The sequence below is a fragment of the Pseudomonas sp. RW3S2 genome (assembly GCF_014268955.1).
Lineage (GTDB): Bacteria > Pseudomonadota > Gammaproteobacteria > Pseudomonadales > Pseudomonadaceae > Aquipseudomonas > Aquipseudomonas wayambapalatensis.
In genome coordinates this window covers 56,542-114,212 of the sequence record NZ_JABWRM010000003.1, presented here as the reverse complement: position 1 = coordinate 114,212, position 57,671 = coordinate 56,542, and the positions used below count along the sequence as shown (strand labels likewise).

General features: G+C 62.6%; 26 protein-coding genes (2 of these 26 only partly in view). 11 read left to right on the top strand and 15 right to left on the bottom strand.

From position 1 onward, the window contains the following. Positions 1-1,742, top strand: partial view of a fimbria/pilus outer membrane usher protein gene (locus HU748_RS05700; RefSeq protein ID WP_186719813.1) — the 3' portion only. It extends 556 nt beyond the left edge of the window; 1,742 of the gene's 2,298 nt are visible here — the last part of the coding sequence; the start codon falls outside the window, past its left edge; it ends in the stop codon at positions 1,740-1,742. Further along, entirely contained in the window at positions 1,739-2,710 is a 972-nt protein-coding gene (locus HU748_RS05695; protein WP_186719631.1) for a spore coat U domain-containing protein, read from the top strand. The genes HU748_RS05700 and HU748_RS05695 overlap by 4 nt, the downstream gene beginning before the upstream one ends. A gap of 28 nt (positions 2,711-2,738) precedes the next feature. Here the strand turns inward: HU748_RS05695 and HU748_RS05690 are convergent, their stop codons facing one another. From HU748_RS05690 to HU748_RS05680, 3 genes are all read right to left on the bottom strand, one after another. After that, complete coding sequence (locus HU748_RS05690; protein ID WP_186669504.1) at positions 2,739-3,887, bottom strand: carboxypeptidase family protein; 1,149 nt, start codon at positions 3,885-3,887, stop codon at positions 2,739-2,741. 111 nt (positions 3,888-3,998) lie between these two features. Next, on the bottom strand, positions 3,999-4,514 hold the full coding sequence (locus tag HU748_RS05685) for a DUF4880 domain-containing protein (RefSeq protein ID WP_186719629.1): 516 nt from the start codon (positions 4,512-4,514) through the stop codon (positions 3,999-4,001). Between the two features lie 440 nt (positions 4,515-4,954). After that, positions 4,955-5,263 carry a hypothetical protein gene (locus tag HU748_RS05680; protein ID WP_186719627.1) on the bottom strand — a complete coding sequence of 103 codons (309 nt, stop codon included), beginning with the start codon at positions 5,261-5,263 and terminating at the stop codon, positions 4,955-4,957. 130 nt (positions 5,264-5,393) lie between these two features. On the opposite strand from HU748_RS05680, the gene HU748_RS05675 reads away from it, so the two are divergent. Continuing rightward, the gene (locus HU748_RS05675) at positions 5,394-6,053 is read left to right on the top strand and encodes a S24 family peptidase (RefSeq protein ID WP_238343291.1); all 660 of its coding nucleotides are present in this window, start codon (positions 5,394-5,396) and stop codon (positions 6,051-6,053) included. A 96-nt stretch (positions 6,054-6,149) separates the two neighbouring features. Here HU748_RS05675 and HU748_RS05670 read toward each other — a convergent pair whose 3' ends face one another. Genes HU748_RS05670 through HU748_RS05655 form a run of 4 tightly spaced genes read right to left on the bottom strand, consistent with a single transcriptional unit; the run spans position 6,150 to position 11,708 of the window. After that, the gene (locus HU748_RS05670; RefSeq protein ID WP_186719625.1) at positions 6,150-8,105 is read right to left on the bottom strand and encodes an acetyl/propionyl/methylcrotonyl-CoA carboxylase subunit alpha; all 1,956 of its coding nucleotides are present in this window, start codon (positions 8,103-8,105) and stop codon (positions 6,150-6,152) included. Next, positions 8,102-8,914: a gamma-carboxygeranoyl-CoA hydratase gene (locus tag HU748_RS05665; RefSeq protein WP_186669496.1), complete on the bottom strand. Its 813-nt coding sequence runs from the start codon at positions 8,912-8,914 to the stop codon at positions 8,102-8,104. Before HU748_RS05665 ends, HU748_RS05670 begins: the two co-directional genes overlap by 4 nt. A gap of 3 nt (positions 8,915-8,917) precedes the next feature. Further along, on the bottom strand, positions 8,918-10,525 hold the full coding sequence (locus HU748_RS05660) for a carboxyl transferase domain-containing protein (protein ID WP_186719623.1): 1,608 nt from the start codon (positions 10,523-10,525) through the stop codon (positions 8,918-8,920). A 19-nt stretch (positions 10,526-10,544) separates the two neighbouring features. Further along, the gene (locus HU748_RS05655; RefSeq protein ID WP_186669492.1) at positions 10,545-11,708 is read right to left on the bottom strand and encodes an isovaleryl-CoA dehydrogenase; all 1,164 of its coding nucleotides are present in this window, start codon (positions 11,706-11,708) and stop codon (positions 10,545-10,547) included. Between the two features lie 279 nt (positions 11,709-11,987). Here HU748_RS05655 and HU748_RS05650 point away from each other — a divergent pair, with 279 nt between their 5' ends. Further along, positions 11,988-13,652, top strand: coding sequence for an AMP-binding protein (locus tag HU748_RS05650; RefSeq protein WP_186719621.1), 1,665 nt, complete (start codon positions 11,988-11,990; stop codon positions 13,650-13,652). A gap of 61 nt (positions 13,653-13,713) precedes the next feature. On the opposite strand, the gene HU748_RS05645 is transcribed toward HU748_RS05650, so the two are convergent. From HU748_RS05645 to HU748_RS05635, 3 genes are all read right to left on the bottom strand, one after another. Then, a complete protein-coding gene (locus tag HU748_RS05645; RefSeq protein ID WP_186719619.1) occupies positions 13,714-13,920 on the bottom strand; it encodes a hypothetical protein in 207 nt (68 codons plus the stop codon). Between the two features lie 49 nt (positions 13,921-13,969). Further along, complete coding sequence (locus tag HU748_RS05640) at positions 13,970-22,276, bottom strand: neuraminidase-like domain-containing protein (protein ID WP_186719618.1); 8,307 nt, start codon at positions 22,274-22,276, stop codon at positions 13,970-13,972. A gap of 304 nt (positions 22,277-22,580) precedes the next feature. After that, positions 22,581-22,742 carry a hypothetical protein gene (locus tag HU748_RS05635; RefSeq protein WP_186669484.1) on the bottom strand — a complete coding sequence of 54 codons (162 nt, stop codon included), beginning with the start codon at positions 22,740-22,742 and terminating at the stop codon, positions 22,581-22,583. Between the two features lie 139 nt (positions 22,743-22,881). On the opposite strand from HU748_RS05635, the gene HU748_RS05630 reads away from it, so the two are divergent. The 3 genes from HU748_RS05630 (at position 22,882) to glgB (ending at position 30,765) form a co-directional block, all read left to right on the top strand. After that, entirely contained in the window at positions 22,882-24,915 is a 2,034-nt protein-coding gene (locus HU748_RS05630) for an alpha-1,4-glucan--maltose-1-phosphate maltosyltransferase (protein WP_186719616.1), read from the top strand. A 146-nt stretch (positions 24,916-25,061) separates the two neighbouring features. Beyond that, the gene (gene treS / locus HU748_RS05625; protein ID WP_186719614.1) at positions 25,062-28,373 is read left to right on the top strand and encodes a maltose alpha-D-glucosyltransferase; all 3,312 of its coding nucleotides are present in this window, start codon (positions 25,062-25,064) and stop codon (positions 28,371-28,373) included. 181 nt (positions 28,374-28,554) lie between these two features. Further along, entirely contained in the window at positions 28,555-30,765 is a 2,211-nt protein-coding gene (gene glgB, locus HU748_RS05620; protein ID WP_186719606.1) for a 1,4-alpha-glucan branching protein GlgB, read from the top strand. A gap of 45 nt (positions 30,766-30,810) precedes the next feature. Here the strand turns inward: glgB and HU748_RS05615 are convergent, their stop codons facing one another. After that, positions 30,811-31,887 (bottom strand): autotransporter outer membrane beta-barrel domain-containing protein, encoded by a 1,077-nt coding sequence (locus tag HU748_RS05615; RefSeq protein ID WP_186719605.1) that lies wholly within the window; start codon positions 31,885-31,887, stop codon positions 30,811-30,813. Between the two features lie 486 nt (positions 31,888-32,373). Between HU748_RS05615 and HU748_RS05610 the strand changes: the two genes are divergently transcribed. The 4 genes from HU748_RS05610 (at position 32,374) to HU748_RS05595 (ending at position 50,588) form a co-directional block, all read left to right on the top strand. Then, positions 32,374-36,987 (top strand): Ig-like domain-containing protein, encoded by a 4,614-nt coding sequence (locus HU748_RS05610; RefSeq protein WP_186719604.1) that lies wholly within the window; start codon positions 32,374-32,376, stop codon positions 36,985-36,987. 42 nt (positions 36,988-37,029) lie between these two features. After that, positions 37,030-41,628 (top strand): neuraminidase-like domain-containing protein, encoded by a 4,599-nt coding sequence (locus HU748_RS05605; protein WP_186719603.1) that lies wholly within the window; start codon positions 37,030-37,032, stop codon positions 41,626-41,628. After that, complete coding sequence (locus HU748_RS05600; protein ID WP_186719601.1) at positions 41,618-45,220, top strand: hypothetical protein; 3,603 nt, start codon at positions 41,618-41,620, stop codon at positions 45,218-45,220. The genes HU748_RS05605 and HU748_RS05600 overlap by 11 nt, the downstream gene beginning before the upstream one ends. 217 nt (positions 45,221-45,437) lie before the next feature. Continuing rightward, positions 45,438-50,588 (top strand): SpvB/TcaC N-terminal domain-containing protein, encoded by a 5,151-nt coding sequence (locus HU748_RS05595; RefSeq protein ID WP_186719599.1) that lies wholly within the window; start codon positions 45,438-45,440, stop codon positions 50,586-50,588. Between the two features lie 105 nt (positions 50,589-50,693). On the opposite strand, the gene glgX is transcribed toward HU748_RS05595, so the two are convergent. The 4 genes from glgX to malQ form a co-directional block, all read right to left on the bottom strand. Continuing rightward, a complete protein-coding gene (gene glgX, locus HU748_RS05590; RefSeq protein WP_186719598.1) occupies positions 50,694-52,847 on the bottom strand; it encodes a glycogen debranching protein GlgX in 2,154 nt (717 codons plus the stop codon). A 201-nt stretch (positions 52,848-53,048) separates the two neighbouring features. Continuing rightward, positions 53,049-53,312, bottom strand: coding sequence for a DUF2934 domain-containing protein (locus HU748_RS05585; RefSeq protein WP_186669466.1), 264 nt, complete (start codon positions 53,310-53,312; stop codon positions 53,049-53,051). Between the two features lie 17 nt (positions 53,313-53,329). Continuing rightward, the gene (locus HU748_RS05580) at positions 53,330-56,104 is read right to left on the bottom strand and encodes a malto-oligosyltrehalose synthase (RefSeq protein WP_186719596.1); all 2,775 of its coding nucleotides are present in this window, start codon (positions 56,102-56,104) and stop codon (positions 53,330-53,332) included. Beyond that, a protein-coding gene (gene malQ, locus HU748_RS05575; protein WP_186719594.1) for a 4-alpha-glucanotransferase crosses the window boundary here: on the bottom strand, positions 56,101-57,671 show its 3' portion. It continues 499 nt past the right edge of the window; only the last 1,571 of its 2,070 coding nucleotides appear in the window; the start codon falls outside the window, past its right edge — the gene reads right to left on this strand; it ends in the stop codon at positions 56,101-56,103. Before malQ ends, HU748_RS05580 begins: the two co-directional genes overlap by 4 nt.

Below are 57,671 nucleotides of genomic sequence, written 5' to 3'. Positions count from 1 at the left end.
GTTTCACCGACGAGCAGCGCCTGTTGACCTACGAGGCAGGCGATCTGGTCACCAGCGCCTTGCCCTGGAGCAGCTCGGTGCGGGTGGGCGGCTTGCAGGTTTCCCGAGACTTTGCCGCACGCCCGGACCTGGTCACCTATCCGCTGCCGGCCTTTGCCGGAGAGGCGGCGGTACCCACGTCGCTGGATCTGTTCATCAATGGCTACAAGACCAGCACCACCGATCTGCAACCGGGGCCCTACACACTCACCAACGTGCCGTTCATCAACGGTGCCGGTGAAGCCGTGGTGGTGACCACCGATGCGCTCGGGCGCCAGGTCTCGACGACCTTGCCGTTCTACGTGACCAGCAGCTTGCTGGCCGAGGGGCTGTCGGACTTTTCGGTGGCTGCCGGTAGCCTTCGCCGTGACTATGCCGTGAAGGACTTCGGCTACGGGCCCGCAGTGGCATCGGCGAGCTTGCGCCATGGTGTGTCCGATTACTTCACCCTCGAAACCCACGCCGAAACGGCCGAGTCGATGATGCTCGGTGGCCTGGGTGGCAACCTGCGCCTGGGGACCTTCGGTGTGCTCAACGCCGCCGTGGCGCAGAGCCGTTTCGAGGGCGACACAGGGCAGCAGGTGGCTTTGGGTTACCAGTACAACAGCCGACGTATCGGCTTCAACTACCAGCGGATCGAGCGCCATGGCGATTATGCCGACCTGACGCTGGTCGACAATCCCTATACCCGCCTGAGCACGCGCAGCGAGCAGGCGACCGTAAGCCTGAACCTGGATCGCTACGGCAGCGTCGGTGCTGGCTATTTCGACGTGCGCGCGGGGGATGGCTCGCGCACGCGGCTGATCAACCTGAGCTGGAGCAAGCCGTTGTGGCGCAACAGCAGCCTGTACCTGTCGGCCAACCGCGATGTCGGTGACAGCCAGTGGGCAGTGCAGGCACAACTGGTGGTCCCGTTCGATACCCATGGCACCCTGGCCTTCAGCGCCGAGCGCAGCAAGGACGGCCAGGACCTGCAGCGCGTCAACTACAGCCGCGCAGTGCCAGTGGGTGGCGGTGTGGGTTACAACCTTGGCTACGCCAATGGGGGGGATCGCGGCGCCTATCGGCAGGCCGATGTGACCTGGCGCCTGCAGTCCGTGCAGCTGCAGGCGGGGGTCTATGGCAGCAGCGAGGAGATGACCCGCTGGGCCGATGCCAGCGGTTCGCTGGTGCTGATGGACTCGGGCATGTTCGCCGCCAACCGTATCGATGATGCGTTCGTGGTTGTCAGCACCAGTGGCTACGCCGATGTGCCGGTGCGCTACGAGAACCAGATGGTCGGTCGCACCGACCGCAATGGCCACCTGCTGGTCCCGTACAGCAGCGGTTACTACCGTGGCAAGTACGAGATCGATCCAATGGAGCTGCCCGCCGATGTGATGGCTTCGACGGTCGAACAACGCGTCGCGGTGCGTCGGGGCAGTGGCTATCTGTTGGAGTTCCCGCTCAAGCGGGTGCTGGCAGCGAGCATCGTGCTGGTCGATGCCAACCAGCAGGAGCTCAAGCTGGGCAGCCGGGTGAGGGGCATCCAGGGCGGCAGCGAGGCCGTGGTGGGGTGGGATGGCCTGGTCTACCTGGAGAACCTGTCGGCGCACAATCGCCTGCAGGTCGAAGTCGCTGATGGCGGCCAGTGCCAGGTCGAATTCGACCTGCCTGAAGGGGAAGGGGCGATTCCGCTGATCGGCCCTCTGGTGTGCCGATGAATGCCCTGGGCAGGGTGGTGCTGGGGCTCGGCCTGTGTGCCGGTTGCGCTCAGGCGTGGTCGGCCTGTTCGGTGGGGGCCACGGTGCCTGCGTCCTTCGGCACGATCAATTCGACGCTGGTGCGCACCACGGTGCAACCGGCTTCGACCACCAATGCCGGGCTGTCCTGCACCGGCTCACTGTTGTCGCTGTTGACCAGCAACGACCATTTCTACGCCACCATCACCTCCGCCAGCACGGGCATGGTCGGCCCGACTGGCGATGTCATCCCCTATACGATCTACGCCAACAACACCACCAACTTTCCGATCACCCGCGGCACGCGTTTCGATTTCGTCCCCAACGGCATCATCGACGCCCTGGGGCTGCTCAACGGCACCTCGCCCAAGTCGGTGCCGCTGTACCTGCGCACCGTGGTGGGGGCCAACGTTGCGGCCGGGGTCTACACCGAGACCCTGTCGATCTTCTGGGACTGGAACTATTGCTCAGGCATCGGCCTGGGCGGTATCTGCCTGGGACGGGATATTGGCAGCGGTACGCAGACCCTGACAGTGACGCTTACCGTCAGCAACGACTGCCAGATCACCACCCCCAACATCAGTTTTGCCAGTGCGCCGGTGGTGGCCGGGTTTGCGACGGTGAACCAGAGCATCAACATCGCCTGTACCAAGGGCAGCAACTACACGGTCGGGCTGGACGATGGGCAGAACGTGTCGGGTGGGCGTCGGCGGATGAAGTCCACGGCCAACAACTACCTGGCCTACGACATCTTCAAGAGCGCTGGCACCGTGCGCTGGGGATCGGTGGGCGCGGCCCGGCGCGCGAGCAGCGACGCCAACGTGAACCCTGGTGCCGGCACGGGCACCGGCAGCCAGGTGTTCAACTACAACGCCAAGGTCTACACCGACCAGGCGACGCCGCCTGCAGAAACCTACACCGACAGCGTGATTCTCGACGTGCAGTTCTGAGCGGATCAATGGGCCGCTGTCTTGCGGATCAGCGCAACTCCTTGACCATCTTTTCCAACGTTTCCAGCACTGCGCCTGCCAACTTCTTGGAGCGCGCGCCCGACCAGCCGCACTTGGCGTCGGGGTTGTCGTCGTGGTCCTTGAACGGCATTTCCAAGGTCAGCGACAGGCAGTCGTAGGCCTGCCCGACCGCATTGCAGGCCAGCGTCATGTTCGCTTGGCCAGGCTGGTCGCGGGTGTAGCCGTGGACGGTCTGGAAGTCTTTGGTCACGCTGCACAGGGTGCTACGAAACTGCTCCTCCAGCTTGGCGATGCGTGGTGTGTAGCCCGGGTTGCCTTCGCAGGCCGCGGTGAATACATGGGGGATTTCCTCGTCGCCATGGGCGTCGACGAAGGCATCCACGCCGTACTGCTTCATCTGGCTCTGGGCGAAGAACACCTCCGGGCTGAGCTCGACACTGGCGTCCTGCCAGGCACGGTTGAGGTCCTTACCCTTGAAGTTGGTGCGCAGATGGCCGAGGAAGGCGCCGTCAGGGTTCATGTTGGGGATCAGGTACAGGTCGGCTTGGGCAAGCAGGCGCTGGACCGTTGCATCGTTGCTCTCAAGGCAGTCGATCACGCCCTCCATGAACCACTCGGCCATGTGTTCACCGGGGTGCTGCTGGGCGATGATCCACAGTTTGCGCTTGCCGTCGGCGCCATCACCGGCACGCAGCAGCGGGATGTCGCGGCCCTGCACGCTACGACCGCTGGCCAGCAGCGTGACGCCGGGAATATGCCGGGCCCGCTCGATGAGCTGGTTGTGGCGCGCGCGTGGGTAGGGTTCGAAATAGGCGAACCAAGCCTGTGGCTGTTCGGCCGTGAAATCGAACGCCAGGGCCTTGCCGTCGAAGCTGCTGGGTACGCGGAACCAGTTCTGCTGGTCGTACGACGCCACGGCGTGGTAGCCGTCCCAGGCGTTCTTGTAGGAGGACTCATGGGCGTTGTCGAGGCTGAAGCGGTGGGTCTGGCCGACCGTCAGGCCGCTCACCTTGAAATGGAACCACTGGAAGTGGCCGCTGTGGGTGTCGGGGCGGATGGCCAGGCGCACCTGGCGCGGGTCACTGGCATCCAGTACCTGGATATTGCCGGAATCGAAATCGCAGTCGATCTGCAGTGGGGACAGCGTCACGGTCATTGCCAGACTCCTGTGGCTTTGTTGTGACGCTACTGTAGCTCAACGACAGGTGGGGTGTCTTTGCTGGCCCCTTTACGCGACAAGCTCCCGCGCGAGGGCGGCGCCTGCGTATCAGGCGAGCAGCCCGAGGGCGATCAATGCGGCAACGCCCAGGCCTACGGCAATCGAACACCCGCCCAGCGATAACGCGGCACGGCCATTGCGATACCCGCCATCCTGGCCCAACTGGCGAGCTGGAGCCAGCAGGCTGCGCCAGCACAGTTCGATCTGCTCAAAGGCCTGCAGGTGCTGCGGCGCGGCGTCCAGCCAACGGCGGAAATCGATGCGCTCGCAGGTTGTCGCCTCCGGGCTTTGCAGGCGCACGTACCATTGGCCGGCAATGCTGGCCAGGCGGTCGCCACGTGGCAATGCGCTTTGCAGTGCCTGGAAGAGATGGCGTTCGATGGTCAGCAGGGGCAGGTCGAGGCGGGCAGCAATGTCGGCAATGCCGAGCTGGTCGAGGCGATTGAGCAGAAACACCTGCTGAACCCGGCGTGGCAAGCGCCTGAGGCCATGCAGCAACGTGTCTTCGGTAGGCGGGCGGGCGACTTGCGGGCCATGCTCGAGGGGCAGCAGCAGACGGGTCATGGACGGCTCCTTGCGCGAGAAGAGGGGGAGAGGGGGCATCCTCCCTGATGCGCAGGCAGCTTAATCTTAACGAGATTGATTCTCAAGTGCTGTTTGTGCAAAACGCTGTAACACGCATTCACGAATTGACACACCTTTGCTATCATCGCGACCATTCAACGCGGTAACCCTTCTTCATTAGCCTGAAGAGCCAAAAAAAATGACCCGGCAAAAAGCCGGGTCAAAAACCGTGATTAGCCTGATGAGGAGATAATCTGAGCGCCCGACCTGAGGGCTCCAGGTTATCCAGCGGGTCTCGCGACCTGCTGAGTGCAATAATAATCGTTATCATTTGCAAGTCAAATGATTTTTCTGTCCTCCAGAAAAATAATTTCTTGCGCACTTCCTCTGTCCGGCAACCGGGCAGTGTCAGTTACCCGGTCATCACGTACTCCCGTCTTTCACAGCCCTTGTGGCGCACGCCGTTGCTCCAGCATCGCGCGGGCCATGTTCACCATATGCATCAATGCGAACAGCACCTCGCGGGTCGTGCCCTGTTGGTGGCTGCCGGTCTCTTGTGCCGTGGCTGCTGCGCAGCGCAGCAGGGCCATGGCGTGGGCGCTGGCCTGCTCTGGGGAGACCTCCTCGCGAAGGGTCCAGGGCACGCTGTCGATGCTGGTGTGGGGGGGCGTCGGGTTGAGGTAGTAATCGAGCGTGCGACGCGCGGCCTCGCTGTCCAAATCCTTTTCTGGATGTGTCATCGGTTTCATCCTGTTACCTGTTGAGCGTGATAGGGAAATCAGTACACTCGAATACTAATACGAAAAGTACTTATGCCTATCAGATTAATAATACAATATGTGTATTGAGCGCTGATGGGCAGTCCGTATCGTGCGGGCGATGGAAAAATGGATCGCGCTGGTCAAGCAAAGGATGCGGGAGCTGGGGCTTTCGCAGGAACAACTCGCCGAACGTGTTGGGGTGACCCAGGGCGGTGTCGGCCATTGGCTGCGTGGCACCCGTCAGCCGAAGGTGGGCATGATGAACCAGGTCCTGCAGGCCCTGGGGATGGCGCACCTGCATGTTTCGCTGCGCATGGTACGCATCGACCAACTGGCCGAGCCCAATGGCGCCTACGCCGCCGAGGCAGGCGGGGATGACGACGACCTGCTGCAGTACATCATGTGCTTCCGCTATCCGGTGCTGGCCTGGACCGAGCTGGAGGGGCCGTGGCCCGAGGGGTGCATCGTCTATGAGCAGACCGACTACCCGGCGCTGGGCAAGGCATTCTGGTTGCCGGTCGAAGGCGACCTGATGAGCGCCGCCACCGGCCCCAGCGTGCCCGAGCAAACGCTGGTGCTGGTGGATCCTGGGGTGCCGGCGGCGCCAGGCAAACTGGTGATCGCCCGGCAGAAGGGCACCTCGGCGATGTTCCGGCAGTTGGTCGAGGATGGCGGGCAGCGGTATCTCAAACCGTTGAACCCGACCTACCCGAAGCTGCTGTGCGGCGAGGATTTCGAAGTGCTGGGCGTGGTGGTGAGGTCGCACGGGCGGCATTGAGCCCGCCCGGCCATGTCATGCGGCTAGTCTTCATCCAGGCGCGGAAAACCAGCGCAATCCCTGCAGGAGCGGCACATGGCCGCTCCTGCAGGCCCCTCAGCTCTCTTCCAGTTCCACCAGCACCGTCCCTTCGCTGACCATGTCGCCTTCCTGGCAGAACAGCGCCTTCACGATCCCCGCCTGCGGTGCACGAATACTGTGCTCCATCTTCATTGCCTCCAGCACCACCAGCGCCGTTCCGGCTTCCACTGCCTGACCCGCTTCGACCAGCACGCGCACGATGCTGCCGTTCATGGGCGCGCCAAGCCCCCCCTGATGGCCATGGCTGGCCTCGGCGGCGGCAATCGGATCGAATGCCGTGACTGCGTGCAGTTCGCCCGCCCATTGCAGGTACAGCACGCCCTCGCGACGAATGGCCAGGTAGCGCCGCCGCAGGCCATCCTGGTCCTGCACCAGTTGCTCGCCGAACAAATGGAACGCTGAGGGCGCGCTGTTCTGCAGCGCCACGGCCTGGTCCTGACCCTCGCATGACAGATGCAGGCTGCTGCGGGCTGGCAGGCCCAGGCGCAAGCCATCGCAGCGGGCCCAGGGCGAGTTGCCGTCGTCTGTGCGACGTCGTGGCGAGCCGCTCTGCAGCCAGGCTTCGGCAGCGGCTTGCCAGAACAGCGCCGGACGCTCGCCGGTGGCGGGCAGCAGCACTCCGTGATGACGGCCAATGAAGCCGGTATCCAGTTCGGCGGCCGCGAAGGCCGGATGGGCGAGGATGCGCCGCAGGAAGGCGATGTTGGTTTTCAAGCCGCCGATGGCGAACTCGTCGAGCATGGCCAGTAGTCGCAAGCGCGCCTGTTCACGATCCTGTCCCCAGGCGATCAGCTTGCCCAGCATCGGGTCGTAGAACGGCGAGATCACATCGCCCTCGCTGACCCCGCTGTCGACCCGGCGCCCTTCGCCTGGCGCCGATTCGCGGTACAGCGCCAGGGTGCCGGTGGCCGGCAGGAAGTCATTGGCCGGATCTTCCGCATACAGCCGCACCTCGATGGCATGGCCAACCAGCGGCACCTGCTCCTGGGTGATCGGCAAGGCCTCGCCGCAAGCGACACGGATCTGCCAGGCCACCAGGTCCAGCCCGGTGATCGCCTCGGTGACCGGGTGTTCGACCTGCAGGCGGGTGTTCATTTCCATGAAGAAGAACTCGCCGCGGGCATCGAGCAGGAACTCCACGGTGCCAGCGCCGACATAACCGATGGCCTGGGCCGCGCGCACCGCCGCCTCACCCATGGCTTGGCGCAGTTGCGCCGACAAGCCTGGGGCCGGAGCCTCTTCGACAACCTTCTGGTGGCGACGCTGGATCGAGCAGTCGCGTTCGTTGAGGTACAGGCAATGGCCGTGTTGGTCGGCGAACACCTGGATTTCCACGTGCCGAGGCTTGAGCACGTACTTTTCCACCAACATTCGCGCATCGCCGAACGACGATTGCGCCTCGCGTTGTGCCGAGGCCAGGGCGTCGGCCAGCTCGCTCTCCTGCTCGACCACCTTCATGCCCTTGCCGCCACCCCCGGCACTGGCCTTGAGCAGCACCGGATAACCAATGCGTTCGGCAGCGGCACGGAAGGTCTCCAGGTCCTGGGCGTCACCGTGATAGCCGGGCACCAGCGGCACCCCGGCGGCTTCCATCAGGGCCTTGGCCGCCGACTTGCTGCCCATGGCATCGATGGCGCTGGCCGGTGGGCCGAGGAAGATCAGCCCGGCCTGCTCGATGGCGCGGGCAAAGCCTGCGTTCTCGGAAAGAAAGCCGTAGCCGGGATGGATCGCCTGTGCGCCACTGGCCTTGGCTGCAGCGATCAGCTTGTCGATCACCAGGTAGCTGTCGGCGGCCTTGGTGCCGCCCAGGTCGACGCGGATATCGGCTTCGCGGCTGTGCCGGGCGTCACGGTCGGTGGCGCTGTGCACTGCGACGGTGGTCAGGCCCATGGCCTTGGCGGTGCGCATCACCCGACAGGCGATCTCGCCGCGGTTGGCGACCAGCAGGGTGGTCAGCGGGGGGTGGCTCATGGGCGAGGTTCCTTGTCGACGGGCTGCCAGGCGGGGCGGCGTTTTTCCAGGAAGGCGCTCAGGCCCTCCTGGCCTTCGGGGCTGACACGAATGCGGGCGATGGTGTTCTCGGTGTAGCGGCGCAGGGCAGGGCTCAGTTCGCCATCGTCCACCTCGCGCAGCAGGTCCTTGGTGGCGCGCAGGGCCTGAGGGCTGTTGAGCAGCAGGTTGTCGATCCAGGCCTGGACCTGGGTGTCCAGTTCGCTGGCAGGGTACACCTCGGCCAGCAGGCCCAGCTCGCGGGCGCGCGCACCACTGAAGCGCTCGGCGGTCAGGGCATAGCGGCGAGCGGCACGCTCACCGATGGCCTTGACCACGAACGGGCTGATCACTGCCGGTGCCAGGCCGATGCGGACCTCCGACAGACACAGCTGTGCATCTTCAGCGCCGATCGCCATGTCGCAGCAACTGATCAGGCCCAGCGCACCACCGAATGCGGCGCCCTGGACCACGGCCAGGGTCGGCGCCTTGAGGCGATGCAGCGCATACATCAGCTCGCCCAGTTCATGGGCGTCGTCCAGGTTGGTATTGAAGTCCAATTGCGCCGACTGCTGCATCCAGGCCAGGTCAGCACCGGCGCTGAAGTGCCGGCCACGGCCACGCAGCAGCACGAAGCGCAGGCGGCTGTCTTCGCCCAGTTGGTCGATGGCAACGATCAGCTCGCGAATCATCTGGGCGTTGAAGGCGTTGTTCTTGTCTTCCCGGCTCAGCCACAGGGTGGCGAAGCCGCGAGGGTCCTTTATCACTTCGAGGGTGGCAAAATCGCTCATGGGTCACATCCGGAAAATGCCGAAGCGGCTCTGTTCGATCGGGGCGTTCAGCGCAGCGGACAAGGCAAGGCTCAGCACTTCACGGGTTTGCGCCGGGTCGATGACGCCGTCATCCCACAGCCGGGCGCTGGAATAGTAGGGGTGGCCCTGGCGCTCGTACTGGTCGAGGATCGGCTGCTTGAGCTGCTTTTCGTCCTCGGCGCTGAACACCTCGCCACTGCGCTCGCTCTGCTCGCGCTTGACCTGGGCCAGCACGCCAGCGGCCTGTTCGGCGCCCATCACGCCAATTCGCGCGTTAGGCCACATCCACAGGAAGCGCGGATCGTAGGCGCGCCCGCACATGCCGTAGTTGCCAGCACCGAAGCTGCCGCCGATGATCACCGTGAACTTCGGCACCTGGGCGCAGGCCACTGCGGTTACCAGCTTGGCGCCGTGCTTGGCGATACCGCCTTCCTCGTATTTCTTGCCGACCATGAATCCCGTGATGTTCTGCAGGAACAACAGCGGGATGCCGCGTTGGCAGGCCAGTTCGATGAAGTGCGCGCCTTTTTGCGCAGCCTCGGCGAAGAGGATGCCGTTGTTGGCCAGGATCGCTACCGGGTAGCCGTGCAGGTGGGCGAAACCGCACACCAGGGTGGTGCCGAACAGGGCCTTGAATTCATCGAACACGGAGCCATCGACCAGGCGCGCGATGATCTCGCGCACATCGAACGGTTGCTTGGCATCGGCCGGCACCACGCCGTACAGCTCCTGGGCGTCGTACAGCGGTTCGATCGGTGCCTGGCATTGCAGGCGCCCGAGTTTGTGCCAGTTGAGGTTGGCCACGCTGCGCCGGGCGATCGCCAGGGCATGCTCGTCGTTGTCGGCATAGTGGTCGGCCACGCCGCTGGTGCGGCAATGCACATCGGCGCCGCCCAGGTCTTCGGCGCTCACCACCTCGCCGGTGGCGGCCTTCACCAGCGGCGGGCCGGCGAGGAAGATGGTCGCCTGCTGGCGCACCATGATCGCTTCGTCGGCCATCGCCGGCACATAGGCGCCACCTGCGGTGCACGAGCCCATCACCACGGCGATCTGCGCAATGCCGAGGGCGCTCATGTTGGCCTGGTTGAAGAAGATCCGTCCGAAGTGCTCACGATCCGGGAACACTTCGTCCTGGCGTGGCAGGTTGGCGCCGCCGGAGTCGACCAGATAGATGCACGGCAGGCGATTCTGCAGGGCGATGGTCTGCGCGCGCAGGTGTTTCTTCACGGTCAGCGGGTAGTAGGAGCCGCCTTTGACCGTGGCGTCGTTGGCCACGATCATGCACTCGACCCCTTCGACGCGGCCGATGCCGGCGATCACGCCTGCTGCCGGCACGTCTTCGCCATACACCTCATGGGCGGCGAGCTGGCCGATCTCGAGAAACGCCGAGCCCGGGTCGAGCAGGCGGTCGATGCGCTCGCGCGGCAGCAGCTTGCCGCGCGAGGTATGGCGCTGCTGGGCCTTGGGCCCGCCGCCCTGGCTGACCTGGGCCAGCAGGGTGCGCAGGGCATCGACCTGTTCGAGCATGGCCGCGCTGTTGCTGGCGAACTCAGCCGAGCGCGGGTTGATCTGGGTGTGCAGGGTAGCCATGGACGCCAGCTCCTTGTACTCAGCGGGTTTCGTTGAACAGTTCGCGACCGATCAGCATCCGGCGAATTTCGCTGGTGCCGGCACCGATCTCGTAGAGTTTGGCGTCACGCAGCAGGCGGCCGGCCGGGAATTCATTGATGTAGCCGTTGCCGCCGAGAATCTGGATCGCTTCCAGGGCCATCTGCGTAGCGCGTTCGGCGGTGTAGAGGATCACCCCGGCGGCGTCCTTGCGCGTGGTCTCGCCACGGTCGCAGGCCTGGGCCACGGCGTAGAGGTAGGCGCGGCTGGCGTTGAGCTGGGTGTACATGTCGGCGATCTTGCCCTGGATCAGCTGGAATTCGCCGATGCTCTGGCCGAACTGCTTGCGATCGTGGATGTAGGGCACCACCAGGTCCATGCAGCTCTGCATGATGCCGGTCGGACCGCCCGAGAGCACCACGCGCTCGTAGTCCAGGCCGCTCATCAGCACACGCACACCGCCATTGAGCTGGCCGAGGATGTTTTCTTCCGGCACTTCGACGCCATCGAAGAACAGCTCGCAGGTGTTGGAGCCGCGCATGCCCAGCTTGTCGAACTTGTTGCTGCGCGAGAAGCCCTTCCAGTCACGTTCGACGATGAATGCGCTGATGCCGTGCGGGCCCTTGTCCAGGTCGGTCTTGGCGTAGATCACGTAGGTGTTGGCGTCGGGGCCGTTGGTGATCCAGGTCTTGCTGCCGTTGAGTACATAGCGGTCGCCGCGTTTCTCGGCGCGCAATTTCATCGACACCACGTCGGAGCCGGCATTGGGCTCGCTCATGGCCAGGGCGCCGATGTGCTCGCCGCTGATCAGCTTGGGCAGGTACTTCAGCTTCTGTTCATGGGTGCCGTTGCGGTTGATCTGGTTGACGCAGAGGTTGGAGTGGGCGCCATAGGACAGTGCCACCGAGGCCGAGGCACGGCTGATCTCTTCCATCGACACCACATGGGCCAGGTAGCCCAGGCCTGCGCCGCCATATTCCTCCGCGACGGTGATGCCCAGCAGGCCCATGTCGCCGAACTTGCGCCACATGTCGGCGGGGAACAGGTTGTCGTGGTCGATCTGCGCCGCGCGCGGGGCGAGTTCGGCGGCAGCGAAGGTGCGTACCTGGTCGCGGAGCATGTCGATGGTCTCGCCCAGGGCGAAGTTCAGGGTCGGGTAATGCATGGGGGCACCTTGTTGTTCTTGAAATTCGAGGTACTGCACCGACCCTGTGGGAGCGGGCTTGCCCGCGATGCCCGTCAGAACGGCCAGCGCTGTTGTCTGGTCCGGCCTCATCGCGGGCAAGTCCGCTCCCACAGGGTCGGTGCTCGTGGTTGACGTTAACGTAAACCTGCCTTTCCGGGCTGTCAATTGGAACATCACCTTTACGTAAACGTAAATCTGCGCCAGAGTAATTGCCGCTTGCTTCAGTCATGCCCAGAACAACCACAAGAAGGGACACTCATGAGTCAACCAAGCTACACCCGCGGCCGCCAGGACCGGCCTCTGCTGACCCAGACCATCGGCCAGGCGTTCGATGCCACCGCCGCCCGCTGGCCCGAGCGCGAGGCCCTGGTGGTGCGTCACCAAGGCCTGCGCTATAGCTGGCGCGCGTTGGCCGAGCAGGTCGAGGTGCATGCCAGGGCCCTGATTGCCCTGGGCGTGGCCAGTGGCGATCGCGTCGGTATCTGGGCGCCTAACTGCGCCCAGTGGTGCATCCTGCAGATCGCCACGGCGAAGGTCGGCGCGATCCTGGTCAACATCAACCCGGCGTACCGGGTGGGCGAGCTGGAGTATGTGTTGCGTCAGTCCGGCTGCAGCTGGCTGGTGTGTGCCGATGCCTTCAAGTCGTCCGACTATCACGCGATGGTCCAGGAAATGCTGCCCGAGCTGGGTGCGCAGCCGCTGGCGAGTGAACGCCTGCCGGACCTGCAGGGCGTCATCAGCCTGTCGTCGCACCCGCCCGAAGGCTTTCTGCCCTGGGATGCACTGGCCGAACGGGCAGGGCAGGTCGATGCCCAGGCGTTGCAGGCGAGGCAGCAGGGCTTGCAGTTCGACCAGGCGGTGAACATCCAGTACACCTCCGGCACCACTGGCGCGCCGAAAGGCGCCACGCTCAGCCACTACAACATCCTCAACAACGGCTTCATGGTCGGCGAAAGCCTGGGCCTGAGCGAACGGGACCGCATGGTGATCCCGGTGCCGCTGTACCACTGCTTTGGCATGGTCATGGCCAACCTGGGTTGCATCACCCACGGCAGCACCATGATCTACCCCAACGACGCCTTCGATCCCGAGTTGACGCTGCAGGCCGTGGCCCAAGAGCGTGCCAGCATCCTCTATGGCGTGCCGACCATGTTCATCGCCATGCTCGACCACCCGTCGCGCAGCACCCTGGACCTCTCGACCCTGCGCAGCGGCATCATGGCCGGTGCCACCTGCCCGATCGAGGTGATGCGCCGGGTGATCGAGCAGATGCACATGGGTGAGGTGCAGATCGCCTACGGCATGACCGAGACCAGCCCGGTGTCGCTGCAGACAGGCCCGGATGACGAGCTGGAACTGCGCGTGACCACGGTCGGGCGCACGCAGCCGCAACTGGAGACCAAGCTGGTGGACGCGCACGGCGCCATCGTCCCGCGTGGCGAGATCGGCGAGCTCTGCACCCGCGGCTACAGCGTGATGCTCGGTTACTGGGATAACCCCGAAGCCACTCAACAGGCGATCGATCCGGCGCGCTGGATGCGCACGGGTGACCTGGCGGTGATGGACGAACAGGGCTATGTGCGCATCGTCGGGCGCAACAAGGACATGATCATTCGCGGCGGCGAGAATATCTATCCGCGAGAGCTCGAGGAGTTTTTCCATACCCACCCGGCGGTTGCCGATGCTCAGGTGATCGGCATCCCTTGCAGCCGCTATGGTGAGGAGGTCGTGGCCTGGATCAAGCTGCACCCCGGGCACAGCGCCACGGTCGAGGACTTGCAGGCCTGGTGCAAGGCACGCATCGCGCACTTCAAGGTGCCGCGGCATTTCCGCTTCGTCGAAGCGTTCCCGATGACGGTGACCGGCAAGGTGCAGAAGTTCCGCATGCGCGAGATCAGCATGGCGGAAATTGGGGCGCGATGATAATCGAACTCCTTCTCCGCCAACCCGTCAGGCAGGAGAAGGAGTGCAGATCAAAAAAACATCATAGTAAATCGGCCAATGACTCGATGGTGTCTCCCTTTTCCAGTTCGCCGGCAGACAGGTCGACGTCAAATTCGCTTTTCAAATGAAGTGCAAGCTTGTTATCGTTGCCAATTATTTCCCTGATAAGCGTATCGTTATTGAGGTCGCTGATTTTCTTGCCGTACTTGTTGGCGAGCAGTACTTTGAGTTTTTTCAGGTTATCCATGATGCCTCCTGCGTCTGGTGACAGTATGAGTCTGGGGGGAGAGGAAGTGCTATCGACCCTTCGAGATGTTGGTGATTGCTGATGTGTTTATGGTTAGGGTACTAACCTTATAATAACTTCGTATTTCCAGTTTTGCCTCGGTACCATCAATGCTTAGTAACTTGCCGGTTGCCAGATTGGCACCGTATTGGCTTGTGTAGTGAATTCTGATGTTATCAACGCCTTTCCATGCTTGCGCTTGTTTCACAAGTTCTGCCAGTTTTTCTTTTTTGGCTTTCAGAGACTCTGCAGCTTTGCGCGCCGAGGCCGCACTTTGCGCAGCCTTCTGCGCCTGTTCGGCGGCTTGCTTTGCCTTGCTGGCCTGGGTAACGGTTTCCTCATACTGCTTGGATTTCGCTGCGGCGTCGGCAGCTGTCCGCGCTGTTGTTGCTCGCCTGGCAGCTTCTTGCGCTTCGTTCACGGCATCGTTGGCTTTTTTGGCCTCAGCCGCCGCTTCGGGGGTTGAAAGGACGGGCACCTTGGCATCGGCCTCGGCGGCGTTGACGGCCTTTTGTGCCGCGAGTTCGTCTTGTTTGGCTGCAGAGACAGCAGCGGTTGCGGCGTCTTTGCGCTTAGCCTCGACGGCTTTCTGGGCTGCTTCGGCTTCGCGTTTTGCCTTGGCAGCTTTTTCGGCTGCCTCTGCGATGCGTTTTGCCTTGGCGGCTTGTTGGGCCAGCTGCGCCTGGCGTTTTGCTTCGGCCGCAGTCGCTGCGTCGGCTGCTCGTTTTGCTTCGGCTGCTGCTGCGTCGGCTTTACGTTTTGCTTCGGCGGTCGCTGCCGCGTCGGTTTTATGTTCTGCCTCTGGCTTTCTGGATGCCGCGTCGGCCTTATTTTCCGTCTCTGGCTTTCTGCCAGCCCCGTTTTTGGCATCTACGTCCGCTGTGGTCTTCGCCATTAGCGCTTTGACCTCTTTTCTGAACGACTCCCCGCCATCCATTGCGGTGTAACTGATCTCGACCTCGATATCGGTGACCAGGCAATTACCATCAGGATCATACAGAGGCGCCCTTTTATTGTTGTTGGCCTGGTCGGCGTTCGGGAACGACAGTACCCAGCTCGAGATAGCGCCTGTGCCCTCGAAGGGTTGATAGCGTGTTTCATCCTTGGGTGAGGGCTGCAGATCGAAGTTTCGGGTGGTCTCCTTGGCCGACCATATAGCCGCTTGTTGGTTCGGTCGAAGGTCACGCAGCAAGCTGTCCTCGCTACCTTCGGTGGCTGAGTAGAGTCGCTGCGCGCCTGCGCTTTCATTGCTGAGCAGGACGATGTTCTTGGTCTGGGTCAGCATGGCTGAGACTGGGCCGGACAAAGATTTCTTACCGTTCTTGAACGTCAGCACGATTCGCTCGATCCGTCGCAGGTACTGGCCTGGATACTGTTCGTCGAAATGCCGGGCGGTCAGGTCGAAGGGCACTTCGCCGGCCTTCAGATGCTTGTGCAATTCTTCGGTGGTCCAGGCCATGCAAGTACAAAGCGATAGGTCGAGGCGGATATCCAGTGGGCGTTCGTTGTTGCTGATCGCCGCCACGTCCATTTGTATCAGGTCGCGCTCCAGCGCTTCACCGGCGAGCATGCCGCGCCAGTTGTCGAGCCAGCCGTCGGTACGGATCCAGGTGCTTCTGAAATCCCCCAACTCGTATTGCAGGCAGGCTTCTGCCATCAGGCACAGCGACACTGTGGCGTCGTAGGCACTGCTGTAGATGCCCGACAACCTTCCGATCAGCCACAGGTAGGTCGGATGGCTCGAGAAGACCGTGGTCATGACTTCGTATTCGGCGCGGTGTGCCGCTAGCGTCGCCCTCGCTTCCTCAACGGCGATCCCGGCGGCGCGGACATGGATGTCCTGTTCCTGCAATTGCTTTTCCAGCACCTGCAGCTCCAGTTGCGCCTGATCTGCCTGGAATTGCCACTCCTGAGCGCGGAGTTGGTAGTCAGCCTGCAGGCGAAGTTCGTCCTTGGTCATGTCGGCTATTTCGCTAAACATCCTGAAACAGGTTCCGCTTGCAGCGGCCCCCCTGCCCGGTCGGTTACCACCAAACGCCAAACCAAAGACGGTGGGAATGGCGGCATCGATGGCGCCTGAGGTGGCCTCCATGGAGATTGCCACGCCAAGAGACAGCCGTGACATGTAGCCGAATGCACGCGATGCATGCTCCAGGTCGGTGATCCCTTCATCGACCAGCCCTTGGTAATAGTTCAAACGCTGCTGGATCATTTGTTTGCTCGAGAGCAGGGTATCCCGACCTCGTTTCGCCGATTCCAGCGCCTGCTCCTGCAGGCGATAAGGGAAGTCGAGCAACTTGATGAGGTTGGCTTTGCCGAGCACGGCCAGTTGCAGGGCGCTCTCACGATCGTAGAAACGCGTCATCGTCTGCCCCAGTTCGATCAGTTGCAGTACGGCTGCGTCGGCGCTCTTGCGCACCTCGGCGTAGCGGCAGGGCGGTACGGGGCGCGCCACGGGGATGGCCGGGTCTGTGTCTAGACTGGCGCTGGGATAGCCGAGACTCGGCGGATTGAACACATTGGGATCCTGCAGTACTGAGGCCGGCTTGCCATCCAGGGTCAGGCCGTGGCGCAGGTTGAACAGGCGGTTGCGCAGCAAGTTGCGCAACTCCACCAGCTTGCCGTTAAGCGGTGGTACGAAATTCGTGATTCGGGCATCGGCCAACGACAGTGCCTGTGCCGGGGCGGTGGAAAATTGCTCCGGCAGCACGCCGATCAGGCGCAGGGCCTTGTCGTAGCAGATCGCAGCCTCGACCAGGGTATCGCGGGTCAACTGGCGGTACAGGTCGTCGCCCTGGCGCTGCCAGCTCTCGGCCACGAACAGATGCAGGGCCTTGCGGTAGCGTTCGGGGGCGGCATAGCCCAGCAGGTCGGGGTCGTTGACCGTCTCATCCGTACCATGGGCGGCGGGAGCGCTCAGCGGCTGGCTCAACCAATACAGTGGTGGATGGTTGCCCGAGCTCGGGGTCCAGGTACGGTAGGGGTCGAACAGATAGCGTGTGCACCAGCGCCAAGCCTCGCGATACTCGCGGTTCTGGCGCAGTTGCCAGGCCACCAGGAAGGGCGCGTGGAAGAACAGTTCCCAGAAGTACAGGCCGTTGGCACCGCGAAAATCGACGGTGGTAGCTGTGCTGCCCGCTTCCAGCCGGGGTTCGGGAAGGCATTGGGCTTGCCACGACAACGCAGCTTCCACGGACTGAGTGGCCAATGCAACCAGTTGCTTGCCGAACAGGGTGTTGAGCCGCAGGCTCTGAATGGCCAGCGCTTGGCCGGTGGGCGCCTTCCGGTTGGCTTCATGCAGGTCCAGGTACAGCGCCTGCTCGCTGTTGCGCAGGATCTGGACGCTGGGGACAGCGTCGTCGTCCAGGGTTTTCAATGCATACCCTTGGGACAGTGAGCCGAGCAGTTCCCTGCCGTCATACAGCTCAAGCTTATGGGTGAACCGGGTAATTTCGCTGCTGATCGGGACCCGGTAATCGATCTGGCCACGGCCGTCGGCAATGAGTACGTCTTCCAATACCAACAAGTGGTTGGGATCGAGGCACAAGAGGATTCTGCGGCAAGCCTCAGGGTGCAGGTGGCGTAAGCGAACGGCCGCGTCCAGTGCGATACCGCTCGGCGCGGAGCCGATATCCGCGAGTATGGCGGCGGTTTCCTCGTCGATGTAGGCGTTCATGACATCTGCATTATTGTTGGTTCGGGCCCGCGCGATGGCGTCGGCGACAGACAGGCGGGTATCGGCTCCGCCTTCCTCGGCCAGGCCCATTTTGCGGTTGTAGTCGTTCTGGGTGGTGTAGCGAACCTTGAGCAGGGTTCGGCTGAATGCTTGAAAGGCATCTTTGGTTGTGGCGTTTTTAGCGAAATCCTTCAGATCGTTCAGATTGAGCTCATTGAGTAGTGATTGCTCATGTTGGCTCAGTGCCCAGTTAGGCTTAATGTCGGGATCTATCGAGGTGGTCAGCAGGGCTCTGATTTTTTTAGCGCTAGCGACTTTAAGCTTCCTTCTTAGGACCTTTGCGCGTGCGACTACAACGCGCTTCTTGTACGGCATTTGGAAGTCGTTTAGTAGAGTTTGGTGTGTGCATAAAGAGATGAGTTTTCGAGGGCTTTCCCAGTCCTGAGTGGTTGTGATGTATAATCCCTGGTCGATATGGAAAAGAGAGTCGCATATTTCACGAAACTCGAGCCAAAGGTTTTTCTTTGAGTTGTGAGATGTCGAAAGTAATATATATTTCGTTTCTTCGTTTTGCGTTAGGGTGGTGTGCTCTGCGAGGCTCGATATGATAAGGCCTCTTTCGAGGCCTGAGTGCTCGTGAAGTTTGAGTATTTCAACGGTTGAGTCGCTCTCTTGGGTTTTGTCGAAGGTGATTAATTCGTTGATCTCAAAAGTTATTTCTTCGTTGTCAAAGGTGCCTTTAATGATGTTGCGTTCGAGTTCGTATTGGCCTGTTTTTGTTTTAAAGTGACTGTCTGACTTTACGGTGATTAACTGCTCTGTGTGATTGCCTTTCAATGTTGCTTCAATGTTTGCACGCCCTTTGTTTGTGACGTCGAGTCGAGTCTTGAACAACGCTTCTGCATATGAGGTCCATGTAAACGCTTCGCTCCCTTCGTCACGTTCCTCCAGCGCCAAAACGGCCCCGACGTAAGGATGCTGAACCGTCCGCGGATCATGGAAGAACTGGACCCAGTCCTTGACCAAGGCTGCTTCGATGGGGCGCGAGCCCGAGCGTTGCGTATCCAGATGCTTGGGTTCGAGCAGCAGCAGGTCCTTCGAGACCAGGAAGTAATCGTGGTCGGGTTTCCAGTCAGCCTTGGCAGTGCCCTTCGCGAAATGATCCGGATGCGCATCGAACAGCATCACGGTCAGCCACGGATCATGCTGACGAATCCCCATGGTGTTGACCATTACGCACAAGCCTGGCACGAACGCCTTGGTCCTGAGCGATGGGTAGTTCTCTGCGGTGCCTAATGTTTGCTTTGGCGCGTTCTGCGTGAAATCGAAGGCAGCCCCGGGGCCTGTTCCGTCCAGGTGCAGCAATGTGTTAGCTGGGCTCCAGGCCCCATCGGTTTGCTGGAAAGCAAAGCAGACCTTCAACGGGTAATAACCACTGGGCTTGTTGTCTTTGCCCATTGCCAGGGCTGTCGCCCCCCACTCCACCCACACGGCGTAACGACGGCCGGCGATGATGACGGGGCGTATCAGTTCGATTCGCTCGCGCGCATCGTCGTCGTTCGAGCCGGTGATGTTCGGCAGCGTCGTCGTCGCCAGCTCACCGCTGACCGTCAGCGATAACTTCTGCCACTCTCCCCACGCCAGCATACTGGGCGCGTTGTTCTGGTCGCGCTGGCTCATGTCCAGGGTGCGCCAGTAGTATTCCACCGGCTCGACATTGCTCTTGCCGATGAAGTGATAGGTGTCGGTGAGTGGCGAGGTCCCATCGACATAGGCCGAAATCGGCTGGATGTTGCTCAGTTTCTCGAAGCTGCTCAAGTAGCTCACCATCGCTTGCTGGATATCCAGAGGCTGGCACTTGCCCTGGGCCAGGAGATTCTCCAGTTCGGTGAAGGCTGTGGTCTTGCGTATGCGGCGGGTCGGGTCGATAAAGTTGTGCGGCTCGTTGCGCACCTGCTGGCGCAACTTCCAGTTCTCGTAACGGCTGGCATACAGCTGCCATTCGTCGCGCTCGGCCTCGCTCAACTGGGTGTCGCGGTAACCTTTTTCCTGGCGCGAGTAGATCTGGTGCAGGTAACGCTGCGCGCTGGCGATGGCCGACATCAGGCGCGTGGTTTTCGGCTCGTGGGAAACCTGAGTATCAATCAGCAGATAATCAGCCAATGCCTGAGGGCTCTTGATCCAGCTACGCTGGCTGTCGGCGGGTACCCAGACGGCAAGCATCCAGTTCACCAGCGCATCGCGCCACGCCACGCTCAGTTGCTCATCGAGCGCCTTGCGCTGCTTGTCGGTGCAACTTTGCCGCACGGTTGTGGCTGCTTGTTGGAACGGGGCATGGTCGTGGGTGCCGGGCAGTTGGCGAAGTCCGACCAAGGCATCGACCGACAACCCATGCCGCTTCGACAGATCCAGCAACCGCAGCAGGCGGTCGAGCTCGCCTACCGTGGCGGGCGGTGAAAGCGTCGTCAGCCCCTCCAGGCTACCCTTGGCTTCGCCAAGGACGGCCTCCAGCGAGGCCCAGGCCTTGGCTTGATCGGCTGCGCTCACAGGGTCGCTGGTGGTGCTCGCTCTGTCAGCCAGATAATCGAGCAAGGCGCTCTCGCTGTGCGTGCTCGGGCATCTTGTCAGTAGCGCTTTATAGCGGCTGAGCATATACACGACGCTGAGATCAAGCTCGCGCAAAACGGTGCCCGTCTCATCCAATAAATCGAAGTACTCAGGCTTTTCCAGCAGTTTGGTGATCGTGCCAGCGCTGAGCCCGAGCATTTTCACGAAAACGGCGTGGCGGTCCAGCAAGGCCCAGTCGTTGAGGTCGTCTTCGGTGAAACAGTCGTCTATAGGTAAACGTTGGCCGTTGTAGCATTGCTGGAGGGTGGCTATGCGCCGACGGAACTCATTGGTGTCAAGGCCGACCCAGCGTAACAGTGGTAGTACCTGTGCCACGTTGTCCAACTGCAGGGCATGTTGCAACGCTGCCAGCAGTTGGGACTCATCGGAGATGACGGCCTCACAGATCGTTTTGCAGTGAGGGCGTAAAAGCGGCAGCTCAGTCTGTAGCGCCAGGTACAGTTGGTCAACGCTCCAGGGCTGCTGCTTCAGCCATTCCACGGTATCCATCACGGCGACGATCACATCGACGATATCCGCCTCTGACGGCTCCGCTGCAAGGCGGGGCCAGCCGGCCAGTTGCGTCATGCACGCAGGCTGCTCCTGCTCCAGCAGGGCAATGGCCAACAAGCCGGCCTCGACTGGCAAGCCGAACAGGCGGGGCAGTTGGGTCAAGCGATAACACGCCGAAACCACTGCCAGCGAGCGTAAGGGCTGGTCCAGCCCCTGAGCCTTGATCACCTTGTTCAACACCGCGCACAGCACCGGCTCGCTGACCTTGAAGGCCAGGCACAGTTGCTTGACGGTGAGAATGTCCTCGGGGTTGTTGGATTGCGGGTCGAATGCCTGCCCATCCAGTTTCATGACGGCCAGTGCGCCGCCGCTGTCTTCGAGCGTAGCCGGGGCGAACAGTTGATCGTAGAACGGCCTTTCCCGGTCGGTGCCGTAGACACTGATCTCACAGATCAACGCCGAATACTGCTGGGGGCCGATGTTGTACTTCTGCTGCAGATGGCGGAACAAGCCCAGTGCGCGCAAGGTATTGTCGGTGAGCGCGAAATCGTCCGTCGAGTCGTCAGACCAGATTGCAGCCATGACCAGCCAGTCGGCTTCACTGTAATTCAGTTTCAGGGCGCGCTGGATCACCAGGATGCGCTCTAGGCGGTACAGATGGTCGTCGGTGATGCCGCTGATTTCGACGCTCTTGTCGGAGGGATCTGGCTGGGTGAGGTATAGCGCAGTATCACTCTGATTGACGTACTCGGCAGCGTAAACCGCGCTGGAGGGCAGGTAATGATCAGCGGCCCGCACATGCTGGCTGAGCCTGACCGTACTCTTGTACTCGCCAATGGCGCTGACGGCCAGAAGTTCGCGTAGTTCCTTGCGGGTCAGCGCCAGTGCCTTGCTCACGGCCTGGGTGGTGGTCAAGCCTTTGAGCGGGGAGTCCGCAGCACTGGGCTCGAGCAACCATGAGCGCAGTTGGGGGGAGAAACCGCTGCTCAAGGTGGTTGCCGCCCTCTGGGCTGACAGCGTGAGATGATCGAAGATGAATGCTGGCCACTCCAGTTCGGCGGCACGCAGTGCGTCCAGCAGCGGTAGCTGCTTGAGCGTCAGGGCTGCCTTCACCGACTCCCATGTCGCGTGGAAGGGTACACTGCCGAGATGCACCTTTGCCGCGACGGCCTCTTGCAGCGTTTGATCGTTCGGCAGCGCTTGCTGTGCATGCTGTTCCAACACGCCCAGCAGCAAGCGCAGGCTGGGCAAGACCTTTTTCGCGCTGCGCTCATCGAGCTTGAGTCGCATCAGGTCGGGGCGCCGCTGCTGCAAGGTGATCGGCGCCGTGACATCGGCACGGGTTTCCAGAGCCTCGATCATATCCTTGAGGTAGACCAGATATGCCGCCTGGCTGGTATTGGCCTGGAGTGCGCCGGGGGCGCAGCGCACAGTGTCGTCGGGGAACAGGTTGCTGTATGTGACTGTGTCCTTGCGCGAGCCAGGCGCGTTGCTCGTGGTTGGGCTGAATAGCTTGTTCATTGCGAATCACCATTGAAAGGAAATGTGACCACAGAGCCAGACAGCTCTCCAAGTATGTGTGCGACTTGAATGTAAGCCGTGCAGGTTGATTGCACACCTGGCAAAAATGCTAGGTGTGACCGCTCGTTACGGCGGGAGAATCAGAGGGGATAGATGGCAGGGAAGGCGCAGACGCTGTTTTTCTGTGCGTGGCTACGCCTTCTGGTGACACTCGCAGAAATGCTTGGTGCGCCGGGTTTGGCTATGTGCGGGGCAGGTTACGGTCTGTCGCCGTGGAGTCGACAGTCCATAACCTTGTCTATCCTCAAGCTTTCACCGGCGGCTCCTGGCTCGGCGGATCACCTACCGTCGGTGGCACGGTCGGCTTGATCGGCAGTTCGTCCGGATCTTCCTCGGGCACCGGCGGCGGCAGCGCCGGGTCGTCGATGTTCGGATCGGGCGTCTCCGGTGGAGTGGGAATGTTCATGGCCTGACCTCGCGCAGTGGATGAAGAGGTTGTGCAGGCTTCGACCTGCCGTACCAGCCATTCGCTCAATTTTTTTGAACCCGCCGCGCACCCACGGCTCTGAACCCTTACCGCCACCAGCTTAGGGGAGCAAGGTTCGATGTCCGGTAATGAGCCCGTCGCAAAAGCGCCTTTCGAGCAAGTGCCCAAGGCCAACGATCATCCCGACCAGGCCATCAGCCTGTCCCAGGCCTTGCTGGCGCCACGCATCGTGATCGAGGACACCACTCCCGCACTCGACGGTGGCACCTTCGCGGCCAAGGCGGTAAGCGGACAGCCCGTGCAGGTGACCAGCAAGGTCTACAGCGACGGTCATGACCGCCTGGCGGTGGTCTTGCACTGGCGCCAGGCCCACAGCCGCCACTGGCATGGCGTGCCGATGACGTCGGCAGGCAATGACCTGTGGGTTGCCGAGTTCACGCCAGTGGAACTGGGCTTGCACCTGTTCGGCATCGAAGCCTGGATCGATCCCTACGCCACCTATTGCCACGACCTCGAGAAGAAGTACCACGCCGGTGTCGAGGTCAAGCTGGAGCTGGAGGAGGGTAGGCTGCTGCTGGGTAAGGGCATCGAGCGCAGCGAAGGGCCGTTGCGCGAGCAGCTCGAACAGTTGCAACAGCGCTTGCCGACGCTGGCACCGGACGATCAGGTGGCGTTGCTGCTGAGCCCTGAAAGCGCCAGCCTGATGAGCCAGGCCGAACACCGCGCTTACCTGACTCGCAGCCCCGAGCTGCCGCTGGACGTGGACCGCGAGCGCGCCCTGTTTGCCAGCTGGTACGAACTGTTTCCGCGTTCGATCACCGACGATCCGGCGCGCCATGGCACCTTCGACGATGTGCACCAGCGCCTGCCGATGATCCGCGACATGGGCTTCGACGTGCTGTACTTCCCTCCCATTCACCCCATCGGCAAGCAGCACCGCAAGGGGCGCAACAATGCCTTGCAGGCAGGCCCCGACGACCCGGGCAGCCCCTACGCGATCGGCAGCCCCGATGGCGGCCATGACGCCATCCACCCGCAACTGGGCAGCCGCGAAGACTTCCGTCGGCTGGTCGCCGCCGCCGCCGAGCATGGTCTGGAAATCGCCCTCGACTTCGCCATCCAGTGTTCCCAGGACCACCCCTGGCTTACCGAACACCCGGGCTGGTTCAGTTGGCGCCCGGACGGCACCATTCGCTACGCCGAGAACCCGCCGAAAAAATACCAGGACATCGTCAACGTCGATTTCTATGCGCCTGACGCTGTCCCCTCGTTGTGGCTGGCACTGCGCGATGTGGTGGTCGGCTGGGTCGAGGAGGGCGTGCGCACCTTCCGCGTCGACAACCCGCACACCAAGCCGCTGCCCTTCTGGCAATGGCTGATCGCCAATGTGCGCAGCCAGTATCCTGATGTGATCTTCCTCGCCGAGGCGTTTACCCGCCCGGCGATGATGGCGCGCCTGGGCAAGGTCGGGTACGCGCAGAGCTACACCTATTTCACCTGGCGCAATACCAAGCAGGAGCTGCGCGAATACTTCGAGCAGCTCAACCAGCCGCCGTGGAGCCTGTGCTACCGACCGAACTTCTTCGTCAACACCCCCGACATCAACCCCTATTTTCTGCAGACCAGTGGGCGCGCCGGCTTTCTCATTCGTGCGGCGCTGGCGACCATGGGCTCGGGGCTGTGGGGCATGTACTCGGGGTTCGAGCTGTGCGAGGGCACGCCGTTGCCGGGCAAGGAGGAATACCTGGATTCGGAGAAGTACGAGATCCGCCCGCGCGACTTCACCGCGCCCGGCAACATCGTCGCCGAGATTGCCCAACTCAACCGTATTCGCCGACAGAACCGCGCCTTGCAGACGCATCTGGGCGTGGCCTTCTTCAACTGCTGGAACGACCAGATCCTGTATTTCGCCAAGCGCACGCCCGAGCGCGACAACTTTATCCTGATCGCCATCAGCCTCGATCCGTACAACGCCCAGGAGGCGCACTTCGAACTGCCGCTGTGGGAGCTGGGGCTCGATGACAACGCCGATACGCAAGGCGAGGACCTGATGACCGGCCACCGCTGGACTTGGCATGGCAAGACCCAGTGGATGCGCATCGAGCCCTGGCACCAGCCGTTCGGGATCTGGCGTATCGAGAAAGCCTTGTAAATGCAGGGGCCGCGTTGCGGCCCTTCGCGGGCAAGCCCGATCCCACAGGTTTTGCGCCGCCTTTGTAGGAGCGGGTTTACCCGCGAAGGACCGCAGAACGGTCCCGACAGCCTCACGCCGAAATTCGATCTTGAAAGGAGTCGCACATGGCCAAGCGTTCCCGCCCGGCAGCCTTCATCGACGACCCGCTGTGGTACAAGGATGCGGTGATCTACCAGTTGCACATCAAGTCGTTCTTCGATGCCAACAACGACGGTATCGGCGATTTCGCCGGCCTGATCAGCAAGCTCGACTATATCGCCGAGCTTGGGGTCAACACCCTCTGGCTGCTGCCGTTCTACCCCTCGCCGCGTCGTGACGACGGCTATGACATCGCCGAGTACAAGGCCGTGCACCCCGACTACGGCAGCATGGCCGATGCCAGGCGCTTCATCGCCGAGGCGCACAAGCGGGGGCTGCGGGTGATCACCGAGCTGGTCATCAACCACACCTCCGACCAGCACCCCTGGTTCCAGCGTGCCCGCCACGCCAAGCGCGGCAGCAAGGCGCGGGACTTCTACGTGTGGTCGGACGACGACCAGAAGTACGACGGCACGCGGATCATCTTCCTCGACACCGAGAAGTCCAACTGGACCTGGGACCCGGTCGCCGGTCAGTATTTCTGGCATCGCTTCTACTCGCACCAGCCGGACCTGAACTTCGACAATCCGCAGGTGATGAAAGCGGTGATCGAGGTCATGCGTTTCTGGCTCGACATCGGTGTCGATGGCCTGCGTCTGGACGCGATCCCCTACCTGATCGAACGCGACGGCACCAACAACGAGAACCTGCCCGAAACCCACGACGTGCTCAAGGCGATCCGCGCCGAGATCGACGCCAACTACCCCGATCGCATGCTCCTGGCCGAGGCCAACCAGTGGCCGGAAGACACCCGCCCGTATTTCGGCGAGGGCGATGGCGACGAGTGCCACATGGCCTTCCACTTCCCGTTGATGCCGCGCATGTACATGGCCCTGGCCATGGAAGACCGTTTTCCGATCACCGACATTCTGCGCCAGACCCCGGAGATTCCCGCCAACTGTCAGTGGGCGATCTTCCTGCGCAACCACGATGAGCTCACCCTGGAAATGGTCACCGACCGCGAGCGCGACTATCTGTGGAACTACTACGCCGAGGACCGCCGCGCGCGCATCAACCTCGGTATCCGTCGACGCCTGGCGCCGCTGTTGCAGCGCGACCGCAGGCGCATCGAACTGCTGACCAGCCTGCTGCTGTCGATGCCCGGCACCCCGACGCTGTACTACGGCGACGAGCTGGGCATGGGCGACAACATCTATCTCGGTGACCGTGATGGGGTGCGCACGCCAATGCAGTGGTCGCCGGACCGCAACGGTGGTTTCTCCAAGGCCGACCCGCAGCGCCTGGTGCTGCCGCCGATCATGGACCCGCTGTATGGCTACCAGACGGTCAATGTCGAGGCCCAGAGCCACGACCCGCATTCGCTGCTCAACTGGAACCGGCGTCTGCTCGCGGTGCGCAAGCAACAGAAGGCCTTCGGTCGCGGCACCTTGAAGATGCTGACCCCGAGCAACCGGCGCATCCTCGCCTACGTGCGCGAATACACCGATGCCGATGGCAACAGCGAGACCATCCTGTGCGTGGCCAACGTTTCGCGCGCGGCGCAGGCCGCCGAACTGGACCTGTCGCAGTATGCCGAGCGGGTGCCGGTGGAAATGCTTGGTGGCAGCGCCTTCCCGCCCATCGGCCACTTACCCTTCCTGCTGACCCTGCCGCCGTATGCCTTCTACTGGTTCCTGCTGGCTTCCCACGACCGCATGCCCAGCTGGCATATCCAGCCTGCCGAAGGCTTGCCTGAACTGACCACATTGGTGCTGCGCAAGCGTCTGGAGGAGTTGCTCGAAGCGCCGTCGGTGGACACCCTGCAGGCGTCGATCCTGCCGCAGTACCTGCCCAAGCGCCGTTGGTTCGCCGGCAAGGAAGGACCGATCGATGCGGTGCGCATTCGCTATGGCGTGCGCTTCGGCACGCCGGCCACCCCGGTGCTGCTCAGCGAGCTGGAGGTGCTCAGTGACGGCGTGACCAGCCACTACCAACTGCCGTTCGGCCTGCTGCCTGAAGAGCAGATCCACAGCGCCTTGCCTCAGCAGCTGGCGTTGTCGCGGGTACGCCGAGGTCGACAGGTCGGGCTGATCACCGATGCCTTCGTGCAGGAGTCGTTCGTGCGGGCGGTGTTGCGCGCCTGTGAGGATGATACCCGCTTGCCCTCAAGTGCCGGCGAGCTGCGCTTCGAGTGCACCGGGCAACTGGCTGACCTGGCGCTGGGTGAGGACAGTGAGGTGCGCTACCTGAGTGCCGAGCAGTCCAACAGTTCGGTGGTGATCGGTGAACGTGTGGTGCTCAAGCTGATCCGGCGGGTCAATCCGGGCGTTCACCCGGAGCTGGAAATGAGCGCTTATCTCACGGCGGCCGGCTTTGCCAATATCTCGCCGTTGCTGGCCTGGGTCAGTCGTGTGGATGAGCAGGCGCAATCGCACCTGCTGATGATTGCCCAAGGTTACCTGAGCAACCAGGGCGATGCCTGGTCGTGGACCCAGAACACCTTGGAGCGGGCGATCCGCGACGAGATGGAACCCACCCAGACCAGTGCCGAGGCGCACACCGATGCCTTGTCGGAGCTTTCGGGCTTTGCCACCTTGTTGGGGCAGCGCCTGGGTGAGATGCACCTTTTGCTGGCCGCGCCCACCGCCGACCCGGCCTTTGCACCGCGCCCCAGCGACAGCCAGGACAGCCAGCGCTGGGGGCGACAGATCAATGCCGAGCTCAGTCATGCCCTCGACCTGCTGGCCGAGCATCGCGAGGAGCTGGACGGCGAAAGCCAGGCGTTGGTCGATGACCTGCAGCAGCAACGCGAAGGCCTTGCCCAGCACATCGACACACTCGCACGCCAGGCCCAGGGCGGCTTGCTGATGCGGGTGCATGGCGACCTGCATCTGGGTCAGGTACTGGTGGTGCAAGGCGATGCCTACCTGATCGATTTCGAGGGCGAGCCAGCGCGGCCTTTGGACGAGCGCCGGGCCAAGCACAGCCCGTACAAGGATGTCAGCGGCGTGCTGCGCTCGTTCGACTATGCTGCAGCGATGATCCTGCGCAGCGCCTCGGCGGTAGACCTGTCCGATGCCGCGCGCCAGGCCCGTCAACGGGTTGCCCGGCAGTACCTGCATCAGTCGCGTCATGCCTTCGTCGAAGCCTATGGCCTGGCCACCGCCGCCATTGCCCATGCCTGGCAGCACGCCGAGGGCGAGCGCGCCGCGCTGGAGCTGTTCTGCCTGGAAAAGGCCGCTTACGAAATCACCTATGAAGCCGACAACCGACCCGGCTGGCTGGCCGTGCCTTTGCATGGTCTGCATGGGTTGATCAGTACCTGGGGCGAAGCATGAGCTCTGTAGGGAAGGCGGTGTTGCCTGGCACCGGCTGTGCCGGTGATCGCGGGACGAGCCCGCTCCCACAGGTACTGTTGTGCAGGGGTGGGAGCGGGCTCGTCCCGCGATCATCGGCGCAACCCGTGCCAGGCACTGCGTTACTTTGAAAAATATATGGAATATGGAAAGGGGCAGTGAGATGAATGCATCAATGCGTAGCAACGGCGGCCTTCGCCAACGCGATCTCGACGCCCTGGCCAGCGCCGCGCACGCAGATCCGTTCGCGGTGCTCGGCCCGCACGTCGACGGGGCGGGCGACGAAGTCATCCGCGCCTTCCTGCCAGGCGCCTTGAACGCCCGGGTGTTGGCGCGTCACGACGGGCGCATTCTCGCCGAGATGGAGCAGGGCAGCCTGCCGGGCCTGTTCAGCGCATACCTGGACGAGCGCCAGCCCTACCTGCTGCAGATCGGCTGGGCCGGTGGCGAGCAGATCACCGAGGATCCCTACAGCTTCGGCCCGCAGCTTGGCGACATGGATCTGTACCTGTTCGCCGAGGGCAATCATCGCGACCTGTCAGGGCGCTTCGGTGCCCAGCCGATCCAGGTCGACGGCGTCGACGGCGTGTGCTTCTCGGTCTGGGCGCCCAACGCCCGGCGTGTCTCGGTGGTGGGCGACTTCAACAACTGGGACGGCCGTCGCCACCCCATGCGTCTGCGCCACGATGCCGGGGTGTGGGAGCTGTTCATCCCGCGCCTGGGCGTGGGCGAAACCTACAAGTTCGAAGTGCTGGGGGCGGACGGTGTGCTGCCGCTGAAGGCCGACCCCCTGGCCCGCGCCACCGAACTGCCGCCGAGCACCGCCTCGAAGGTCGCAGGGGCACTCAGCCACGACTGGCGCGACCAGCAGTGGATGGAGCAGCGGGCCCAGCGCCATGCCTACAGTGCGCCGCTATCGGTCTACGAACTGCACGCCGGCTCCTGGCGCTGCGAGCTGGACGAAGCCGGTGAGGTCGCACGCTTCCACAACTGGCGCGAGCTGGCCGAACGCCTGGTGCCCTATGTGCAAGAGCTGGGTTTCACCCATATCGAACTGCTGCCGATCATGGAGCATCCCTTCGGCGGCTCCTGGGGCTACCAGCCGCTGTCGCTGTTCGCGCCAACCTCCCGCTACGGCAGTGCGGAGGATTTTGCTGCCTTCATCGATGCCTGCCACCAGGGCGGCATCGGCGTGATTCTCGACTGGGTGCCGGCGCATTTCCCCACCGACGAACACGGCCTGGCACGCTTCGACGGCACCGCGCTGTACGAGTACGACAACCCACTCGAAGGCTTTCACCAGGACTGGAACACGCTGATCTACAACCTTGGCCGCAACGAAGTGCGAGGCTTCATGCTCGCCTCGGCGCTGCACTGGCTCAAGCATTTCCATATCGACGGCCTGCGTGTCGATGCCGTGGCCTCCATGCTGTACCGCGACTATTCGCGCAAGGCCGGCGAGTGGGTGCCCAACCGCCATGGCGGGCGTGAGAACCTCGAGGCGATCGACTTCATTCGTCAGCTCAACGACATCGCAATGCACGAGGCGCCCGGTGCGCTGATCATCGCCGAGGAATCCACGGCCTGGCCGGGCGTCAGCCAACCCACGCAGCAGGGCGGCCTGGGCTTCGCCTACAAGTGGAACATGGGCTGGATGCACGACACCTTGCACTACATCCAGAACGATCCGGTACACCGTGCCCATCACCACAACGAAATGAGCTTTGGCCTGATCTACGCCTACTCCGAGCATTTCATCCTGCCCATCTCCCACGATGAAGTGGTGCACGGCAAGCGCTCGCTGATCGACAAGATGCCCGGCGATCGTTGGCAGAAATTCGCCAACCTGCGTGCCTACCTGACGTTCATGTGGATGCACCCGGGCAAGAAGCTGTTGTTCATGGGCTGCGAGTTCGGCCAGTGGCGCGAGTGGAATCACGACCATCAACTGGATTGGTACCTGTTGCAGTATTCCGAGCACCAGGGCGTGCAGAAGCTGGTGGGTGACCTGAACCGGCTTTACCGCGAGCTGCCGGCACTGCACGAGCAGGATTGCCAGCCCCAAGGGTTCCAGTGGCTGATCGGCGACGATGCCGTCAACAGCGTGTATGCCTGGCTACGCTGGAGCAGCGCCGGCGAGCCGCTGCTGGTGGTGGCCAACTTCACCCCGGTGCCGCGTGAGGGTTACCGTATCGGCGTGCCGTTCGGCGAGCGTTGGATCGAGCTGCTCAACAGCGATGCCGAGCTGTATGCCGGGAGCAACGTCGGCAACCTCGGGGCGGTGGCCGGTGAAGCGGTGGCAAGTCATGGGCAGCCGCTGTCGCTGGCCTTGAACCTGCCGCCGTTGGGCGTTCTAGTCATGAAACCTGCCTGATGTCACGGCGCATCCTCCTGCAGGGGGATGCGCCGCATGCGCTGATCACCAGCGCATCCGTACCCCAAGGCTTCCGATCAGCCCATTCAGATCGTTGTCATCCACATCACTGCTGTAGTCGGCGCTGACGAACAGCGCCACCGTCGGCGTGACCCGCGCCACCAAACCCAGGCCAAGTTCCACGGTCGCTGCACTGCGCGAGCTGGAGATCTTGTCGACCTGATCCAGCTTTACCGCATCGCTGTTGTTGAAGTCGTACCAGACGTTGGTCCGCACATAGGGTTCGATTGGCATGCCCCGCACTTCGTAGCGCCCCGACAGTTTCGCGCCCACCCGGCCACTCCAGCTCGGCTGGCTGTCGAACGCCTGCAGGGTCTCGGCCTGGGCCTGGCCGGCGGGGAAGAACTGCTGGTTGATCAACTGCGCCTGCGGCTCGATCACCCAGTGGTTGCCCAGGCCGATGGGGAAGCCACCCTCGACCGAGAAGGTCATGGCATGGCCGCTGTCATCCAGGCGCTGGCCGCTCTGGCTGCGACCGTTGACATCGATGCGCGTGCCCATGGCCACTGCATCCACATGCCAGCCCTGGTCGTGGGTCATGCTCCAGTAAACGCCCAGGCTTTCGCCGCTGAGGTTGACCGCGTTGCGCTGCTTGTCACCGAGCCGGGAGCGCATGCCGTTGAAGCTGCTCTGCAGGTTGTTGTGGCCGACGAACACCCCGGCGCGGTGCACGTTACCGCCGGCGGTCTCACGTACGAAGAGGTCCGGGCCGATCGTCAACTGTTGGCTGGGCGCCTCAAGCCGCGCTGGCGGCACGGAGGTCGGGTGCGGGGCGCCGGGGAAGAACTGTGCCCATTGGCTGGCGACCATGCCCAACGGCACATCCCCGTGACGCGCACTCATGCGTTCGGAGAACGCCTGCAGGGTGCCCATCCCCAGGCCACCGGCGCTCACAGGATTGAGCGACAGCAGGGGTATCGCCGGTGGCTGCAACGGGCTGGCGAAAGGGGTCTTTTCGTCAAGGTCGAGCGCGAACGTTTCCACCGGGGTTGCCAGAAGCAGCGACGTGGAAACCGCACAGAACAGCCGGTCGAAGCGCAAAGGATTCGATGCTCGTTTCATGGCGGATCTCCTGTTTCTTGTGGGTAACAGCCAAGGCCTGGCCTGGTGTCACGAGCTGTACGACACGAAACAGGGGGCGACACAAACCAGCACGCGGAGTTTGCTGGCGCGCGTAAAGACGCGGGCCAGAGAGCTCGGCGCGAAGTTTTCGCAGTGGGCGATATGTTCAGCTAAGGAGAGCTGGCGCCTTGCGTCAAGAAAAGGTTGGTGCGATCAGAAAATTGTGTTGTGACGGGTAACGCGTTGAATAAGCGTGTGATTGCCCTTCGGTTAGTAATGTGGGTTCTTTGTCTGGGTTTGGTTATGCCAAAACATTGCTAGCCAGGTTTGGCTGTATTAGCGGCCCTTTGATCGACTGGCTACCTGCTAATTCTGTCAGTTTCGCTCGGGCGTATTTGTACCTAGCATCCAGTGACACCCACGAAAGGGCCGGCGCAACGCAGGCCTGCTTCGCTCGCTCACGCCAAGGATCGCCAGGGGGAAACCATGGCCAAACGCCAGAGCCGCAAACAAGTTGGCCTACTCGACAGACTGCTGGACACCGAGCCGGGAATCAAAGTCAAACTCACCCCAGCGACCCTGGAGCAAGACTCGATCATTGGCCTGCAGTGCAAGACGACCGATGCGCTGATGGCGCATTATCCGAGCTTGCACAGCGACGAAGCCCAGCGACTGAAGGGGCGTCTGAATGCTGCGGCAGCGGCGATGATGCGTACTTTCCGGGAAAAGCGCCTGATTGCCGGGGCGCGCCGCCCCTCAGATGAGCTAAAGGGCCCTCTGGACTTATCCAGAGGCCCGACCTTCGAAAATCAGTTCTTGCCCAGTTGGGGCAACAACGCACATCCGCAGGCGGTGGATGCCACCACCTCGCCAGTGGCCTACCTCATCGATCTACTGACGTTCATCCAGGATCACGTCGAGGCCCAGGGCGATGCGGATCTGATCCTGACGCTAAAAACCCGGCGCCCTGATCTGTTCGAGCGCCTGATCGATGAGGCGTTCATGAGCCGTGAACTGCCGCAGGTCGAGGTGATCATCCATGTCCTGGAACAGTTGATCGAAGAACATCGCCAGCAAGCGGACAGTGAGCGCACGGCCACAGAAGACAAGCTGCTCAAGGTTCGCTATCCCATCAAGCAGTTTCCCTATGAAGCGTATTGGGCGCAGATCCGTACCGTGCTGTCGCACAACTCGCTGCTGATGGGTGATGTGGCACGCCTGTCGGACATCGACAACCCTTACTTCATCCAGCCCGGTGCGCATTCACCCTGGTCCGATGCCGCGCTGCAGCAGGAAGCCACGCTTGGCCCGCTGCTGCGTGCCCTGCTGATCGAGCCACCCTACTTCGGCACAGCGGCGCAGAGTCGTGGGCTGAAGACACAGTCCGATGAGCCCGGGGAGCGGCATCAGGCGTTCTTCGAGGACAACTTCGGAGTGCCGAATGCCATGTACCTGCAAAAGGTGGTGACCTTCTGTCAGGCGGTGCAGATCAGTCAGGATGAGATGGAGTCGCTGTTCGGCCTGGCGGCCTATGCACCCACGCGTTCGGACAACGTGACCAGCAATGTGCTGGCCGAGCAGGTTTCGCCGGCCCTGTTCGTCGCACGCTTCATCAACAGCGGCGAGGCAGCGCCGGTTGGGGTTGTCAGCGATGCGCAGGACCCACAGCTGCACACCTTCGAAAACTTGTCCGAAATGCGGTTTGACCGGGTCCAACGTCTGGTGCGCGTGGCCAGCGCGTTGAATCTGACCTATGCCGAGGCCGACCAGGTGGTGTGTGCGGCAATTGATGCGGAAAAGCGCGCTGTCGCCGAAGTCAGGCGCATCAAGTCCGATGACTCGCCGTTATGGATGACGGTCAATACCCATCGGGCCTTGGGTTTGTTCCAGTTCTTGCGAGAGCGCTTCGCCTGTAGCCCTGAAGACTTTTCCGTGCTGCTCTCGGATATGGCTGTTCACGGCATTGGCGCGACTGCGAGCCATTTCGACCGGGTCTTCAACAGCGATCCCACGTCGCGTCTGGTGCTCGACGGTAGCGACTTCAGCCTCTCGGGCGACGATGTCGTGAGCAAACGTACCGTTGACCAGTTATGCCGCGGGCTGGGCATCAACCTGGAGACGTTCCGTTACCTGTCGCGTGTGTTGATGCAGGGGCAAGGGGGCGACAAGCTGCAGCGCTCTGTGCGCGTGGTCAGTGCCTTCTACCGTGTGGCGATGCTGGCCCGTCTGCTTTCGGTTACCACCATCGAGCTGCTGGCACTGTTGGAAACCCTGAGCCCCGAGGGGCTTTATGCCTTGCAACTGGCGGGGGCACCGCAAAATGCCATGTACCGCAGTTTTGCCCAGACCGACACCCTCAGCGTCATCCATGCCATCAGCCACTGCGTGCTCTGGTGTCAGGAGCAGGACCTGCCGATCAGCTGGCTGGTGCAGCAGTTGCTGCCGGTCGAGACGCCCGATGTGGTGCCTCATGAAATCTCTGCACTGTTCGGCGAACTCAAGACTCAGTTGCTACCTTTCCAGGCCTTCGAGCAGGCCCTGCTGGATGCCGGTGTTCTGGCCCTACCTGCAGGTGAGTGGTTGAAAGCCTTGGTACAGGTTGTCGATGAGCAGGGCTTGCTGGCGGACACTGGCGACCCCGAACAGGACTTCGACCCGGAACAGTACGAGCAATTTGCCGAGCGGGAAATCAAGGCGGCGGTCGATCAGTTGGCCAGCGCCGGCAAAAGCCAGTTGCCCGATATGGACAGCGCTGAAAAGGAGCGCCTGACCGGCATTATTCTCGGCGTGGTCCTGCGCATTCGTTCGCAGCAGTGGGGCGTCGTTCAACAGGGTCTTTCACAGCTTCTGAAGGTCAATGCAGACATGGCGATCCCGATGGTCTACTGGGCCGAGGGCACAGTGCACCAACTGCTGGAGAGCGCGGTGGCCTTCGACCCGCAGCAATCCCAGTCCGATGCCATGAAGGCCATGCTGGGGCTGGTGCAGCGGATGCAGCGCTGTGCACAAATCGCGACGCGTTTCGAGTTGACGCCCACGTTGTTCTCCAGCTTGTTGATGCGCGCGCACCGCGCACGGTTCGGCATCGACGCCTTCGACTTGTCCTTGCACACGCTCTACCATCTCGATCGCTACGCCCGTGGCCTGCGTCTGGCCAAGCAAACGGAAGCACAACTGCTGGGCTATTTCTCGGCAATCGAGGGATTGCATGACCTGACCGCAAATGAACAGCGTCTGATCAGGGATGCGGCTGCCCAGCGTATCTCGGCCTGGTTGGGTTGGGGGATCCGTGAGGTGCTGGACGTGGCGGCCCGGGTTTCGCCCGATGGCATCATTCGCGATCTGACCCAGTTGCGCATCGTGGTCGACACCAAGCTGCTCAGCGAGACCACGGGGCTGAGCGCTGAATCACTGATGAAACTCAGCAAGCTGACTGCCTATTCAGACACACAGGACTACCGCGATGCCGCCCAAGAGATGCTCAGCAGCCTCGACGGTGACAGCGCGCAACGCCGGGACGAGGCAGAGCTGCGTCAGAGCCTGGCCACGCGCTGCACCGTGAGTGAGACACGTCTGATCGCCAGGGCGCCTGATCAGGAAACCACGGTGACCTTGAAACTGCTCGATATGCAGAACGAGCCGGTTTCAGGTATTCGCGTCACCTGGTCCACCGATCTGGGGGTTTTGCAGTCCCATTCCAGCTACACCGATGAAGAGGGGGTGGCCAAGGTGCGACTGCAGGCCGGTACGCAGTTGGGCAGTGCCCATGTGCAGGCCAGCTACCTGCTCGATGGCAAGGCATTCGCGCCGCCGGTGGTGATCGACTGTGACGAAGAGACGGTGCGATTGATCAGGATCGAGGGACAACCAGGTGCCAGGGCGCCTCTGGAGCTCGCAGGCGGACAAGGCATTTATCGCTTGGCTGCCCTGCTCGTCGACCGTTATGACAATGATGGGGTGGATCGTCTGATCAACTGGTCCACCACCATCGGCTACTTTGTGGACAACATCGGTGAAACCTTGACTGACCACACCGGCTACAGCCGGATTGCGCTAAGAAGCCGGGAGGCAGGCTCGGGCGAGGTCCGCGCGTGGTACGCAGGCAAGCCCGATGACGTCACTGTGGTTCAGATTGGCTTTGCCGACAGACCCTACATCAGTTCGCTCGTACTGCAATCTGCGTTGGTCGTGGATGAGCCGATCACGGTTCAGGCCAGGGTCCTGGGGCTTGATGGCGAGCCGGTCGCTGGCCAGGCGATGTCCTGGTTGCTTGAAGGGGGCGAACTGGTCAGCGCCGACAAAACCAGTGATGGAGCCGGGCTGGGTCGAGCCGTACTGCAGGTCGGTACGGCTGGGCGGGTGAAGGTGACCGTGACCCTCAGTACTGCCGATGAAACCGCAGAGGCCTATCACAGCAAGGATCTTGCGTTCGACGTGCTTCCCGATGCGGTGATGCGGCAGTACAGGAAGATGGGGAGCTGGCCGTTGGCCGATGGCATCAGCACGGTGGAGTATGACATCCATATCGCCACTTCCGATGGCATCCCCGTGGCGCGCTACCCCATCACCTGGAGCGTCAGTGAAGGCGGCACGCGTGTGGCCGAGCCCGCTGTCAGCTTGACAGGCAGTGATGGTATTGCCCGCTTCGATCTCAAAAGCACCACGGCTGGCCAGCGTACGGTATCCGCGAGCTGGGGCAAGGCGCAGTCCCAGCCGTTCGAGCCGGTGACCTTCCTCGAGCCCCTCGGGTTGACGATCGAATTCGACGGCAAACCGTTGGAGGGGGCGATCGTCATTACGCCGCCTTCCGAAGGGGAAACGCCGCACACCTTGACCTATCGCGTGGCTGCCGGCCATTCGCTGATCGGCCAGCCGATGTCTCTTCACGTCAGTGGCCGCAACTCGGCAGCTTCGTTGGGCTTGGTGATCTCGCCTGCGCCGGGTGCCGACAACGCACTGGGCGAAGATGGCGTGACCTGGACCATCACCAGTCGACCCGTGGGCCTGAAGACGGATGTAGGGCTGAAGTTCGGATTCTCCTATGACGCCACTTATCCGTCGAACCTGACTGATGTCGTGATCAAGGGAGCACAGAAATGACTGTGGCCCCATCGACTTTCGAGCTTTTGCAGCGAGGCCCATATGAAGACTGAATTGAGCCAACAACTCGCGGAACAATGGCGCGACGCGCTGAGTGCCTATGCCATTCACCACGTACTACCGGACAAGCTGCAGGCCGGTAGCCTGAGCATGATGACGGCCGATCACCTGGACCGTTACCTGATGACCGACACCCAGGTCAGCGCCAAGGTCACCACGTCCGCGTTGGCCGAGGCAATCGCCTGTGTCCAGACCTACGTCAACGCGATCCTCAACAATATCGAACAGGGCTACGGCAAGGATTTCGCCCCCGAGTTGACTCTTTTCTGGCAGCAGGCCATGTCGACCTACTCGTTATGGGCGGCCTACCAGATGATGGAGGACTACCCGGAAAACTATATCCGTGCCGAACTGCGTCTGGACAAGACGGAGCTGTTCAAGACCCTCGAGAACGACCTGGCGCAGGGACGAATCGATGATGCGGGTGTTCAGAAGGCGCTGCTGAACTATCTGAAGGGTTATGAGTTTCTGAACAACATCCGGGTCCAGGCCGGTTACATCGACTATCGCGACGGGCACCGTGATGCCGACCAGTTCCCAGGGTATGCCTACGCCAACGCCGATTACTACTTGCTGGGCAAGGACAATGCCTCGCCCTGCGCCTATTACTGGCGCAAGGTCCAGGTACGTCTGGACCAGGCCTCCACTTATATCCAGCCCGATGCGTGGTCGGAATGGAAACCGGTGAGCATTCCGCCGGGCACGACAATGTTGCAGATGTGTCCGGTGTTGTTCGGTGGTCGGTTGCACGTGATCTGGTGGTACTTCACTGCACCGACAAAGGTCCTCGGTGCGAATGGTGAAGAAAGCAACAAGCGTTCGTATGCGCTGACCTTGGACATCATTCACCTTGGGCTCGATAACCAGTGGACTACGCCGGAGCGACTGTGGCAGCACGACGTCGAGGTTACCGGTTCTGACGACTCGTCGCAGATACCCTCTAAAGTGAAACATTTCAGGGTGATGGCGGTTGCGCTTGGGCGCGTGAACGGGGATGACGATCAACTGTTCGTTGCTGTTCACGATACGTCGGACACTGACGCCTGGGAGGAGAGATTCAGCCTTCAACGGGATGTCTTGAAACGTGGGACCGCACCCGCTATCGATCCTATCAACAGCGCAGCCCTTTCTCGACGATTCACAGGTAGCGCGAGCCGCTTGGCCTTTTCGCAGCGTATTGCAGCGGTCGATGCTGCGGTGAAAAGCATCAAGCCGAGTGGCAACCCTCATATTGCACTCGATGCTGTACTCGAGCAGGGCCCGACGGCGCCTTCACTGCGAGTACGTGCACGCTCCAGCGAGTTGCGCATGCGTTTTCAGACATTGGCCCTGTTGTTTGACGAAATTGGTTGGGATTACTACGGTCTTTACGTGGATTTCCGACTATACGCCATTGAATCACGAGGCGAAACGCAACTTAATTTTATCGCCGTCACGCATGGTGCCCCGAACTTTGAGTCCATCACAATCCAGCATGATGGTAAGACCCTGGCGGTAATGAAACGGTCCGATTTTACTGGAACGTGGTACCCCAACATGTTTTCGGGTATGACAAATTTCGCGTTACCGGAACTTTCGCGTCCACTCTCCAAGGAGTACATCCGTGAAGGCATGGGTTTCACGGTCATTATCGATGAAGCGTCGGGCCTGCCGCTGCAGAGCACGCGAAACCGAGTCAATGGGACTGTTGAAAGTATCCGTTTGCCGAAAGTGGAACTCCTACATCGGCAAGGCGATAAATCGACAACATGCTGGTCGGGGCCCTGGGTTCTCAATAAGCATGCCGTCAGCACCTGGAGCCGTCTGGAGGACATTCCTCTAACGGGCTCGGCAATCTTCGAAGTTACCGCCGCTGGTGAAGCGCCCGCCACCTTCACGGTGACCTGGGGCGCCACCTCGAGCCTGGCCGATACAACGATTCCATATATTCACCAACAGTCCGACGGTACCGACTTCCTCGTGTTCAATGCCATCGGTGGCGCCAGCGCGCCCTTGACCGTGCGGCTGAACTCCCAGCATGTTTCCGATTTGATCAATCGCGCCGAAGCCTCGCCCCAGGCCGTGTTCGCCTGGGATGCGCAGCACCGGCAGGAGCCGGCATACCGCAAGCAGCTGGCCGGCGCGGTGTATCAGGGGTGGCAGCCAAGTGCGGCGGACCCGTTGCTGCACATGTTCGATGCCTATGGCAGCTACCTGCGTGAGTTGTTCTTCCATGTCCCCCATCTGATCGCATCGCGTCTGCAGGAAGAGGAACGCTTCGCCGATGCCCGGCGCTGGCTGGGGTTGATCTTCAACCCCTACCAGAAGCAGCCGCCCAGGGCGATCCCCGGCCCTGACTACTGGAACTGCGCTTGGTTGCTTCAGGATGACACTCAGGCGGCAGGGCTCGACCACGAGCTGATCGAGCCGCATGTCATCGCGCTGCGCGCGCCGTCGCATTATCGCAAGGCCGTGTTCGTGCAGTACGTGAACATGCTGATCGGCGAAGCCGACCAGCACTATCGCTACCAGACCCGCGACGGCCTGGCCCACGCCTGGCTGTTGTACCGCATGGCCGCGGACCTCATGGGAGAGGTGCCGGATGCGCGGGCAATCAATACCTGGCAACCGAAAACGGTCAGCGAGGTACTGGCTGTCGAGCCGACCGACATGCTGTTGGCGGATAGTGGCCAGGACATTGTCCCGGCCAACTTGCCCAAGCAGCTGTCGACCTTCTTCTGGGCTGGAGTGGCGGCACATCCGGCCTTCCGCTTGCCGGTCAATCGGCAGTTGCTGGACCTCTGGCAATTGCTGGCGGAGCGCTTCTACAACCTGCGGCACTTCCTGACCCTCGACGGACGACCCATGGTGCTGCCACTGTATGCACCGGCTGCGAACCCGTTCGACTTGCTGATGGCACGCATGGGGGGCGGTACCAACCTGTCGCACCTGATGGGCCAGCGCACGGTGGTGCCGCCGTATCGTTTCCGTACCCTGATCGCCAAGGCTCATGAGGTGGTGGCGACCCTGACCCCGTTCTCCGAGCAACTGCGTGGCCTCATGGAGCAGGAGGAGCGCACCGGGCTTGAAGCGTTGCAATACCAGCACGCCGCCGAGATCGCCGGATACACCATTGCCATCCAGGAGCAGTTGCTCGAGCAGCAGGAGCAGCAGGAAGGGGTATTGTCCAAGCAAGCGCTCGCCGCCCAGACTCGATACGCGCACTATACCGAGCTGGTCAGCCAAGACATGTCTGTTCTGGAAATCTCGGCAATGGTTGCCCATCACGCAGGTGGGGCTATCAATAGCGGGGGTTCCAGCGCATTGAGCGCCTACTACGCGACACAGATGGCGCCCAGGATCTTCGGAATGGCGCAGGACAGGGGGGATACGACCGCCCCCATCATGAGCGGTGCTCAGTTGCTGTTCCTGGCGGGGAGTGCATTGCAGATCTCCGGTGACATCATGCGCGAGACGTCGACCTACAAGCGTCGCCGACAGGAATGGCAGTTGCAGGCCACCTTGGCCAGCAAGGATATCGATGTCATCGCCGAGCAGGTCAAGGCCCAGGCCTGCGCAACCCAGGCCGCCAGGAACTCGCTCGATCACAGCCGCAAGGTGCTGGACCAGGCCCAGCAGATGTACGCCTTCTACCAGAGCAAATCGACCAACGTATCGCTGTATCGCTGGCTGAGGTCGCAGGTGACCGCCTGGCATGCGACGTTGTTCGATGTCGCGGTGGGCTTGTGCAACAGTGCCGAAGCTTGCTGGCAGTACGAGACGGGCAACTATGACAAACGCATCGTGCGTGCCTCGGTCTGGCAGGCAGATCGGCATGGCCTCAATGCCGCAGGCGAACTGCGCCTGGACCTGCATCGCCTGGAAGCCGAAGCCTTGTTGCGCAACGAGCGTCATCTGGAGCTGCGCAAGACCGTGTCGCTGCGTGCACTGATCGAACAGGGCCAGGTATTTGACAAGAAAGGGGCTGCACTTGGCGACTGGCCGGCGCTGCTCGAGACGCTGGTCGAGAACGGCGAACTGGATTTCAGCCTGAGTGAAACGCTGTTCAACCAGGATTACCCCGGGCATTACCTGCGGCGCCTGCACAGTGTGGCGTTGTCGCTACCTGCGTTGCTGGGGCCTTACCAGGACATCCGCGCCACCCTGACCCAGACGCAGAGCCGATTGTTGACCAAAGCCGATATCGAAGGGGTGAAGTACCTGTCGCCGCAACTTGACCAGGGTGAGGGTGATGGGCGCTACGTCATGCGAAGTTTGCGGCCCAGCCAACAGGTCTGCCTGTCGTCGGCTACGCAGGATATCGGGTTGGTCACGGCCCCCGAGAGCGATGACCGTTACTTGCCGTTCGAAGGCACCGGCGCCGTCTCCGACTGGAACCTGAAGTTTCCGCGAGCTGCCCGGCAAACCGAACTGCTCCAAGGGCTGAGCGATATCGTCATGGAGGTGCGCTACCTCGCGCTGTATGGCGGTGCACTGTTCGAGGAGCAAGTCGAGGCGTTGTTGCCCGAAGACGCGCCCGGACGTTTTGCTGGTGTGGTCCGGCGAGGGCATGTCCAACCAGGAGACAGTCATGAGCAATAGCCATGAGGCACAGGGTATCCAGCCGATTTCGACGCGTGCGCAAGACCTTACCAAAGGGCATGATTTTCTTCAGGATCCCTTCATCCAGAAACCAACGCAAAGCGCTGGCTCCGAAGGGCTATGGATTTACGAAGGCGAAGACAGCTTCATGCTGCGTGAAAACGATGCCAGAGACGGCACGTACCTTTCACTTTTCCGAGAGGGTCGGCTCTACCAGGACTTCACGTTGCTCGAGGGGGTTGCACAGGGCTATGCCTTGGGCTGCCAGTACAACGTTCTGTACTTTACCGAAAATTGCTGGCTCAAGGTCTACGCACTCTCGGGGGGGGCGCAAGGCCAGGTTATCCATGAGCAAGCGCTCAAGAATCCGGAGACCACCGGGCAGGCTGACGAGCAAAACCCCAAGCCCGAAGCTGAACCTACCTGGCATACGTTGACGCCCAGGCTCATCGACATACCCCAGGGGATCTCGACAATACGCGTGGCGTTCGAAACCCCCACGGGTGGGAGGCAGGATGAACTGAGCCTGCGCAACATCATTTCCGAAGTGCACCTAGCCCCCTTCGAAGGGAAGGTTTTACTGTCGCCTGAGCCTGATCAGCCATCGCTTGCTCCGCAACCCCAGCCGCCGTTCAAACTGTGCCATGGCGCCACGTACAGCCTGCAGGTCAGCGATGCCTGGCAGGGGCAAAAGCTGAGCGTGCTGTGGCCGGGGAATGCCGATACGCCGCCCACGACATACGGGCTGACAACGAATCCGTTGCTGAATATCGACGACAGTGACGAGGAGAATCGTTATCCGCAACCGGATGCCGGGACCAGTACCTGGAGCTTGGGTGCCAGTGCCGCCCAGGAGGTGATGTCCGGCGCGCTACCGCTGGGCCTGGGTAGTTACTGGCGGGCCGAAAAGCATGAGCTCCAGGCGCAGTTGGGGGATTTTCGCTATGAAGTGAGCGAGGTGGCCTGGGATGGCGTGGTGCCGGTTCTGGAGTGGAATAGCAGTACCACGTTGACCGCAACGCTGAGCAACCTTGTCGCGCCAGCGCGAACGATCGTTGGTCAGGATGTGGATTGGTACATCGACGATGTGCTCTACAAGACTGTCCCAACGGATGAGCAGGGCAAGTCGACGCTTGAGTTCACCCCTGAGCCGAAGGATGGTGTCGACTTCTACACCGCAGAGCTCAGCGCCCGATGCGTTGATGGCCTCGGCGCGGAAAGCGACAAGCTACATGCTATCCCTGTGTACTCCCGCTCACCGTGGTCGGCCCAGTTCGATGTGTTGTTCGACGACAGGCCAATCACTGATTTCGATGACGTCAACCTGGTGCTGGGCAGTGTCGGCGAGCATACGTTGACCTTGAAGCCCAAGTCTGCGGACAACTTTTTCATAGGCGAACAGGTGGCCTTGGGTTGGCCAGGAGGCACACCACAGCTGGACATCACCTTCAGCCCGAGCGAACCGCAGGAAATGACTGCTGCTGGTGTCAGTTGGACCATCATGCCTGGTGTAGAGCGGGATCATTTCACGCTCGAAGTCGTCACGCCGACGCTGACTTTGCCCCTGTCACTCAAAGGCTTGCGCCTATCGCCCAACCTCGAGGAAGAGATCGAGCTGACGCTTGCAGACGCTGTGCCGGTAAGCCCTGCGCTGTTCTGGCGAGACGATGCGCAGACGCTGAAGGTCACCCTGAAGCCCGGCAGCCCGCTGGCGAAGATGAAAACAGAAGCCTGGCTGACCTTCACCGACGGCAGCCTGAAACCGGCCAGTGTCGTTGCCGCGCCCAATTACGGTGAGCGGCGGGCGATGTTGGAAGACGGGTTGAGCTGGACACTGACCGGTGCGCAGGTGAGTGGCACCTTTGGGGTGCAGGTGCACATGCAGGGCTTTGACGAACCGATGGTCGTCGACACGTGCTTGCTGATGTCGCGAGCACTGACCGACGAAGCCGAGCTGGTCTATGACGATGAGCGTGGAACGGACGAATCGACCTGGATATTCCGGCGCATGGTGCCGTCCTACGTCGAGGTCAAGCCAAAAGCCGGAAGCCCCTTGGCTGAAAGCGGTTTGAAGGCCAAGTTGACGTTTGTGGGCGATGACCTGGTGCCGGAGGACATGGAGGCCCACCCGAATTACGAGGTTGAGCAGGGGTTCTCGGAGGGGGCGTTGCGATGGGAGATGATGGGCAAGCAGGCAAGCGGTGTGTTCGGGTTGGCCATCCAAGTGCCGGGTTTCTCGACGCCCTTGATCACGGGCAGTTGCTGGCTGCTGTCGCTACGTATGGAGGATGAGTTCGACGTGTTGCTGGATCTGGTGCCTCTGGTTGAGCCGCTGGCTATTCTCTCCAACGCAGAGCACAAGCTGGCTATCGTGCCGAAAATGGGCAGTCCGCTAGAACGCGAATTTCTGAGCGAAGCGTGGATCGAGTACGTCGAAGGCAGTTTGCCCCAGGCGCAACTGATTTCGCTTCCGACTTACAAAGAAAAACGACCGATATCCATTCCAGGACTGGCCTGGACTTTGTCCGCCAAAGTCTCTGGCACATTCGGCTTGACCATTCATACAGACGCGTTTGCAACACCCCTGACGGTGAAGTTGGGCATTGCTTTGTCGCAAGACCTGAGAGATGAAGTGGATGTGAGGGTAGGCGGCCGCCTGATCTTCGACCTGTTGGTGTTTCGGCGTTTGGTGAGCCAGACCGTCAGGATCGCGCCCAAGCCTGATAGCCCTCTGGCAAACCTGAAGCAAGAGGTACGGATGACACTCTCCGCTGACACTGTGAAGGAAGGGGATGTATCGGCCGCTCCCGATTTTAGTGTGTCAAGAGTGATGCCTGCAGAGGGGCTGGAGTGGGAGGTGACCGGGGGCGACCTCAGTGGGAAATTCGGCTTGGCTTTTCATATCGCGGGTTTTTCGACCGTTCTGACAATTCCGACATGTGTGTTGTTATCCAGCAAGTTGGCAGATGAAGCGGAGGTGACTTATACACCTCATTTCCTGCCTGACCCCACGGTAGTCTATCGCGAGGAGTATCTGTCATTCACATTGAAGGCCAAGGCGGGAAGTCCGTTGGTTGATGCCAGGCTATCGGCGAGCATGGAATTTATTCCGCAGACGCTGAAAGAGGGCGACATGGGGTCAGTGCCCGAGTTCGGCTCAAAAATTAGACTTTCAGAGGCAGGGGTGAGTTGGAACACGCGAGGCCGGGAGGCCAGTGGTTATTTCAACTTGAAAGTTTATGTCGACGGCTTCGATACCCCGATAACGCTCGTGCCGTCTTTGATGCTGTCCAACACCGGTGCGAAAGAGTTAAGAATTAGAATCGCGTCATCCGAAGGGGACATGATTCTTATTGTCACCGCTGTTAAGGGTAGTCCCATTGCCGATAAGTCGTATTCATTATCGTTGTGGACTAACAAGTCAGATCCAGGGTTCGTGCCAGATCCAGGATTCAAAGTGGCTAGGGAGCTGAAAGGTGCCTCAGCTCTATTGTGGAACCTGGGCCCTATTTCGAGAACGGTCTCGGTGCTGACCGTTGGAGGAGACGACTTCCCATGCCCGGTTAACGTGCCATATGGCGTACCGTTATAACGATTCGCTTAAGGTGTCTTTGCAAAAGCCGCCCTGAGTGTTTTGACACGTGACGAGCGCTCGATGCCGTATTGTTGTCTTGGTTACGTGATGTTTTGTAGGCATTGCTAAACAGCTCGCCTTTGGGTTATGGGCGGTCGGGAGTTCTGAAGTGACTGTGCAGTTTAATGCTGCGCGTCATACATAAGTAGATTGGAACTGGTCACAGGAGGGGCTCATGCCCGACTCATTGGATGGGTATTCACACGAAAACCAGGCTGCTGCTTCGGGTCAGGCCCCCGCGTCCGCGAGGGAAGAGGGCGGCGCTCCCTTCTACACCCCCCCAGCCCTGCCCAAGGGCGGTGGCACGGTCTCGGTCGGTGGCGGCATGCTCTCGGCGGGTGGCCCGGACGGTGCGGCGGGTTGGCAAATGCCCCTGCCATCGCCGGCTGGTCGTGCGCTGTCGGCGGAACTGGCGTTGTACTACTCCTCTGGCGGCGGTAACAGCGCCTTCGGCGCCGGCTGGGATTGCGACCTGCCGGCGATCTTCTGCATGACCCGCTTCGGTTTCCCTAAATACGACGGCAACGACCGAATGGTCGGCCCGTCCGGGGAGGAAATCCTCAAGGCCGGTGCACCCCATGACCGCACAGCCTTGCCGTTCGCCGAGGCCTCTGGTGGTGAGACCTACAGCGTCACCCCTTGGTGCCTGCGCAGCGGCGCGCCATCGCAGCGTCTTGAGCATTGGGTCGTCAAAGGCGCTGCGGCTGACCCTGGTTTCTGGCTGCACTGGCAGCCCGATGGCAGCCTTTCGTTGTTCGGCTGGTCGGCCTCTGCACGTCTGCACGATCCCGCAGCCCCTGAACGTGTGGCGGGCTGGTACCTGGAGGAGCGCGTTTCGGCCCGTGGCGAGCACCTGGTGTACCGCTATCGCGCCGAAGACGACAAAGGCTGCAGCGACCAGGAGCTCAAGGCCCACCCGCAGGTCGCCAACCTCTATGCCGATACTGTCTATGCCATGAACGCCACGCCTTCGCAGGCGCTGCTGATTCCCCAGGACGGCTTCGACGAGACGGATTTTCTCACCTTCACCCAATTCGACTATGGCGAGCGCGGCGCCGATCCCGAGCGGGTGCCTGGGCTTGCGCCGGAGCAGGATTGGCCGGTGCGCGACGACTGCCATTCGTTCTGGCGCTATGGGTTCAACGTGCGCATCCGCCGGCTGTGCCGTGATGTGCTGCTCTGGCACCGCACCGCACGCATGAACGGCGAGGCCGACGACACGCCAGAGCTGGTGGCACGGCTGCACCTGCAGTACGACAGCGGCCCGGTCTGCAGCATTCTGGTGTCGGTGCAACAACTGTCGAGCGTATCCGACTGTCGCTTGCCGCCGATGGAGTTCGAGCTGACCCGACCTGGCAGAGCTACGCCCGGTTGGGAAGCGGTGCCAGCGCTCGACGGCTTCTGGGCCCCTGCATGGCAGATGGCCGACTTGCAGGGTGAAGGCGTGCCAGGGCTGTTGTACAGGGATCGGGGCGCCTGGCATTACCGGCCGCCGATGCGCCCGGACAAGGCCCGAGGCGCGGCGCAGGATGCGATCATCTGGGGGGCGCCGCAGCTCTTGCCCAAGCGTCCGGCCGATAGCACCGGCAGCCTGACCGACCTGGATGGCGATGGCCGCCCCGAGTGGTTGATCACCGAATCGGGAATGCGTGGCAGTTTCACGCTGGCGCCCGACGGTATCTGGGGGGCGTGGAAACCGCTGTTGGGCTTGCCCAGCGAGTATGGCCATCAGGCTGCGCAGATGACTGATCTCACCGGCGATGGCCGCTCCGATGTGGTCATGCTGCGCGCCCTCGGCCCACGGAGCGTACGGCTATATCCCTCCGCAGGCGCCGACGGCTGGCTGGCGGCGGTCACTGCAGAGTACGCAGGGCGCGAAGCGCTGCCATCACTGGATGGGGCCGACCGGCAACTGGTCGCCTTCGCCGATCCTGCCGGCAGTGGCCAGTCGCACCTGCTGCGCATCACTGGCGACAGTGTGACGCTCTGGCCGTCCCTGGGCTATGGCCGGTTCGACGAGGCCATCAGTATCCCGGGTTTCAAGGTGGAGGATTTCAACGCCTCGCGGGTGTTCCTCGCCGATACCGACGGTGCGGGCACCACCGATATCCTTTACCTGGAACCCGCCCGTATCCGTGTGTTCATCAGCCAGTGCGGCAACCGTTTCGTCGAGGGGCCTGCGATCGAGATGCCGCAGGGGGTGACGCTGGACAGTGAAGCCCAGCTGCAGGTGGCCGACATCCGTGGCCAGGGGACTGCCGACTTGCTGGTGACGGTGCCGGGCCATGGCCCTGAAAAAACACCCCGCAGTTGGCTGTACCGCTTCAACGACCACCGGCCGTGGTTGCTGTCGACCATCGTCGACAACATCGGCAACCGCACCGAGTTGCAGTACCGCAGCTCGGCCCAGGCCTGGCTCGACGAAAAGGCCGAGCAACTGGCCCGCGGCCAGACGCCGGTCAGCTACTTGCCGTTCCCGGTCCATACCGTGAGCCGGATCACGACGATCAATGAAATTACCGGTTTGTGCATGGGTCGCGAGACCACCTATCTCGGCGGCGTGTGGGATGGCCGCGAACGTGAATTTGCCGGGTTCAGGCGCCTGATCCAGACCGACACCCATGACATGGTCCGGTCGATGGCCGCCCATCTGTCGCCGCCCTCGCGTACCTGCACCTGGTTCTACACTGGGGTGGAGGCGCTCGATGCGGTGGCTGACGACGCCTTTGTCGACATGGATGCCCGATTCCCTCAGGCTCCACCGCGTTTCACCCAATGGCGTGACGATGCAGAGGAGGCGCTCGAGGTAACGGGGGCGCTGCGCGCCTGGTTGTACCGCGCGGTCCGTGGCCAGGTCATGCGCAGTGAGGTGTACGGGGAAGACGGCCATCCGCGTGCCGGCAACCCCTACAGCCTCGAGCGCTCGCGCCTGCAGATCCGGGCCTTGGCCAGTGCCGATCCTCAGCGACCGAGTGCGCTGGTGACGCCGGTCCAGCAGCTGGCATTCAGCTGCGAACGGGTGCCGCAGGACCCGGTGGTCGCCCAGACGCTTGTTCTCGCCCAGGACTTGTATGGCAACGTGCTGCAAAGCGCTGTCGTCAACTATCCGCGTCAGTTGCGCGAGGCGGACCTGGTCAAGGAGGAGGGTGAGCGGCAGATCTATCCCGACAGCTTGCCGGCGGGCTTGATCGAGGCAAGTTGCGATGAGCAGCAGTACGACTGTTGGGTCAATCTGACCCGCTCCCGCGTGCACAATCTGGTCCGTGGCGATGACTTTGTCATCGGTCTGGCGGATGGCACGCGCCGGGATGTGATCAAGCTGGCGGCCAGCGACGTGCCCATGGACGGTTTCAGTGTAGAGAACCTGGCAGTGGATGAACTGCTGATGGCCGATCCGCAGAGGACGACGCTGGTCGGCTACGAGAAGGCGATCTGGCGGCAAGCCGATGGCTCAGGCGCCGCGACGGTCCCTTCGCGTCAGGCACTGCTGGCCTATACCCGCACGGCGATGCTCGACAAGGCTTCACTGGATGTCCTGCGGCCGACCTTCGAGCAGACCTTGGGCAATCTGGTGGAGCAGGCGCTGGCCAACCCGAATGCCGACCCGGCTGTGCTGCGCCGGGTGCGCGATCGCCTGCCGCACGTGACGGCGGTTGCGACCTCGTACTCACTGCTGATGGCTTATCTGCAGTGCTCGCCCCAGGACGAGCAGGCGCTCGGGATTCTGCGCGCAGCGCTCAAGACCGTGATTTCGGTGGATGCCTTGCGCGAGCGGCTGTACCAGGCCGACGCTGCGGTGTTGCCGGAGGGCTTGCAGGCGGCGTTGCGCAAGCAGAGCCGTGTGGCCGATGCGGCCCTGCCAGCGGTGGTGGCATGGTTCGCCGGCCAGGCGCAAGGCAGTGCGGATCTGCAGCGCCTGCATGGCGCAGTGGCGGACGGACTGGGCGTGACCGGTGCTGACAGCGTGTTCTGGCGAGTCGTGCTGGCCAACCTTGCGATGCGCGGTGGTGATCCAACCCACCCAGTCCAGCTCCAGGCATGGTTGGTAGACGTCCAGCACTTGCTGGACACCCGGGTGCAGGCCGAATCCCTGACCGAGCTGCTCAAGCGTGGCGGCTATGTCGCCATGAGCCGACCGGAGGATGCCGAAGAACTGGCCGAGCCGCACGATCCCTCCGATACAGGCGCGCCGTCGATTCCGTGGTCGCCGCCAGTCGAAGAGGCGTACTGCGGCCACCACGGCATTTCGGAGTATCGTGGCGCCGAGCATTTCTGGATGCCCGACACCGTCCAGGAAAGCACGGTGACTGGCCCCAGCCAACTGCAGTACAGCGCCCATGACATCGCCGTGTGCAAAGTGACCGATGCTGCCGGTCTGACCTCCACTGTCGAGGTGTATGACTGGCGCTTCATGCAGCCAGTGCAGATCAAGGACGCCAATGACAACACCCACACCAGCAGCCTCGATGCTCTGGGGCGGGTGATGCATACCCGTTTCTATGGTACTGAAACCCCGGCAGGCAGCGATGAAGCCGTCATGAGCGGCTTCTCCCCCGATGCTGCCTTCACGCCCCCTCGCACGGTCGAGCAGGCCGTGGCCCTCAACGAGAGAAAAGGGTTGCCGGTGGCCATGGCATTCACCACCGTGGTCGACAGCTGGATGCCCTTGGCGCTGCAGGCCGATGGTCGTGTCGTGGGCACCCGCCGTTGCGGTGCATTGGCCTGGCAGCGGGATGCGCAGCGTTTGCGTCGGGATGGCATAGAGGTGTCTGGCGAGCTGTTCATGGCCGGGCGCACGCCACCCCATGTGATCCAGATCCAGCCCGACCGTTATGACAACGATCCCGAGCAACAGGTGCGCGTGCAGGTGTCGCTGACAGGCGGCTCGCAGTTGTTGCAGGTCGCCATCCTCAATCCGGGCGGCGAGGCGTTCGTGCGTACCGAGGAAGGAGGCCTTGCTCAGGATCAGGATGGGCACGCGGTGTCGGCTCACACCGAGGTGCGCTGGGCGGTCACCGGCAAGACCGAGTTCGACAACAAAGGGCAGGCGGTTCGAATGTGGTTGCCGTTCTACCTCGACGACTGGCGCTGGGTCAGCGACGACAGTGCGCGTGAAGGCATCTATGCCGACACGCATTTTTACGATGCGTTGGGCCGCCAATGCAGGATCGTGCGCGCCAATGGCGAGGATGTCGAAGGCGAGTGGGCGAACTACGAGCAGCGCGTGCAGGTATACCCCTGGTTCAAGGTATCGGAGGACGAAAACGATACCTGGCAGGAGGTCATCGAGCGGGCACGGCTCAAGGCGCGCAGTACTTTGCATTGAGGCGCCGGCCTCGGGCCATCGATGTGGCTCGAGCAACGTGCCGATGGGCTGGCGGGCAGCCCATCGGCAATGGTCACGCGGGCGGGGGCGGGTATCGCTGGCTGGTCATTCCTCTTCGCGCTGCAACACCAGCAACAGCACCGAGCGGCCCTGTACCTCGAACAGGCTCTCGAACGCCAGGTGCTGTGCCTTGCGCAACTGCGGCCGATCGGTATCGACCAGGCAACTCCAGTGTTCGCCTTCAGGTACGCTCGGCAGCTTGAACGGCACCACGTCATGGTGCGCATTGACGATCAGCAGCACCGTCGCTTCCGCTCCTGGCCGGGCAATGCCGCTGACTTGCGCGCGGCCGTCGATCAGCATGCCCAGGCAACGCCCGTGCGGGTCTTCCCACTGCTCCACACTCATCTCGCTGCCGTCGGGAGCGAGCCAGGTGACGTCCTTGACTCCGATCGCCTCGTTGTAGTCGCCGACCAGGAAGCTCGTACGGCGCAGCACCGGGTACTGCAGCCTGAGCCGGGTCAGACGCTTGACGAAGGCCAGCAGTTGCGTGCCGTCCTCGTCCAGGTCCCAGTTGACCCAGCCGATCTCGCTGTCCTGGCAGTAGGCGTTGTTGTTGCCATGCTGGGTGCGGCTGAATTCATCACCCGCGACGATCATCGGCGTGCCTTGGGACAGCAGCAGCGTGGCGAAGAAATTGCGCATCTGGCGCATGCGCAAGGCATTGATCTGCGGGTCGTCGGTGGGGCCTTCGACGCCGCAGTTCCAGGACAGGTTGTTGCTGGTGCCGTCCTGGTTGTTCTCGTCGTTGTCCTCGTTGTGCTTCTCGTTGTACGAGACCAGGTCGCGCAGGGTGAAACCATCGTGGGCGGTGATGAAATTGACGGAGGCGTAAGGGCGCCGGCCGCGGTTGTTGAACATGTCGCCGGAGCCTGTCAGGCGCGCGGCAAAATCGGCCAGTTGGCCCTCGTCACCTTTCCAGAAGGCGCGAGCCGTATCGCGGAAGCGGTCATTCCATTCCGCCCAGCCGGGGGCGAAGTTGCCCACCTGGTAGCCGCCGGGGCCGCAGTCCCAGGGCTCGGCGATCAGCTTGACGCTGCGCAGCAGCGGGTCCTGGCGGCAGGCGACGAGGAAGCTGTGACGTTCGCTGTAGCCGTCGTGATAGCGGCCCAGGATGGTCGCCAGGTCGAAGCGGAAACCGTCCACATGCATCTCGCCTGCCCAATAGCGCAGTGAGTCGGTGACCAGTTGCAGTACGCAGGGGTGGCTCAGGTCGAGGGTATTGCCGGTGCCCGAATCGTTGATGTAGAAGCGTTTGTCGTCAGGCATCAGGCGGTAGTAGGAGGCGTTGTCGATACCGCGCATGGACAGGGTCGGGCCACGCTCGTTGCCCTCGGCGGTGTGGTTGTAGACCACATCGAGGATCACTTCCAGGCCCTTCTCGTGGACGTGCGCGACCATCTCCTTGAACTCGGCGATCTTGCCACTGGCCAGGTACTTGGGATGGGGGGCGAAGAAGGCCAGGGTGTTGTAGCCCCAGTAGTTGTTCAGGCCCTTGTCCAGCAGGTGCTGGTCGTTGACGAAGGCGTGCACGGGCAGTAGCTCGATGCTGGAAACGCCCAGGTCCTTGATGTGGGCCAGCAGCTCGTCGTTGGCAAGCCCCGCGAAAGTGCCGCGCAGATGCTCGGGCACTGCCGGATGGCGCATGCTGATGCCACGGGCGTGGGCTTCGTAGATGACGGTCTGCTCCCAGGGAATCTGCACCCGCTGGTCGCGACCCCAGGTGAAGGCCGGGTCGACGACCTTGCACTTGGGCACGAAGGGGGCGCTGTCGCGTTCATCGAACGACAGGTCGTCGTCGGGGTGCCCCAGGGTGTAGCCGAACAGCGCCTCGGACCATTTCAGCTCGCCCACCAGTTGCTTGGCGTAGGGGTCGATCAGCAGTTTGTTGGCGTTGAAGCGGTGACCGTTCTGGGGCTCGTAGGGGCCGTGCACGCGATAACCATAGACCAGCCCAGGATGCGCGTCGGGCAGGTAACCGTGGTAGATCTCGTCGGTGTATTCGGGCAGCTCGATGCGCTCGAGCTCGTTTTCGCCGGTCGCGTCGAAGATGCACAGCTCGACCTTGGTGGCGTTGGCGGAGAACAGCGCGAAATTGACGCCCAGTCCGTCCCAGGTGGCGCCGAGCGGGAAGGGCAGGCCCTCGCGAATCCGGGAGGGCGCGACGGAACGGGTTTTCTTCGGCGTGCGTGGGTTCATGGCAGTCCTCGTCGGGCCAGGTGAATTCAACTCGGCAGTGCGCTGTGGGAGCGGGCTGGCCCGCGAAAAAGACACTGCGCTGCCTGGCACGGGCTACGCCCGTGTTCGCCGGCAAGCCCGCTCCCATAGGGAGGGGCTGGCCTTTGGATGTTTAACAAGACAGCCGCTCCCACAGGTCATGGGTTGAGCTGCAGGCGGATATCAGCCGGCGGCGGGCTTGCGCGGCGCCCGTGGTTTCTTCTCGGCCACAGGCTTGCCCGCCGGCAGCGCGGCGGCCTTGGGTTCGGCAGGTGCCTTGGGCTTGGCCGGGGCCTTCTTGCGTGGTGCGGCCTTGGGCGCCAGGGCCTCGGCTTCGGCCAGCTTGTGGGCCATCTCCCAGTGGCGCTCTTCCTGGCCTACCGGTTTACCCTCCGACTCCCAGATCTGGTAGGCGAATTCGCGGATACGCTTTTCATCGACACTCATTTCGACGCTCCTGAAGTTCATGCATGTTCAATCAACAGGTTGAGCGGAAATTCCGACAGCACATTGCTCAGCATCAGCTCCCTAGAAGGGCTGACAGCGGTGTGTGCGAAAAGTCCCGTGCAAGTGGCAGGCGACAAGGCAAACGGCAGGATCAGCCGGGTATCGTCCCAGTTCTGTGCTGGGATCAGGGGGATCGGGGCCGCGTCCAGCAAGCTGCTGGCCAGCCGTGGCACGATGACGATGGCACGCTCGCCCTCACCGAGGCGGGCGAAGGCCAGCACCTTGTCGGCGTGGCGACCCTGGGCGTTGAGCGGCAGGTAGGCACCGCGCAGGAACAGCTCGGGATGCGCTTGGCGCAGGTCCAGCACGCGGGCGATCAAGGCCTGCTTGATGCGTCCGTCGCGCCAGTGTTCAAGCAGCTCGGCCTCGGGCAGGCTGGCGTCGAGGCTGGCGCGTCTTGCCGGGTAGTCCACTGGGCGGCGGTTGTCCGGGTCAACCAGGCTAAAGTCCCAGTATTCGTTGCCCTGGTACAGGTCGGGAACACCCGGCGTGGTCATGCGCAGCAGGCACTGGACCAGGCCATTGAGCGCACCGGGGCAGGCGATGCGCGCGGCGGCGTCGGCGAGCGAGTGGCGCAGTTGCTGGTTTTCGCGGTCGAGCAAGAGGCCATCGAGGTAGCGGGCGCAGGCCTGTTCGTAGCGCTCGTTGGGGGCAGCCCAGCTGCTGCGCAGCTTGGCTTCGCGCAGGGCTTTCTGCTGCCACTGGCGCACGCGCTCGGCAAACTGCGCGAGCCCTTTCGGGTCGTCACGGCCCAGCTCCATGGGCCAACTGGCGAGCAGGGTCTGGAACAGCAGCAACTCATCGCCGGGGCTGGGTGCCGGGCCGTCTTCGAGGGTTTCACGCAGCGGCTCGGCCAGTTCGCGCCAGTGCTCGACGCGGCTGGCGAGCCACTGGCTGTGTTCACTGAGCACCGCCAGGCGCGCGCGACAGTCTTCGCCGCGCTTGTGGTCGTGGGTGGCAGTGGCCAGCAGGTTATCCGGGAAGTCACGCAGGCGGCGTTGCGCTTCGTTGTGGAACTGCGCAGGTGTGGTGCTGAACCGCTCGGCCTCGAAGCCCACGTCGTTGCGCGAGAGCAGGCGGGCGCTGCGGTAGAACGCGGTGTCCTCGACCGCCTTGGCGGCGCTGGGTGCGGTCAGTTGCTGGAAGCGCACGCACGCATGGCGCAGGTGCTTGCGGGCACGGCCGACAGGCAACTGACGCCAGGGCTGTCCGCCGAGCCAGCGCTCGAAGTGTTCGAGCAATGGCCAGTCGGCTTCGCCGAGCGACTGCCGGGCACCTTCCAGGGCGCGCTGGAAGAACGCCTCATCCTGCTGGGGACGGCCACAGGCATTGATGTAGGTGCGGTACACCGGGTAGTGCTCGACCAGCGCCTGCAGGGCACGACGGATTGCGCCGAGGGTGAGGTCGCGGGTCATCAGATCGTCGCGGGCGACCTGCAACAGCGCCTGGGCCACCGACTCGCAGTCACCGGCCAGGCTGGCATTGAGTACCAGACGTCTTGCGATGCGCACTTCCTCGTCGAACTCGGGGCGCTCGCTGACGTTGCGCCAGAGGTCGGTCAACGGCACTTCGCCGGACGGGTCGTGCTGCAGCAGCGAGACCTGGTTCATGAACTCGTAGCCGGTGGTGCCGTCGGTGAGCCAGTCCTGGTGCAGGTGCTCGTCGGCACCGAGGATCTTTTCCACGTAGATCGGGAAATGCTCGAGTGCCGCTTCTGGTGGACGCAGGACCAGCAAGTGATCGACACGGCGGCGCAGGTTGCGGCAGTAGCGGCGAGGGTCGGCCAGGCCGTCGATATGGTCGATGCGCAGGCCATCGACCAGGCCGCGAGCGATCAGCTCGAACAGCTTGGCGTGGGTCGCTTCGAACACCGTCGCTCGCTCCACACGCAGGCCGCCGAGTTCGTTGATGTCGAAGAAACGTCGCCAGTTGATGTCGTCGGCGGCGGTGCGCCAACTGGCCAGGCGATAGGTCTGGCGCTCGAGCAGCAGGTGCAGGCGCTTGAAGCCCGCTTCGCTGTGGCTGTCGAAGGCGGCCAGGGCCTGCTCCAGGTGGGCGCCCTCGCGTACCAGGTGGGCCAGTTCCGCGTGCAATGGCAGGCTCTCGGCCAGTGGGTCGGTGGAGTCGCCCAAGGCGCCGAAGCGCATGCCCAGCGCCTGCAGCGAGGGGGCATCGCTCTGGCTGAGGATCCGTCCGTAATCCAGCGGACAGATCGGGAAACGGTGCTCGTAGTGCTCGATCTGCAGCACCCCGTGCTCAGCGTCGAAGGTCAGCGGAATCTCGCCATTCTGCAGGGCGATGCCATAGTCGTTGCCCAGGAACGGCAGCAGCAACTGGCCAGCCAGCAGCGGGTCGCTGGAGTGCCACTGGATATCGAAGAATTCGGCGTAGGGGCTGCGCCGCCCCCAGGCCAGGAGGCTCTGCCACCAGGGGTTGTCGGCACCGCCCACGGCCATGTGATTGGACACGGTGTCGAGGATCAGCCCCATGCCGTGCTGGCGCAGCGCGGCCACCAGCCGCTGCAGCGCCGCTTCGCCGCCCAGCTCGGGATTGACCTGGGTCGGATCGACCACGTCGTAGCCGTGCCGGGAGCCGGCGCGGGCCTTGAGTATGGGTGACGCGTACAGGTGACTGATGCCCAGCCGGGCGAAGTAGGGCACCAGTGGCACGGCATCGTCTAGGGTGAAGTCGCTGTGAAACTGCAGGCGCTGGGTGGCGGTCAAGGGCTTCATCGGTCGCGCTCCCAGGCTTGTTCGCGGGCCTGCGCCAGCAGTTCCAGGCGACGTGCGGCATCCTCGTCGTCGAGCAGTTCGCTGACGGGCAGGGCGAAGCGTCGACGCCAGTTGGGGTGGCCGTCGGTGGTGCCAGGCAGGTTGGGTTGTTCGTCGCTGCCAAGCAGGTCTTCGAGTGGGACCAGCACGAGCGGTGCGCGGGTGTGGCCGACATAACGGATGGCGGTGTCGATCAAGGCGTCGTTATCCTTCAAAGGGCCATAGTTCGCTTCCAGGCTGCGGCGCAGGCCGTGAATCTCCTGCTCGCGCTCATGCCGCCAGTGCAGTTCGGTGGCGGCGTCGATCAGTTGCAGGCGGTGGTTCCAGTCGATGTCCCGTGCTCGCAGCCAGCCGGCCAACGGGGCGAGGTCGTGGGTGCCGGTGGTGGCCAGGGCGGTATCGGGCCAGTCGAGGATCGGTTTGAAGTGGCCGGGCGAGGTCTGCTCGAACGGCAGCACGCGCATGCCCAGCACGCCCTTGTCCGCCAGTTGCTCACGCAGCCCGGGCGGTACGGTGCCGAGGTCTTCGCCGAGGATCACCGCCTGATGGCGTGTCGATTCGAGCGCCAGCAGGCGCAGCAGGTCTTCGACGGGGTAGTTCAGATACGCCCCCTCGCTCGGCTTGGCGCCGCGCGGGATCAGCCACAGGCGGCGCAGCCCCATCACGTGGTCGATGCGCAGGCCGCCGGCGTGGGCGAGATTGGCTCGCAGCATTTCGATGAAGGCACGGTAGCCGTTGCGCTTGAGGCCGTCGGGCGAGAAGGCGCAGATGCCCCAGTCCTGGCCCGAACGATTGAGAATGTCGGGCGGCGCGCCGACCTTGAGGTCGGCCAGCAGTTCGTCCTGGCGGCTCCAGGCCTGGCTGCCGGCACCGTCGGCACCCACCGCCAGGTCAGCGATCAAGCCGATGCCCATGCCGTTGCTGCGCGCGGCATCCTGGGCGCGTTGCAGGCTGCGCTCGGTGAGCCATTGGCAGAAGGCATGAAACTCCACCAGCGCCGGGTAGGCCGCAGCCATGGCCTGCACTTCCGGCTCCTCGGGGCTGCGCCAGGCGTCCGGCCATGCGCGCCAGTCGGCGCCCAGGCCTTGCTCCACGGCTTCGGCCTGCAGCACTTCGAAATGGCAATGGTGCTCCAGGGCTTGGCCAGCGGACTGGCGAAAGCTGTCGAAGTCCGGGCGCAGGGGGTGTTCCCTCTGGCTGAAATCTGCATACAGCGCCTTGAGCAGCTTGTGCCGCACATCGGCCGCGCGCGGCCAGTCGACCAGCGACGTCTGCTCCAGGTCTTCGAGGCTCTGGGTCAGGCCCGCAGCTTTGGCCGCCGTGCGCACCTCGCGCTCGCCGAGCAGTGCCGAGGGGCTGGCGTAGAGGGTGTTGAGCAACAGGCGGCTGGATGGTGAGTAGGGGCTGAAGTGCTGTTGGTCGTACATCGACAACGCATGGATCGGGCTGATCGCCAGCGCATCGGCGCCTCGCTCTGCCGCACTGCGCGCCAGTTGCTCCAGGGCCAGGCAGTCGCCATAGCCACCGT

Excerpts from the sequence above, each read along its gene's own strand:
- HU748_RS05640 (WP_186719618.1), bottom strand. The coding sequence starts at position 22,276 with ATGAACAAGCTATTCAGCCCAACCACGAGCAACGCGCCTGGCTCGCGC.
- HU748_RS05685 (WP_186719629.1), bottom strand. The coding sequence starts at position 4,514 with ATGACCCGTCTGCTGCTGCCCCTCGAGCATGGCCCGCAAGTCGCCCGC.
- HU748_RS05695 (WP_186719631.1), top strand. The coding sequence starts at position 1,739 with ATGAATGCCCTGGGCAGGGTGGTGCTGGGGCTCGGCCTGTGTGCCGGT.
- HU748_RS05595 (WP_186719599.1), top strand. The coding sequence starts at position 45,438 with ATGCCCGACTCATTGGATGGGTATTCACACGAAAACCAGGCTGCTGCT.
- HU748_RS05670 (WP_186719625.1), bottom strand. The coding sequence starts at position 8,105 with ATGAGCCACCCCCCGCTGACCACCCTGCTGGTCGCCAACCGCGGCGAG.
- HU748_RS05665 (WP_186669496.1), bottom strand. The coding sequence starts at position 8,914 with ATGAGCGATTTTGCCACCCTCGAAGTGATAAAGGACCCTCGCGGCTTC.
- HU748_RS05635 (WP_186669484.1), bottom strand. The coding sequence starts at position 22,742 with ATGAACATTCCCACTCCACCGGAGACGCCCGATCCGAACATCGACGAC.
- HU748_RS05610 (WP_186719604.1), top strand. The coding sequence starts at position 32,374 with ATGGCCAAACGCCAGAGCCGCAAACAAGTTGGCCTACTCGACAGACTG.
- HU748_RS05585 (WP_186669466.1), bottom strand. The coding sequence starts at position 53,312 with ATGAGTGTCGATGAAAAGCGTATCCGCGAATTCGCCTACCAGATCTGG.
- HU748_RS05600 (WP_186719601.1), top strand. The coding sequence starts at position 41,618 with ATGAGCAATAGCCATGAGGCACAGGGTATCCAGCCGATTTCGACGCGT.
- HU748_RS05690 (WP_186669504.1), bottom strand. The coding sequence starts at position 3,887 with ATGACCGTGACGCTGTCCCCACTGCAGATCGACTGCGATTTCGATTCC.
- HU748_RS05680 (WP_186719627.1), bottom strand. The coding sequence starts at position 5,263 with ATGAAACCGATGACACATCCAGAAAAGGATTTGGACAGCGAGGCCGCG.
- HU748_RS05580 (WP_186719596.1), bottom strand. The coding sequence starts at position 56,104 with ATGAAGCCCTTGACCGCCACCCAGCGCCTGCAGTTTCACAGCGACTTC.
- glgB (WP_186719606.1), top strand. The coding sequence starts at position 28,555 with ATGAATGCATCAATGCGTAGCAACGGCGGCCTTCGCCAACGCGATCTC.
- HU748_RS05615 (WP_186719605.1), bottom strand. The coding sequence starts at position 31,887 with ATGAAACGAGCATCGAATCCTTTGCGCTTCGACCGGCTGTTCTGTGCG.
- HU748_RS05650 (WP_186719621.1), top strand. The coding sequence starts at position 11,988 with ATGAGTCAACCAAGCTACACCCGCGGCCGCCAGGACCGGCCTCTGCTG.
- HU748_RS05655 (WP_186669492.1), bottom strand. The coding sequence starts at position 11,708 with ATGCATTACCCGACCCTGAACTTCGCCCTGGGCGAGACCATCGACATG.
- treS (WP_186719614.1), top strand. The coding sequence starts at position 25,062 with ATGGCCAAGCGTTCCCGCCCGGCAGCCTTCATCGACGACCCGCTGTGG.
- HU748_RS05675 (WP_238343291.1), top strand. The coding sequence starts at position 5,394 with ATGGAAAAATGGATCGCGCTGGTCAAGCAAAGGATGCGGGAGCTGGGG.
- HU748_RS05645 (WP_186719619.1), bottom strand. The coding sequence starts at position 13,920 with ATGGATAACCTGAAAAAACTCAAAGTACTGCTCGCCAACAAGTACGGC.
- HU748_RS05605 (WP_186719603.1), top strand. The coding sequence starts at position 37,030 with ATGAAGACTGAATTGAGCCAACAACTCGCGGAACAATGGCGCGACGCG.
- HU748_RS05660 (WP_186719623.1), bottom strand. The coding sequence starts at position 10,525 with ATGGCTACCCTGCACACCCAGATCAACCCGCGCTCGGCTGAGTTCGCC.
- HU748_RS05630 (WP_186719616.1), top strand. The coding sequence starts at position 22,882 with ATGTCCGGTAATGAGCCCGTCGCAAAAGCGCCTTTCGAGCAAGTGCCC.
- glgX (WP_186719598.1), bottom strand. The coding sequence starts at position 52,847 with ATGAACCCACGCACGCCGAAGAAAACCCGTTCCGTCGCGCCCTCCCGG.